Origin of the sequence: Streptomyces sp. LBL, assembly GCF_029893585.1 — a bacterium.
Classification (GTDB): domain Bacteria; phylum Actinomycetota; class Actinomycetes; order Streptomycetales; family Streptomycetaceae; genus Streptomyces.
Map to the genome: position 1 here is coordinate 1 of NZ_JARXYX010000054.1, position 42,307 is coordinate 42,307.

The following is a 42,307-nucleotide window of genomic DNA, read 5'->3' on the forward strand; positions in this document are numbered from 1 at the left end:
CGACACGCCGCCCACCGTCTCGAGAGAGTGAGTCTTCTGGATCATCATCAGGTGTCCCTTCGGGTGAAGTTCCCACCTAATTCATGACACTCCCGGTAGATCTCGGAGCCGTCTGGCGATACAGCAGGCTGGGCGGCTTTGAGCTTCGCAGGGAATAGACGGCACCACGAGTCGACCGTCCGCAGAAGCAGAACGGGCCGGGGTGGCAGAAGAAAACCTCCGTGTCAGGCCAGAGTTCTTGCGGGCGTAGGAAAGGGTGCGCGGTGCAGGAGCCCCGGGTGGGCTGGTCCGGAAGCGGTGCGGCGGATCGGGTCATACGCGGTGTCCGCCCTTGCCGGAGGTGGCGGATGCGCCGCGCGTCGTGCGTGGCTATACCGGGGAGGTCCAGGTGCCGGTGACCGTACCGTCATCCCTGTTGATCGTGCTGGAAGTCCTGCGGCCGTGCTTCACCGCCCCCTCGTTCACGACGATGGCGGTGCTGGTCACCGGGGTGCTGTCGGGGAACAGTCCGCGCACCGTCACCGGGATGTGGCAGGCCGCCGGACTGGCCGGGAAGGCCCACTGGTCGCGAGCGCACCGGTTCTTCTCACGGGCGGTTTGGAACCTGGACCAGGTCGGACTCGCCCTGGCCCGTGCGGTCGTGGCTCGCTTCGTGCCCCGGGGCGCGGCGGTGACCCTCGCGGTGGGCGACACCCTGTTCCACCGCTATGGAAAGAAGGTCCACGGCGCGAAGTACCAGCACGACGGCTCTGCCAAAGGACGCGACGGCATCGGGCGCGGCAACTGCTTCGTGATCATCGGGATCGTGGTGACCGTGCCGTTCCTGGCCCGTCAGGTCTGCCTGCCCGTCCTGTTTCGCCTGCACATACCCAAGACCAGCATCTCCAAGACCGAGCAGGCCAGAACCATGGTCGACCTCTTCGCCCAAGCCCTGCCCGACCGCGTCGTCCGCATAGTGGGCGACGCCTTGTACCGGGGGCCGGCCTGGCGTGGCCTGCCCGCTCGGGTCACCTTCACCACCCGCCTGGCCGCCAACGCGGTCCTGTACGGACCCCAGCCAACGCGGACATCCCGCCTGGAAGGGCGAACGCCTGGGCACCGCTGCCGAGATGGCCGTCTGCGCGACCTGGACCCGTGCTCGCGTGACGCGCTACGGCGTGACCAAGGACGTGGACCTCGCAGTGATCGCCTGCCTGTGGTGGGGCAGCCTGCACCGCACCCCTATCCGCGTGGTCCTGGTCCGCGACCTGGACGAGACCCGCCCCTGCACTCTCGCCTTGGCCGGCACCGACCTGACCACCAGCGCCGAACATCTTGTGGCCCGGTACGCCTCCCGCTGGTCCATCGAGCAGTCGATCAAGGACGGGAAGAACCTCCTGGGCGCGGGCGATGCCCAGAACCGTCTACCCGCCGCCGTCGAACGCACCACACCCCTGGGACTGGCGAATCTGACCATCCTGGTCCTGTGGTACGACCACGCCGGCCACCCCGCCGCCGACCTCAACTCCCGCCGCCAGGAGGCCCCCTGGTACCGCCACAAGCGCCACGTCTCCATCGAAGACATGATCACCGCATTCCGGCGCACCCGGATAACCAGCAACACCGCAGCCCAGGGCACATCCGCCCTATTAGGCGAGAACACCCCCACCAGCGAAGCAACCGCCGCGTAACGGCGAAACTTCAGGTAGGGGCTCCGCCGCAGTAAAGCCGGTATTTACTGCGGCATCGCCTTGACGAGCCATCAGGTGGCGGCAGTCCGATAAGCAGACCCGAAACGGAACAGCCGCTACCGCTATCCGCTGTACCGCCGACCAGGCTCAGAAGAACTACGGGATGTCGCACACCCGGGCTCATCTGGTCTTTGAGGGTGTCGATGACGGACTCGATCCATTGCCGGGACCCGGCCGACTGCCGGTGGGGCAGGTGCCATCCGTGACCGTGGCAGACAAATTGACGGTCGCGGAGAGCAGGTCGTGGCCGGGAGTCTTGAGAGTCGTGGTGACGTGCATGCAGAAGGCGATGTCAAGGTCTTGGCTGGTGACTTCGTAGTCACCAGCGTTGCTGTCGCTGACGTTGCCGTCGCTGTCGGTCTCCGTAACGTGTTTCACCGAGGGCGTGAATCCGTGTGGTGGCCCCTTGCCCGACTCGTCGATGAGCTGTGCGATGTAGCCCTCGAGAGGTGCGTCGGCGAACTTAGGCCGTTTGCTCAGCTCCACAGCCGCTTGCTGCACCGCGTCTCGGAGGTTGTCCTTGTCCCAGTGCGTCTCCGTGTCCAGCCAATACCATCCGATCAGTCCGGCCGCCAAGAAGCAAAGCAGCAGCCACGCCCCCGCCGGAATGTGGAGCTTTACCTTCGGACGCCGGGGCTCCGGCAGGGCTGTGACGCTGCCTTGGTGCCACAGGGGCAGAGGCGGAGCAGCGGCGCCAGGGTCTGTCCACGCGGTGGGAGGCGGGTCGCTCGCAGGGGCAGGGCGAGGCACAGTCGGATCAGGGGGACGCACCAGGACGAGATTGCCGGCGTTGTTGACCACCCGGCGCTGAGGTCGCGGCATAGCGCGTACTGCGAGATCGCGTCGCACCTCGTCGAAGAGGTCGTCCAGGCTCAGCGCCACCGGCCCCCGCAGGGCCGCAAGCAGGGCGCCGGTAAATGCCGTGTGCGTCGCGCCTTCGGGCGCGTAGGCGACGGCGTTCGCGGAGGTGGAGGCGAGCGTGTAAGTGCCGGCAACGTCGATCTGCCCGGCGACCGTGCTGTGCCCGCTCGTCATCGCCTCGATGGCACGTCCGGAGAAGCAGCAGTCCAGAACCAGCACCCGGATCGCCGCCGGGCTGTCGAGCAGTTCCTCCCGCAAGGTTTCGAACGGCAGCGCGGTCCAGCGGATGTCCGCGGTATCGGTGCCCGGTAGTGCGAGGTGGAGCCTGCCCCGGTCGTCCACCAGCCCGTGCCCGCCGTAGTACACGAACAGCAGGTCGGTCGCTTCCGTGGCGGCGCGGGCGAGGAGGGTACCCACCTCGCCCGCGGTGGCGGGATCAGCTGCGGTGATGCAGTGGTCCACTGGCAGGGAGCCGGTGGCCGGATCGGTGAGCACCTGCCGCAGGTCTGCGAGGTTGGCGCCGATGGCGGGCAGACTGGGTAGACCGGATCCGTTGGCGTGGGTGCCGGTGCCTATGAGAATGGCCCGCGAGTGGTCCGGGTCCGGCAACCGCGTCACTGCGGATTCCCCTCCGCTTCATCGCTGTTGAGCATGCGCTCGATATCTCGCGCGAGCGCCTGCGGGTCGACGCCCTTGGCGTCCACCTCTACGGTGCGGCCGTCTCGCGTGCTCACCGTGATCCGCATGTCAGAGCGTCGCTGGCCGATCCAGGTGGACAGGCAGTTGGCGAGCACCGCGCCCATACCTCCGGACCCGACGGCCACTGCGAGCGCATCCAGCGCCCCACCCATCTCCCCCGGAGCGAGCGGGGACTGGAATGCCCGCACCCTGCCCCGCAGTCCGTCCTCATGACGTAACCAGTTCCTCAGAGACCGCAGTTCGTCTTCCGAACCTGATACGCGCAACCACAGTTCCCGTTCGCCTTCGCTCATCACTGGTCCATCCTGGCCCATATTCCGTCCCGTCAGTCCTGGACTACGGAAAAGTGGATCAGCGAGGTCGGAGGGTGGACAAGCGGGCAGGAGCTGTCCACGAACTGGGCGACGCTGGTGCAAGCGGCGTCGACCTGGCACCTCTGGAACCTACCTGCGGGTTACTTGCGCCCTGGTGTCTGAGCTCGTGTCCTGCGCCTGAAATTGCATGCCTAAATACATTCCGGCCGCCCTCCTTCCTGCTTGCGCGCCGGGGCTCGCCGCCACTCCATGCGCACCCCGGAGTGGGCGTCGCCGCCCCACCGCACCGTGTGCGATGCGGTCGATCTCGCCTGTCGCTCAGTCAAATCCAGCTCCCGCAACGGGCGTTAGGGCGGCGACCTCCGACCGAACCATCCACATGATCTTGCAGCAATGAGATGACACTCGTAAGGTGACAACCGTAAGGCTGGCGGACCGGGATGCCGGTCGGGTGGGGTCACCGAAAGGTCAAGTGGCGTGAAAATAGCGGTTGATGAGGCGAAATGCTGTGGTGCGGGCCAGTGCGTGCTGGTCGCTCCGGAGGTGTTCGACCAGCGGGACGAGGACGGCATCGTGGTCCTGCTGGACGCGGCGCCCCCGGTCGAGCAGCACCACGCCGTACGGGAGGCGGTTCAGGTGTGCCCGGCCGCGGCCATCCTCATCGAGGAGAGCTGAGGTGCCCGCCGCGCCGGAGCTCCGCCGACTTGTCGTGGTCGGTGGCTCGGCTGCGGGGCTGGCGGTGGCCGAGGAGGTGCGGCGCCAAGGGTTCACCGGCGAGCTGACGATGGTCGACGGTGAGCCGGGACTGCCCTACGATCGTCCGCCGCTGTCGAAACAGGTGCTGGCCGGCGAGTGGGAGGCGGAGCGGCTGCTGCTTCGTCCGCAGGAACAGTGGAACGCTCTCGGGATCGACCACGTGCCCGGCATCGCGACCGTAGGGGTGGACACCTCCGCGTCCACGGTGCGTCTGGCCGACGGCAGCGAGATCCCGTACGACGCGTTGGTGATCGCCACCGGCGCCCACGCGGTGCATCCGCCGTCCCTCGGTGCCGGCCTGGCCGGCGTGCAGGTGCTGCGGAACCTGCCCGATGCTCTCCGCCTGCGCGAGGCTCTCGGCCGGCGCGGGCCGCTGGTCGTCGTCGGAGCCGGCTTCGTCGGCGCGGAGGCCGCGGCGGTGGCCCGGGGTATGGGCGTACCGGTCACCATGGTCGATCCGCTGCCGCTCCCCATGGTCAATGTGCTGGGTGACGACGTGGCAGCCATGGTGGAGTCCCGCCACCGCGCTGCCGGTGTGGACCTGCGCTGCGGCAGAGGGGTCACCGAGGTGCTGGCTGTGGACGGCCGGGCCACCGGAGTCGCACTCGACGACGGCTCGGTGATCGAGGCGTCCACCGTACTGGTCGCGGTCGGCGCCCGCCCGGCGGTGAGCTGGCTGGAGGGATCCGGCGTGCCGCTCGCCAGCAGGGAGCGGGACGGCGTCGAGGGTGTGCTGTGCGACGCGAAGGGCCGGGCCACGGAGAACGTATGGGCGGCCGGTGACGTGGCCGCCTGGCTCGATGCGGCGACCGGCCTCCACCTGCGGAGCGAACACCGACTCGCCGCCACGGAACAGGGCCGCACGGTCGGCGCAGCCCTCCTCGGTGCCGAAACTCCCGCGACCTCACTGCCCTACTTCTGGTCCGACCAGTACGACCTGAAGCTGCAGTCCTACGGCGCGACGGGGCGGCAGATGGCCTTCACGGTCGTGGAGGGCTCCTTGGAGGAGGGCCGGTTCATCGGCATCTACGGCCATCGCGACATCCAGGGCCACCCACGACGGATCGACGGAGTACTGGGCAACGGCATGGCCCGGGCCCTGCGCACCTGGCGTCAGGCCGTGCTCGACCGAACGCCCTGGCCTGCCTCGGCACCCGCCTCGGCACCCGCTTCGGCACCCGGCTCCGTACCCGCTTCGGCACCCGGCTCCGTACCCGCTTCGGCACCCGGCTCCGCCCCCGCCGCGACGACTCCCCCCGCCGAAGCATCAGCTCTCTGACCGAGGAAGGCGATATGACGATCACCCCCACGCCTGAACCCGTTTCCGTCGAGGAAGCACCTTTCTTCCCCGCCCCGCGCAGCTGCCCGTTCAGCGCACCGCCGCAGTACACCGAGTTCCGGGAGACCGGCGGCCTGCACAAGGTCACCATCTGGAACGGTACGCGGCACTGGCTGGCCACTCGGCACGAGGACATCCGCGCCGTGCTGTCCAGCCCGTCCTTCAGCGCCGACGTACGCAACCCCGACTTCCCCGTGGTGCATTCCAACCAGCCTGAGCACGAGGGCGGGATGTTTCTGCGCCTGGACGACCCCGAACACGCCCGGCTGCGGCAGATGCTCACCAGGGAGTTCAGTGTCAAGCGCACCCAGGCGATGCGCGAAGAACTGCTGGAGATCACGGACGAGCTGATCGACGCGATGCTCGACAAGGGCGGCCCCGTCGACCTCATCCAGGACTTCGCGCTTCCGATGCCCTCCCGCGCCATCTGCGCCATCCTCGGTGTCCCCTACGAAGACCATGACCTTTTCCAGCGGCACGCCAACGCCGGAACCGACCTGGACGTCAGCCACGAGGAACGCGCGCGGCTTCAGCGCGAGGCGTTCGGTTATTACACCGAGCTGGTCGAGCGCAAGCGCCGGGAGCCCGCCGACGACATGGTCAGTCGACTGCTGGCCCACCACGAGGGGCCGGACGGGTTCGCACCGGAGATGATGCCCGTCCTGGTCGGGATCCTGGTCGGCGCCGGCCACGAGACCACCGCGAACATGCTGGGCCTGGGCACCGTGGCGTTGCTGCTCAACCCCGAGCAGCGCGACCGCCTGCGGGACCACCCCGAACTGGCCCCGAGCACCGCGGAGGAGATGCTGCGCTACTGGAGCATCGTCTCCACGGACCCGCGACGCGTCGCGACCGAGGACGTGGTGATCGGCGGTCAGCTCGTACGCAAGGGCGAAGGCGTCATCGTCTCCCTGATCGCGGGGAACCGGGATCCGCGTGCGTTCGGTGCCGGCGAGGGCGAGTGCCCCGCGGACGAACTCGACATCGCCCGCGGTGCCCGCCACCACGTGGCCTTCGGGTTCGGCTCCCACCAGTGCCTCGGCCAGAACCTCGCGCGGGTGGAGATGCAGGTCGCCTGGCCGCGGCTGTTCGCGCGCGTCCCCGACCTGCGACTAGCCGTCGCCGTGGACGACCTCTCTTTCAAGAGGAACTCCATCGTCTACGGGCTCAAGTCCCTGCCGGTCACGTGGTGAGCGGCAAGCCGGCGGACCAGGGGTTCGATGTCGGAGGACACACCGACGGGCACGGCACACGGCTGGCGGGCAGGGCGGCGCTGGTGACCGGTGCCGGTAGCGCGGGCGGCTTTCTGGGCACCGGTGCGGCCACGGCGATCCTGCTGGCCGCCCAGGGTGCCACCGTCGGGATCCTCGACATCGACGCCGAGCGTGCCGAACATACCCGGGGGCGCATCGAGAACGACGGCGGCCGGGCCTTCGCTCTCGCTGCCGACATCACCGACGAGATGGCGGCGCGGGACGCGGTCGACGACTTCGCCGCCCGGGCCGGACGTCTGGACTCCGTCGTCAACAACGCCGGCATCAGCGGTGAGGGCGCTCTCGCGCGCACCACCCGCGCAGGCTGGGACCGGGTCTTCGCCCTCAACGTCACCGCGGCCATGCAAGTGTCCCGCGCCGCCCACCCCCACCTGGTACGCGTCGGCGGCGGCTCTGTCGTCAACATCTCGTCGATCGCCGCTCTGCGTGGTTTCGGCAGCGGCGCGTACGGGGCGAGCAAAGGGGCGCTGCAGTCGATGAGCGTCGACCTCGCCTACAGCTGGGGGCGGGACAACGTCCGGGTCAACTGCCTTGTTCCCGGGCATCTGCACACCCCGATCGGTGACCATGGCGGCGAGGAAGGCCGGCAGCTGCGCCGCGCTGCCAACCTGCTCGGGGTCGAGGGGACCGCCTGGGACCTTGCCTGGGCGGTCCTTTTCCTCGCGAGTGCGGAATCCCGCTGGATCACCGGAACCGTGATTCCCGTCGACGCCGGTACCACCACGGCCACCGTACTGGGCATGCTGCCCCGCCTCGCCGACCGGCCGGGCGGCACCGACCGGCAGGACGAGACATCCTGCCGTCCATGATCCAGAGCATCCCCTTCATCCCCTGCGTCCCCTGTGTCCCCTGCATCCCCTGCATCAGGTTTCCCGCCGCCGGTCAGGCGATGGGCACGGCAGCCCGAGTTCTCACCCAGGTGTGAACACCGGCCGTGCGGATTGCCGGCGCCGCTTCGGGCCGGGGATCCGCATGCTGCCGGACTACCGCAGAATGAGGCGCATGAACGAGGACGGCATCGCCACCGGCACCGCCCGCAGACGCAATCCGCGCGGCCAGGGGGACCGGCTTCGCGCGGAGATCCTGGCTGCCGTCGGGCGCCTTCTCGATCAGAAGCTCACCGACAACCCGCTCCCGGTTTCCTTCCGGGAGGTCGCACGCGAAGTGGGTATCGCCGCGCAAAGCATGTACCTGCACTTCGCGGACAAGGACGAGCTGGCCCGGGCCGTCGCGGAGGACGGCTACCGGCGCGTTGTCGAGGCCATGAGAGCCGCCGACACCGACGTAGCGGCGGCCGGAGCCGCCGCCGGCGAGCGCCTGCGTGCCCAGGCCCATGCGTTCTGCGACTTCGCGCGCGACGAACGCGGTGTCTTCCGCCTCATGTTCGGTCATGACGCGTCAAGTTTCGACGGCCCCGGCCGGTACCACCCTGCCCGGCTCCTGTGGCATCAATGGCTGGACGCCATCCATGCCTGCGAAAACGAGGGACGGCACTGGCCGGACGGCGCGGAATACGCCACGATGCTTCTGTGGTCGGCGCTGTTCGGCCGCTTCGCCCTGTGGTCGTCGACTTTCGCCAGCCACGATCCGCAGGAACTCACCGCCTTCGCCGACCGCGCGGTCGACACCGTTCTGCGCAGCGCACAGCGGTAGGGCTCAGACCGCGTATGCGATGCCCGTGGAGAAGTCGGGCGGCTGAGGGCGTCACGGGTGGCCAACAGCGGAAAAGGGCGGCCATGGCCATCTCGCAGGCCGAGCTGCGGCAGTGCGGGCAGGTGGGTGAGCGCGGAGAAGTCCCGCAGGGCAGGGCAGTCGGCGAGCCAGACCGACTTCAGCGAGATTCTTGCGAGGAACCCCAGGCGTTTACGCCTGGGAGGAATCGCATCGTGTGGTGGCGGCGCGGAGCGTCGCAGTGTCCGGGAGTTCGGGCGCGGAGCGCCCGCAGGGCTGTCCGGCGGAGCCGGGGCAATGTCGAACGTACGGTCGGTGGGTCGCTGGATGGTGGGGCGGGTGTGCGGAAGGCGTCTGTGTGTGCGGGCGGCTGTTTAGGTTCGGGTGTCATGAAGCTGGTGGTGCAGGTCAAGCTGTTGCCGACGCCCGTACAGGCGGCGGCGCTTGAGGCGACCCTGCGCTCCTGTAACGAGGCGGCGTGCTGGGTGTCCGAGGTGGCCTTCGCCAAGGATGTGAAGCGGAACTTCGCGTTGCGTGAGCACACCTACACCGAGGTCAGGCGGCGGTGGGGGCTGGGCGCGCAGGCCGCTCAGCACACCATCAAGAAGACCTGTGACGCCTACCGCACGCTGGCGGCGAACCTGAAGGCCGGGCACCTGGGCAAGCCGTGGTCGAAGCGGTACCGGCGGACGGTGGAGAAGCCGATCACGTTCCGGCCCGAGGGCGCGCAGCCCTATGACGACCGAATGCTGTCCTGGCAGATCACCGAGCGGACCGTCTCCGTCTGGACCCTGTCCGGATCAGTGCGGTGATAGGTGCGGCGATCGGCGCGGCGGGCGTGGCGGCGGGCGCGACTCGGGCTCGGGCTCGGGCTCTATGTGTGAGGGCGTCTACAGCGGGGAGAAAGTGCCTGCGTAAACCCGCGTAAACCCTCTCCCGGCCACTTGTCATCACATCGAGTGATTCTCTGGCCTTCACTTGCATGGCACAACCTACGGTTGCCAGGCTGTTGCTGTCTGTACAATCTGATGGGAGCGGCCAGTGACATTCGGTGAGCAGCCGGCGTACCTGCGCGTCGCGGGTGATCTCCGCAAGAAGATCACCGACGGTTCGCTGCCACCGCACACCCGTCTCCCGTCCCAGGCCAGAATCCGCCAGGAGTACGGCGTCTCGGACACCGTCGCGCTGGAGGCGCGCAAGGTGCTGATGGCCGAGGGGCTGGTCGAGGGCCGCTCCGGTTCCGGTACGTATGTGCGCGAGCGCCCCGTGCCCCGTCGTATCGCCCGCTCCGGATACCGCCCGGCCAACGGCGTCACCCCCTTCCGGCAGGAGCAGGCCGACGGGGAGGCGCGCGGCACCTGGGAGTCCAGCAGCGAGCAGGTCGAGGCGGGCGCCGCCGTCGCCGAGCGGCTCGCCCTGCGGCCCGGCGACCGGGTGATGCGTACGGAGTACGTCTTCCGGGAGGCCGGCGAGGCGATGATGCTCTCCACCTCCTGGGAGCCGCTCGCCGTCACCGGGCGCACGCCGGTGATGCTGCCCGAGGAGGGACCCCTCGGCGGCATGGGCGTGGTCGAGCGCATGGCCGCCATCGATGTCGTCGTGGACAACGTCACCGAGGAGGTCGGTGCCCGCCCCGGCCTCGCGGAGGAACTGCTGGACCTCGGCGGGGTTCCCGGCCATGTCGTCCTGGTCGTCCAGCGCACGTACTACGCCTCGGGCCGCCCGGTGGAGACTGCCGACCTGGTGATCCCGGCCGACCGCTACCAGGTCGCCTACCATCTGCCGGTGAAGTAGCACGCCCAGGAAGTGACGTGGCGCACGTTTCCCGGGGAGCGGCGCACGCCCTCCTGGCAGTTACCCCCGGTGAGCACCCAACCGGGGCCGCTCCACACGGCGTTGGTATCCAGCCGTTCTCGCAGGTCGGCGTGCGCGTGTGCGGGGTGCCGCCGACCGGAGAAACCGAGCGGGACCAGGGGCGCTTTCGGTGATGTGCGCCCCCCGGGGCAGCGGTCCGTCCTGGCTGGTTGCGTACCTCTTTGTGAAATTCCGTGTTCGCTGCGTAAAGGTTGGGCGTAGGCTCGGGCATATGCGGATTGCGGTTTCTCTATCGGGTGGGGCGCGGAGCAGGCCGCGGACGGGTAGTGGAGGGGCGCGATGAACGACAGCACGATCACTCTTCCCTGGCTCGTCATACGACAGGACGACGGCGGCAACCGGTACCGCGTGGGCAGGTACGCGACCCGGGCCGAGGCCCAGAAGATCGCGGACAGTCTCGACGGTCGCGGCCACCGGCAGCTCTACTGGGTCGAGCGCATCGGCCCGAACGGAACGAGTTCGGCGGACTGATCCAGCCCGTGCCCGCCCCTGCCGGTCGATGCCCGCCCCTGCCGGTCGATGCCGGCCCGCCCGGCTCCCGTAGGCTCCGGCGCATGACGGAACGGATCGTGGTGGCGGCCGCCCTCTTCGACGGTGACCGCCTTCTCGCCGCGCGCCGCAGCGCGCCGCCCGCACTGGCCGGGCGCTGGGAGCTGCCCGGTGGCAAGGTCGAGCAGGACGAGAGCCCCGAGGCCGCCCTCGTGCGCGAACTGCGCGAGGAACTCGGCATCACGGCCGAGGCCGTCGCCCGCGTACCGGGCCAGTGGGTCCTGAAGGCGCCGTACGTCCTCCAGGTGTGGACCGCGCGCCTGCTCCCCGGCTCGGGCGACCCCGAGCCCCTCCAGGACCACGACACGTTGCGCTGGCTCGCCCCGGACGAACTGTGGGACGTGGACTGGCTGGACCAGGACGTGCCCGCCGTGCGCGCGACACTCGCGCTCCTCGACAGCGACGCGCGCTGAACCACCCGTACACCGTGGCGGTGGCGCGCTGATCGCTCGTACGCCGTGGCAGTGGCGCGCTGATCGCTCGTACGCCGTGGCAGTGGCGCGCTGATCGCCCGTGGACGGTGACGGCGGCGCGCTGATCGCCTGTAGGTGGTGAGTGTGGCGCGCTGATCCCTCCTGTGTCGTACGCCGCGCGAGAGCGACGCGCGGTGCACCACCCGTACGCCGTTTGCGGCACAGTGTGACGGTGTGGGCGGTACTGCTCCCGCAATATCGGGTATGTGCCCATTAAGCCCACGAAAACGGATATGGGTGATCTGGTTGGCCCGGGATGTGATCGGCGTGATCGACATCGAAGACGACCGCGCCGAGTGGACCTTCCCCGCGGCACCGGACGCCGTGCGCGCGGCCCGTGCAGCCGTCCGCGGCCGGCTGCGGGCGTGGGACCTCGACAGCCTCTCCGACCTGGCTGCCTTGCTGGTCAGCGAACTGGTCACCAACTCCCTGCGGTACGCCACCGGCCCCATCGGCGTACGACTGGTGCGCTCCCCGCACCTCGACGGCGTGCTGCTGGTGGAGGTCTCCGACCCGCTCCCGGACCCGCCCCGCGCGCGCGTCGCCGGCCCCGACGACGAGAGCGGCCGGGGCCTGCAACTGGTCGCCCACGCCTCGGAGCGCTGGGGCACCCGGCCCGGCGGCGAGGGCAAGACGGTCTGGTTCGAACTCGCCCTGCCGGAGTGATCCAGGGGTGTACGGCCGAGCCCCGCTGCCGACGGACCGGTGCGGGCCGGTGACAGTTGTCGAAGTATGTGGTTCGACGACGTGTCCGCTGGTTAGAAGACTGGAAGTGTTGTCGCAGACCGGACCGAAAACCGTCGGGAACGTGCTGTGATCGTGAACACCGTGTTGTGCGGCGCCGTAGTGCTGGATACTGCGGGCAGCCGCCGCCGGTGACCGGTGCCGGACGCGGTGAGCTGGAGGGGACGGTTCGCGTGAGCGGGATACCAGCGAAGGCCACGGAGTCCGAGGACCCGTCGGAGGGCGCGGGGGTCGGGGCTATGGCTGACGCCGTGGCGGAGACCGAGGCGGCCGAGGCGCCGCTCGGTGACGCCATGTGGCAGAGCAATCCGCCCGGCTCCATGTACGACTACATCAAGGTGGCGTCGTTCTCCATCGGCCCCGACGGGCTGGTCGACCAGTGGAGCCTGCGCGCCGAGCAGCTCCTCGGCATCCCGGCCGGGCGGGCCGTCGGCAGGGACCCCATCGAGGCGTTCATCGACCCCGACCTGCGCGAGCAGGGCCGGCGCAAGATGACCGAGATCCTCGACGGCCGGGAGTGGACCGGCGTGGTGCCCTTCCGGGTGCCGGGCGCGGAGCCCGGGGACGTGGGTGGACAGGGTCTCGTCGAGGTCTATGTCATGCCGACGCGTACCGAGGACGGCGAGAAGGCTGCCGTCTGCATCGTCGTCGACGTGCGCACTCTGCGCAGCATCGAGACCGACCTTGCCGCTTCGCAGTCTATTTTCGGCCAATCTCCGTTCGGTTTCCTGCTCATCGACACCGATCTGCGGGTGCGTCGCGCCAACCAGCAGTTCGCCAACACCTTCGGCGGCACCCCTGACGACCACCGCGGCAAGGGCGTGGCCGACTACCTGCAGCGCTCCGAGGCCGAGCGGGTCGCCGCGACCCTGCGGCTGGTGCTGGAGACCGGCAACTCCATCACGGACCTGCACGTCACGGGATTCCTGCCGGGCTCCGACGAGCGCCGCCACTGGTCCATCAACCTCTACCGCGTGCACAGCGGTTCGGGTCGGCCCATCGGTATCGCCTGGCTCGGACTGGACATCACCGACCGCCGCGCCGCCGCCCGTGAGGCCGCCGCCGCGCGGCGCAATCTCGCCCTGCTGAACGACGCCGGGGCCCGCATAGGGAACTCCCTCGACCTGGAGACCACCGCGCGTGAACTCCTCGACGTCGTCGTCCCCGGCTTCTGCGACCTCGCCACGGTCGACCTGTACCAAGGGCTGCTGGCCGGCGACGAGACCCCGCCCGGGCTCGCCGACGGCAGCGCGGAGCTGCGCCGGGTCGCCTTCGCCAGCGCGGTCTCCGACGGGCCCTTCGCCGGGTCCGGAAAGTCCGTCGAGGTCGGCGCGGTCCACCACTACCCGTTCAGCTCGCCCTGCGCGAACGCCCTGCGCACCGCCCGTCCGCAGCGCATCCCCGCCGAGGAGGGCGGCCTCGTCCAGTCCACGCTCGCCGTACCGATGGTCGCCCACGACACCGTGGTGGGCCTCGCCCAGTTCGCACGGACCAAGGGCAGCGAGCCGTTCGGCGACCGGGACCGGGAGCTGGCGGTCGAACTGGCGGCACGCGCGGCCGTCTGTATCGACAACGCGCGGCTGTACCGGCGCGAGCACGAGCGGGCGTTGATGCTGCAGCGGTCCCTGCTGCCGCCCGGGGACCCGGTGGCCTCCGGCCTCGACATCGCCTGCCGCTACCTGCCCGGCAACTCCTCCGCCGACCGGCCCAGCGAGGTCGGCGGCGACTGGTTCGACGTCATAGAACTGCCCGGCCACCGCACGGCGCTGGTGGTGGGCGACGTGATGGGCCGCGGGCTGCGCGCGGCGGTCGCGATGGGGGAACTCCGCTCGGCCGTCCGCACTCTGGCCCTGCTGGACCTCGAACCGGCCGAGGTGCTCTCCGCGCTGGACGAGATCGCGCGCGGCCTGGGCGCTCCCGGTGGCGTCCAGCAGGCCACCCGCGCCGCCCGCCGCCCCCGCGAGGCCGACCTGTCCGAGGTGTACCTCGCCACCTGCGTCTACGCGGTCTACGACTCGGTCACGCGCAGGTGCACCTTCGCCAACGCGGGCCATCTGCCGCCGGTGCTGGTCGAACCCGGCGAAGCGGCCCTGATGCTCGACGTCCCGCCGGGCATGCCGCTCGGCGTCGGCGGGGAACCCTTCGAGGAGGTCGAGGTCGATCTTCCCGAGGGCGCCCTGCTCGCGCTCTACACGGATGGCTTGGTCGAAAGCCGTGACCATCCCCTCGACGAGGGGCTTCAGGCGTTCGTCGGCGCGCTCACCGACCCCTCCGCACCCCTGGAGGACGTCTGCGACCACCTCCTCACCACCCTCGACACCCACCACGGCGAGGACGACATCGCCCTTCTGCTGGCCCGCGTCCAGGGCCTGCCCGCCGACTCGGTCGGCGACTGGACCCTGCCGCGCGAGCCACGCAGTGTGGGCCGGGCACGGGAGTACGCCCGCGGCCAGCTCCAGTCGTGGGACCTTCAAGCCCTCGTCGACACGACGGAGTTGCTGGTCAGCGAGCTGGTGACGAATGCCCTGCGGTACGGCGAAGGCGAGATCAGGCTCCGCCTCCTCCTGGACCAGACCCTGGTGTGCGAGGTCTGGGACTCCGGCCTGGTCCAGCCCCGCCGCCGCCGCGCCCGCGACACCGACGAGGGCGGCCGGGGCCTGCAACTGGTCGGGCTGCTGAGCGCGTCCTGGGGCTCCCGCCGGACGCCTCGCGGCAAGACGGTGTGGTTCGAACTGGCGTTGCCGGACGGGGAGAACGGGGTGGCGGATCCGGCGGAGGCGTTGTTGAGTCTGTTCTGACACGCTGCATCTCAATGAGCGGCATCGACTTGGCCGTCATGGCCCCGGCTCGCAGAGCCGCGGCCATGACGGAGACGACATGCCCGTGGGGCAGACCGAGCCGGCGTCACCACGTCAGGGTCAGCGAACCTCCGACCGGCAGTGTGTGCCAGCGGTCGGCGTACTCGTCGAACCGGGACACGATCCGGTCGATCACCGGGGGGATCTCCGCCGTCGTCACATACGCCGGCAGCTCCCGCGCGTGGCCGTGCCGCACCTCCCACACGGGTACGGCGATGCCCGCCAACTCCTCCGACCTGGCCATGTCGGACTCCGCCTGGGGAGACGACTTCACCCGCTTCGACTTGCGACGCCGGGCGGCCTTGGCGCGCTCCGCCGGGTCCGCGGGCCAGAACAGGCCGTTGTCACCTGCGGCCAGCCGCCCGTAGACCCCGAGCCTGATGCCCGCCTCCGCCTCGACGAGGAAGTGCACCAGGTCGTGCGGGAGATACGGATGCCCACCGGGCCCGTTCCGCGGGGCGAGCGCGGCACCGGTCTCGCGGTGCACGGCGATGTCGTAGCTCGTACCGGGACCTTTGGTGAAGACGATGCGCATGCCCGGCACGGTAAAGGACGGTCACGGCCGCACGCAGCTGGTTTTCCGGCGCGGAGCCGGCACGGCACCTGGGTTGCGGCAGTCGGCACGCCACCCCGGTCGTGGCAGTCGCGGTGCCTCAGGAGAGACGCCCACCGCCGTGCTTCCGGCCGAGGCGGTGGTGGTGCGGTGCAACGGGGGCGCCGGCGGGGAGGCGCTGATGTGGGAGGGCTCTCTCGGGGTGGATCGGAAGCCCTCGCGGAGCACGACGGGTACTGGAGCGCATCCCCGGCACCACGTGCCCGGGTAGCCCTCGGGCCACTCGCGATGGCGGCCCTGCCTACGACCACGAGTTCCCTGTCGCTCCGCCACACGCTCCGCAACAGCAGTATCCGCCCACGTATCTGCTCGACGGCAGCCGGATCGAGGACATCCCCTGACGAGAACGACCCGCGGCCGTTGGACCGGCGGCCGGAGTCCGCGGCCGTTGGACCGGCGGTCGTGACGGGAGTGGGTCAGCCTCGGAAGCCGGGGGAGTCGGGGGCGGTGGCGTGAGGGGTCGCCTTCAGGGCTTCGACGAAGGGGGTGAAGGCGCCGGTGGGGAACGTGAGGGTGGCCCTGGTGGGGGTCTTGGAGTCGCGGATGGCTATGTGGGTGGGGCGGGCGGCAAGCTCCACGCAGGCGTTGCCCTCGCCGCCGCCGGAGTAGGACGACTTCCGCCAGATGTGGGGGGTAACCATGGCCTCACAGCTCCTTTGTCATCCTGTGTATGAAGTCCCGCGAACGGTCGGGTGCGAGTGACACCGCTTCCAGCCTACGGAAAAGCGTTCGAAAGCTGCTGAGTTGGGCTTGGGCGTCGATGAATCCTGTTCCGTGAGGACCGTCGCGTACCACCGTGTCCAGGTGGGGGACTGGGCCGCCGACGTACACCATGGCGCTTCCGGCTCCAGCGAAGTCGTCCAGGTCGAAGGGGAGGACGCGAACGGTGATGTGGTCGGCCTCTGAAAGTTCCAGGACTCGAGTGAGCTGAGCCCGTACTTCGGCACGGTCGCCGACCCTGATGCGCAGCGCGGCTTCGTGGATCACGGCCTCGTACGGGACCGGGTCGGGGCGCTCGATGATGACCCTGCGCTCCATCCGGTGTTGTACCCAACGCCGCATCTCCTGTTGGGGGAACTCCGGGTTCACGTAGGAGAAGAGCGCTTGGGAGTAGGTCTCGGTCTGCAGGAGGCCCGGGATGTGCAGGAAGTCCACGTCCCACCGGTAGCTGGAGTGGTGCTCCAACTCGGACAGATCCAGGAACGGTGTGGGCAGGTGGCCCCGGTACTTCTCCCACCAGCCGCGTGTCCGGTCGGTTGCCATGGCCGCCAGCCCATCGATCAACTCACTGTCCGAGCACGCGTAGTTGGCGGCCAGTCGCCGAAGCCGTTGCTCACTGACGCCCGAGACGCCCGACTCGATCTGGCTCATTTGGACGGAGCTCACGCCCAGCAGGCTCGCTGCCTCAGTCGCCTTGAAGCCTGCGGCTTCACGTAGTTTCCGCAGTTCAGCACCCAGGCGTGCCTGGCGGGCGGTGGGGTGCCGTCGTGCTGGCACAGGCGTCCTTCTTTCCCTCAACGGCATGGGTGAGCCGACTCGTTCGAGGGTCAGGCTACGCGATCCACTTGCATGGACTGAAATTTATGGCCTACTGTCAGTGACGGACCGAACACGTTATGAGACGTCGAGGTACCGGAAGCGCACCGCTTCGTCCTGCCGTGACGGATGCGGCACTGTCACCGGTCGTGGTTCCTACACCCATTCCTCCGAACGGAGTTCACTCATGCCCGAAAACGAAGCCGAACCCTGGGAATACTGCCTCTCCATCCCGAACGACCCGCGTGCGGTCACTGTGAGCCGCCGCACCCTCCGCCTGATTCTCACCATGCACGGGCTGATTCGCCTGGTCGATGTCGCCGAGTTGCTCGCTACGGAGCTGATTTCCAACTCCGTACAGCATGCGAAGGGCCCCGCCGCCCTCAGGGTGTGTTGGTCGGCAGGGGTGCTGCGGATCGGGGCGTGGGACTCGGATCCCGAGCCGCCAGCGCCCCCAAGGGCGGAACAGCTTGAGCAGGTCGCCGAGTTGGAGGAAGAGGGGCGGGGGCTGGGGCTGGTGCGGGCGTGTGCCGACCTGTGGGGCTGGTATCTGCTGTCGAGACACGGCAACCGGGGCAAATATGTGTGGTGCGAGCTGGCCGCGGGGTGAAGAGGCGGCAAGGACGGCTGTTGTGTCCTACGGGGGAACTCGCTACGCCACTTGCGCACAAGGAGCGTAGTACTCGATCTCGCCGATCCACGCGTACTCCAGGAGCGCCTTGGGCAGGTAGTCGTACTCGACCTCCACGGGCGTCGCGGCTCAGGTGTCGTACTCGCCGACCCAGGATCGCTTCAGCAGCGCCCTCGGGATGTACTCGGACTCGATCTCGATGGGCATGTCTGCGTCGTACGCCATGCAGGCGATGGCGAGCGGGCCGAGGGCGACGAGGCCCTCGCCGCTGAGGGAGCGTGCGCTGTTGGCGGTCCAGTACTCCTTGTGCCAGGTGAGGGCGTCGACCAGGGCCGCGTTGAACTGCTCGTTCTCGCGGCGCAGGTAGCGCTGGAAGAGGTCGAGCGGCGGGTAGAGGATCTTCAGCATCAGTTCGGGGCCGGCGATCTGTGCGTTCTCCGGCTCGGTGCCGTGGATGGCGGTCGCCAGTGTGTCCCAGGCTTCCTGTCGACCGAACCAGAAGTGCTGCAGGGTTTCCACCCAGGCGTAGATGTACTCGTCGAACTCCGCGCCGGATTCGCGCAGGAAGGAAACGGGGATCTGGGCGAGTTGGTTGACCCGCTCGTTGTCCCGGCAGATCACTGCCAGGTAGAAGGCGGTGAGCCAGTTACCCGCGTGCAGGTAGTCCTGCGGGCCGGTCGCAGGGAGTTTCTTCACTTCCCCCGCACTGCCGACGCGGCAGGGCACAGGCCCCTCCGTGGCCGTACCGGCGGCGAACAAGGCGCTACCGACCTGCATGGCGGTGACCCATGCCTCCCAGGTCGGAAACTCTTCCGCCGTGGGGTTGGTCAGGCAACGCCACTTCGCCAGGGTTAGGGTGAGGGGCAGGGCGTCGTAGCGGTAGTCCTCTGATGTCTCGATGCGGTCGAGTGCTTGCTTCGCGCTCTTGACGATCGGCGCCAGGACATCGCCCGCGTTGTCTGTGCGGAATTCATGGCGGGGAATGCGGGTATCCACTGGCTCTCCTCGTTCTAGATCTTCAAATGCTCGATGGCGGAACCGGCGTAGGAATAGCCAGAGTTGACGTCGCCTTCACGAGAACTTACCGCAAATTTCCATCTGCCAGCGAGAGTCGCGGGGGTCCGCCGCAATTCCGGCCTCCCGTCCACCGCGGTTCGTCCTCGCGGCCAGGATTTCGGAGGTAGGGCTTTGTTCCTTGCTTGACCCTCATGCCCCTGGGCGTCGCCGCCGTGGGCGGTGGAATTGGCCGGATCCGTGTCTGCTTTGTCCTTACGCCCGTCGAGGTCGCCGGACAGCGCTTCGACCACGAAGTAACGGCCGTCTTCTCTGAGCGTGTATACATGGTCGAGCTTTTTGGCGCTGTCTGGAGTTGAAGGAAGGTCGATGCGTTCGGCGTCTGGAAAGGGATTTGGGAGTCATGCCCTGTGCCTGCATCCGCATGGTGACCGGGCGCGGTTGCGTCGTCGCCGAGCCCGCCCGTGCGTCAAGCATGACAGCCCAGGCCGCCGAGATCATCGAAACGCCGCCTGTGCCTGCTTCCGGGCTTCCTTGAGCAGGCAGGATGCCGGTACCCCTACTTCCCGGCAGGTCATAGCCGGTTCCGCCTGGATTGCCGGTGCCGAGGTTGTCGGCGGCGCCGCCGGGGTGGTCGCTTGTTCCGGTATCTGCGCAATGGGAGTGCGGACATCCCCTGATGGGGAACGGCTCACAGCCGTTGGCCTGCGGGTCGTGACCGGAGTGGGTCAGCCTCGGAAGCCGGGGGAGTCGGTGACGGTCGAGCGAGCTGTCTTCAGGACTTCGATGAAGGGGGTGAAGGCGCCGGTGGGGAAGGCGAGGGTGGCCCTGGTGGGGGTCTTGGAGTCGCGGATGGCTATGTGGGTGGGGCATGCAGCAGTCTCCACGCAGGCGTTGCCCTCGCCGCCACCGGAGTAGGACGACTTCCGCCAGATGTAGGGGGTGATCATGGCCTCACACCTTCTTTGCCATCCTGTGTATGAAATCCCGCAAACGATCGAGTTCGAATGACCCGCTTCCAACCTACGGAAGAGCATTCGAAAGCATCCCAGTTGAGCTTGGGTATCGATGAATGCTGTTCCGTGAGGGCCGTCGCCGGACGCTGGGTGGGGGTGCGCTTCCGGCTCAGGTGGGGAATTCGCCGAGCCAGCCGCGTTCGAGGAGGTGCTTGGGAAGATAGTCCGACTCCACCTCGATCGGGATGCCGCCGTCGTGGGCGAGGCAGGCCAGAGCCAGAGGGCCGAGGGCGACCATGCCTGACGGGTCGTCGGTACGGTCCTCATCTCCCGTCCAGTAGGCCTTGTGCAGCTCGACTGCTTCCGCGAGGGCCTGGTTGAAGCCTGCGGCGTCCTGGTGGAGGAAGCGGTAGAAGAGGTTGATCGGCGGATACAAGATGTTCTGGAGCAGGTCGGGAGGGGCGATTCGAGCGGTGTCGGGGTGGGATCTCTGGAGTGCGGCTGTCAGCTCTTCGACCAGGCCGGGGCGCTGCAACCAATAGGCCTGTAGTGCGGCCACCCAGTGGTAGATGTACTCGTCGAAGTCTCCTTCGGGCGAGCGAAGACGGTCGAGTGGCACCTGGCACAGTTCGGTCAGGCGCTTCTGGTCCCGGCAGATCACGGCCAGCCAGAATGCGGTGAGCCAGTTGCCGGCGTCGGCGTAGGAGCGCGGGCCGATGGCCGGGATGGTGCGCACCTCATGGGCGATGCGGGTCTGGACCGTGCCTTCCGTGGCGCCTGTCACCGCGAAGATCGTGGAGTAGACCTGCATCGCGGTGACCACCGCTTCCCAGGTTTCCAGCCTCGCCGCTCGCGGGTCGACGGCGGCGCGGGCCTGGAGGTGCAGAAAGGGGGTGCTGAGGTACATGTCGAGCGAACCGGGAGACTGTTCGAGTCTGTCGATGCCCTTGGCCACACGTCGTCCCAGGCGCTCTGCATAACCCTCGTCATCGGGGCCGGGTGAACTGTGACGGGGGATGGTGACGCTCACGGAGTGCTCGTGTCAGAGATGTCGAACTCCCTCATACGGTAGCCAGCGTACTCACCGGAGTTCCTCTCTCCCTTGACCACGATGTAGTCCAGGTTGCCCTGTTTCAGGCTGAGGCCGTCAACCCGTGTGTATCACGTAGGGAACTCGCCCACCCAGGTGCCCTTGAGCAGGTGCTTGGGGAGGTAGTCGGACTCGACCTCGACAGGGAATCCCGCGTCGTACGCGAGGCACGCCATAGCCAACGGGCCGACGGCGACGAGCCCTCGCACGTCGTTGGCGTGGCCCTCGTCCGCGGTCCAGTACGGCTTGTGCAGGGTGAGAGCGTTCGCCAGGGACTGGTTGAACTGCTCGTGGTCAGCTGCGCCGAATAGGTGGAACAGGTCGCCGACGGGCCATATCACTTTCGTGGTTGCCTCGGGCCCGGCAATCGGAGCCGCTTCGGGCGCAAGGCCTTGTGCCGCCTCGACCAGTTTCTCGCCGAGTTCCGGCCGGCTCAGCCAGTAGGCCTGCAGCGTCTCCACCCATGCGGGCCCGTGGCGAGAACGGACCGTACCTCGTGGTGGATGAGGCACGCCGTGCTCGCCTCGGGCGTGGTCGCTGCGGCGAACATCGCCGAACCAGACTGCATGGCGGTCACCCACGTCTCCCACGTCTCCAGCCACTCCGCCGGGGGATCGGCCGCTGCTCGCTCCTGGGCCAGGAGCAGCGAGTCGGACATGGCGATCCGGACCGCCATCGGGGACTCTTGCAGGTCCTCCAGAGCCCAGACGACGCCTCGGCTCAGTACGGGCTCACGGCCCGGGACGTCGTCCCTTTCAAAGGCGTGCCGCGGAACAGAGAGCACCACCGGCATCCTTCCTGGTAGATGTCGAAGGACTCTTGAGTCCGACTGGTGGAGCTTGCCTTACGTGGGGAACTCCCCGCACCAGTTACGTCCGAGGAGGGCGGCGGGCAGGTACTCGGATTCGACCTCGATGGGAATGCCGGCGTCATGGGCGAAGCAGGCGATGGCGAGTGGGGCGAGGGCGACAAGGCCGGAGATCATGTCTGCTCGACTTTCGTCGGTCCAGTACTCCTTGTGCCATTGGAGGGCCGCTGAGAGAGCCCGCTGGAAGCCGGCCTCGTCCTTGCGGACGACGCGGTGAAACATTTCCATCGGCGGATACAGCAGTTTGCCCGCCGTCTCCGGGTCGGTGACGGTTTCCGCTTCCGTGCCGTCGACGGCGGCTACGAGCTTGGAGCCGAGGTCGGTACCGCCGAGCCAGTAGGTCTGGAGGGCGTCGATCCACGCGTACTCGAACTCGTCAAACTGCGAACCGTTTTCCCGCAGCAGGGACAGCGGTACGCGGCACAGTGCCGTGATCCTGTCCTGTTCCCGGCACACCACGGCCAGGTAGAAAGAGGCGAGCCAACTACCGGGGTGCACGTACCACTGCGGACCGGTGGCCTGGAGCGTGCGGTCCTTGTGCGCGATGCGGCACTCCACCTGCTCCTCCGTCGTGGTCGCGGCGGCAAACAATGCGGAGCCGACCTGCATCGCGGTGACCCAGGCGTCCCACGTGGGGAAAATCGATCCCCGCGGGTCCATCAGGCAGTGGGCCTGCGCCAGCGTGAGCGTGGTGCTCACCGCATCGCCCAGACTGGTGGAATCCGCCTCCAGACCGTCGATCAACCCCTGCGCGTTCTCCTGGAGCACGGCGAGGCCTTCTTCCGCGTTCCCCGTGGGAAAGGGGTGGCGGGGAATGGTCGAGACCAACGCGCTTCTCCTTTAGAAGATCTTGAAGTTCTTGAGTGTGGCGCCAGCATACTGACCAGTGTTCTCGGTGGCCTGGACGAGGACGTACCGCAGGGTCTTCTGCTGGATGGCCGTCTTGATTTCGGCGGCATACTTGGCGTCCTTCGGCGAGGCGAACGCGCGCTGCTCCATGTCGGCCACGATCGTCCGGACGTACTCGATGGTTCCCTGCTTCACCAGGGTGCTGCGGTCGAGGGACCCATTGCCCTGGCGCCAATCCAGCCGCCCGGCGGGTCCTTTCGCCTCAACGATGATGAGGTTGCCATCCTTGTCCCGCCAAAGCTGGTCGAACCTCTTCGAGCCGTTGGCCGTCTCAGGCAAGTCGGCGATCTCGTAGGCTCCCTCGAACTCCTTCTGCAGGAGCATGTGTCGACGCGCGGCTTCCTCGCCGAGGGCCTCGCCGAGCTTGGTGTTGTTGGAGACCCCCTCGCCAACCGTCGCATTGAAGTGGTCTTGCGCTTCGGTGAGCGCCCTTGCAGTCTCGCTGGACGGGTGGGCCTTGTATGCCGTCTCGGCGGTAGACAGGTCCATGCCTGCCAGGCGCCTGGCTGCGTGGTCGTCGAGGTGATTGAGTTCATTGGGGAGGACCGTCTCCCGGCCTCGCTGCAAAGGATTGAGGTGGAACCGCTCCGGGTTCGCGTAGGGCAGGTTGTCGGCGGCCATCCAGCCGCCACCCGGCTTCTCGGCGAGCTTCGGCAGGAGCTGGCCGTCAACCATGGCCTCGGCGTTGTTGCGCTTGCCAGGCCCCCACTTGTCGTAGTGCTCCGCGCGCCAGGTCGGATCCTCGTTGGCGAGCCGGACGTGTTCGCGGGTGATCGCTGCTCGCTCGGCAGGCGTTCGTTGGTCAGCCGACTTCTCGCGCGCAGCCTCGTACTCCGCCCGCTGGGCGGAGTCGTCTGTACGGTGTGTCGCGTCCTCCATGCCATGGGCTGCGTCATCCAGCCCGCCAGGGTGGACGCCGCCCGTCGAGGGGAGTTCATGGTGGCCGCCGCCCGTGCCCGAGCTGTCGGTATGGGGGCCGTTCGTGGACGGCGCGTCCGAATGGCCGGTGCCGTTGGTGTGGTCAGCGGTCGAGGGGGTGTCCGGGTGGCTGACGCCCGTGGATGGTGCGTCACCATTGCCCTGCCGGAGCGGGTTGTTCAGGTCGTTCGTGGGCAGGTGGTCACCCGCGTGACCGCCGGGTGCGTGGCCTGCTGTGCCGCCCAGTGTGGCGTCCGGGCGGCCTCCCGGCACGTCCTCGCCCACCCGCCCCACGTCGCCGAGGTTGGTGTCCAGGCTGTTGCCCAGCTTGACCGACTGGCCGGCCTGGTCGGCGGTGTGGGTGCCCGCGCCGACCAGCGCCGGTTCCCGGGCCGGGGAGTCGACTCGTGGCACGTCCGCGCCCGATGCCGGGTTGCCCGAGGTCGGCTTGTCGACCACGTCCGTGGGGGCGTTGTCGACGCTGTCGATGACGTTGCCGTGGTGGTCGAGGAGGTTGCCGTCGCCGTCCATGTAGTGGGCCGGGGAGCCTTCCACGCTCGGCAGTTTCGTCGTGCCGGCCGGGAGGACCGGGGTGTCGTGCGGGAGTTGGACGGTGCCGTCGGGCAGTCGGGTGGCGCCCTCCGGGATGGCGGTGCCCTCGGGGAGGTGCAGGGTGCCGTCGGGGAGTTTGACCGCGCCTTCGGGCAGGGTGAACGCGTTCTCCGGGAGAGTGGGGATGTCGATCGCGCCGACACCCTTCAGCCCCTTCGCGATGTCGCCGATCTTCGACAGGCCCGCGCCCGCGCCCTTGGCGATGTAGGTCATCGGGTCGATGACCCGGCCTGCCTTCCCCGCCACCGACAGGACCTTCGCCACCGCGCCCGCCTTGCCGGCCCCCGCCACACCGGCTCCGGCACCGCCCGTGAACACGGTCGTCAGGACGTTGAAGGTGACCGCCCCGGCCGCACGGCCGGGGTTCTTGCCCCACTCGTCCCACGCCACCAGCGCCTTGCCCGTCTCCTTCATCGCGGTACGCGAATCACGGATCCAGGACGGGAGCTTGTCGTCCGGCAGCAACCAGAACGCCGTACCGACACCCGGGATCGAGGCAAGAGCCAGACCGGTCGCCAGCTGGGCGAGGCCCTTCCAGGCCTGGCCCATCGCGTCCCAGCCGCCGAAACCGACCAGGGTGCCCAGGCCCTTGATGGTGCCCCAGATACCGTCCACGATCAGGCCGTCCCACACGAACGACTTCACCCAGTGGCCGACCTCGTACCAGTGATGCTTCTCCTCCACCGGGTCACCCCAGGGAAGCTTCGCGTTCTTCAGATCGTCGGCGGCGAAGCCGTACTGGTCCTTACGGTCCGAGCCGTCCCCGGCGACCATCTGCGTGCCGCCCCACAACGTCGTGATCTTGTTGTGGCAGGTGCGTTCCGCCGCCCAGAACGCCGCCACCGTCGCGGTGATGTCGTCGCGGATCTGGTTGTGTCTGTCGACCTTGTCCTCGTCGTACTCCCAGTCGTCATCGTCCTTGACGGAGGAGACGAACGACGTGGCGTCGGCCTTCAGCTGCTTCAGCTTGTCGACGAGGGGGCGGACCTCCGTCGCGTACGACGACAACGCACCCGACACCGTCTCCAGGTCCGTGGCGAAACCGTCCGCCCGCTCCTGCACCGGCTTCGTCGTCGCGAACAACTGCTCCGCCTCCGGAGCCGTGTAGTACGCCGACAGGCCCTGGAACTGGGAGTGCACATCCACGCCGGTCTTACGGACGTCACCCGCGTCCTTCTTCAGGTCCGCGTAGTCCGTCTCCAGCTGCGTCAAGTTCCCCGTGAACTGGGGTATCTGATCCGGCTTGATCACGCTCAACTGCCCCCGCTCGTTCGCGTTACCACCAGGCCATCTCACCTAAGATCGCATCATCATACAAATGGGCGTGCGCGGTCTTGTAGTGGTTTGAGGGGTGCCTGGGGGACTGTGCGCCGGGAAAAGTTTCTTATTCTGAAGGGGAGTTGCGGCGTGCTCGGGTGCGGGGGCCGCCGTAGCTGGGCGGTCGGCCGCCGTCCGGGGCACCGGAGAGCAGGATCCCGCCGAGGACGGCCCCGCTGACCCCGTTCGTAGGCTCGGCCGCTCCGGCGACCGGGTTGCCGTGCAGGCGTACGTCCCGTTCGGCGAGTTCGCGGGACTCCCGGGCCAGGGCGTCGGCCGTGAAGTGATCCGGAGGGGCGGCGGTGAGCGCCCGCCGGGCCTCGGCCAGCCGGAGCCGGGCCCCGCTGCCCGCGGCACCCCGGTGCGTCTCGATGAACGCGTCCGCCAGGGCGGTCGTACTCCGGGCCACGAGCAGCCCGGCCGCCGACAGCACCCCGGTCCGCCCCACCGCGAGCGGCTCGGTCGCTTCCACGATCTGCCGCAGGGCGCCGAGGGGGTCGTACGGGCCACCGGTCACGTCATGCCGTACGGCGGCCAGGACGGCATCGACGTGGCGGACGTGGGCAGGCAGCACGCCCGCTGCTGCGCCCTCGCCGGCTGGTCCCCGCACCTCTGCCAGCTCTGCCTCCGCTCCGGTCAGGGCCGCCGGCAGCAGGGCTGTCGCCGTGCTGAGTTCGGCGGCGAGTCGGTCCACTGCGGTGAGCAGGACGGCGGCCTGGGACACGGCGGCCTCGGCGGCGCGCAGGTGGTGGGCCGTGCGGTCGGGGTCGGTCCGGTCGGCCTCCTGGCGGGCCTGGTTGAGGTGGGTGGTGGCGAACACCAGGCGGTCCTTGGCCTGTTCGACGTACCCGGTGACCGGGGCGGACGCGGAGGGAGGGTAGCGCTCGGTGACGTCCGTGAGGGTCGCCTCCGTGGCTCCCGTGCGCGCGGCCAGCTCCCGGAACCGGGTCTCGGCGACCGTCAGGGCCTCGCCGGACTCCCGTTCCAGCGCACGGAGTTGGTCGAATCCGGGCGCCTCCGTGTCCAGCCGCTGCCCGGCCTCCTGGCACCGGCCCACGATCCCCGCGAGGACGTGCCGTCGGGACGCCTCGTCCGCCGGGACGCCGGCCTCGTACTGCCGCCGGATCAGGAAGGCGGCGGACAGCTCGAACTGCGCGTCCTGTACGGCCCGGGCGAAGGGGGCGACGGCCTCGGAGCCGAACCGGGCCTCGGCGAAGCCGAGTTCCTCACGGCTGGTGCGGACCCAGTCGTCGGCCTCGGCGAGCAGGGCACGGGACTGTTCGTCCAGCTCGGCAGGTGGCGGGACGGGCGGGACGGCGGGGAAACCGGCGGGGGTCGTGCGGGTCCGGGCCCGCCGGGTGCGCCGTAGGTATCCGTACCCGGCGAGTACGGCGGCGGCGCCGACCGCGACGAGCGGCACGACGAGGTCGGCGGTGGACGAGCTGTCCCCCTCGGGGGCGGCGGCGCTCGCACTCGTGCCGGGGCGGCCGGCCCGGGTGACGGGGGCCGAGGCGGCGGTGTGTGTCCCGACCGGGGCCGGAGCGTCGGTGCGTATCGCAACCGGACCATCGGCGCTGATCGTCATCCCCGGCAACACCAGCCACACGATCGCGACCGCACTGCCCAGCACGGCAAGCCACACCCGCGCGGATATGTGCGCGGCGGCGTGCCGCGGGCGGCTCCGGCTCAAGGATGACGTCACATTTCGGAGCGTATGAGCAGGAATGCCGGAGCGCGACCGGGGTGGGGTGGGCGAGGTAAGAGGGACAACGGAGGGGGAGTGGCATGGAACGCAGCGGGCGTACGGGGGAGACACCCACGGTGGAGGAGGGTGCGGTCGAAGCGGGCGCGATCAAAGAAGGCCCGGTTGAGGAAGGCCTGGTTGAGGAAGGCCCGGCCGAGGAAGTCCCGGCCGAGGAAGGCCCGGTTGAGGAAGGCCCGGCCGAGGAAGGCCCGCTCGACGACGCCGAGCGAGCAACCCCTGAGCCGCCCCCGGGATCCAGACCCCGGCCCTGGGCGCGCTGGGCCCGCCGGGTCGCCCTCGGCCTCGTCCTGATCGTCGTCCTTCCCGTCCTCGCCGCCCAGATCTCACTCCGCGTGAACTACACCGGCGACCCGGCCGACGGGACGTACACCAGGAACAAGGACGCGATCTGGCTCGGCCACGCGTGGGTCGACGGGCGGAAGAAGGATGCCGACGTCGCCACGCTGGCCCGCAGCCTGGAGACCACCGGGATCCGCGACCTGTACGTCCACTCGGGCCCGCTGGAGCACGACGGCACGCTTCCCGCATCGGTTTATCCCAGGGCGCGTTGGTTCATCGACGCCGTACACCGTGCCGCGCCCGGTATCCGCGTCCAGGCCTGGCTGGGCGACGTGCTCGCCAGCGAGAGCCCGGACGGCATGCGTCTGGAGCGCCCGGAGACCCGCGCGGCCGTCGTCGAGTCCACCCGGCAGATCCTGGCCACCGGTTTCGACGGCGTCCACTTCGACCTGGAGCCGCTGCACTCGGGCGACCGGAACTACCTCACCCTCCTCGACTCCCTGCGCCGTGTCACCCGCGCCCGGGACGCGCAGCTGTCGGTCGCCGCACACCAGATCGACCCGGTTCCGGCGTTCCACTCCTTCTGGGGCACTGTCGCCGGGCACCCGAAGTGGTGGTCCCAGAAGTTCTTCGGGCAGGTCGCTCGCCGGGTCGACCAGATCGCGGTGATGTCGTACGACACGATGCAGCCGCTGGAGAGCACGTACGGCGGCTATGTCGCCCAGCAGACCTCCCTGGCCCTGGAGGTCACCCCCCGGTCGACCGACCTGCTCATGGGCCTGCCCTTCTTCCACGAGAACCGGTTCGGCCACTGGAACCACGCCGAGACCGTCCCCGCCGCCGTCCGCGGCGTCCGTCTCGGCCTCTCCCGCACGGACGCCGACCGCCCCGACTTCGGCGTCGCGCTGTACGTGGACTTCGCGGCCGAGGCGGGGGACTGGAGGGCGTACCGGGACGGCTGGGTGCGCTGACGGGGGCCCCACCGTGGGTCGTACGCACAGCGAGCCCTGCCGTGGCCTGGCCGGGCGACGGGGTTAAGCGTCCCGTGGCCCAGACGTCATGTGTGCTTCGCCTGTGTGGGGGTTTCCGTTAGTTGTGGGCGGGCTGTGGGCGCCCTAGCGTCCAGGGATGCCGTTTCTCACCAGCAAGGCTGCCCGGCGCACGCTGCGCCCAATAGCCGACCTCATAGATCAGCGCATAGAGCGCCATGTCCGCCGCGCCCTCCGGGACGGCTCGACGGTCAGGAGCACCACGGCTGCCGCAAGCACCTCGGACGCGGCGCTGCAGGAGGAACTGAAGAAATTGCGCAGCCGCCTGCGCCCCCTGGAACTGTTCTTCGACGGCACCGGGCGCGGCATGGCCCGGCTGCCGTCCGCGCACCACATCAACCAGGCGATCGACGAGCTGGCGCAGGTCACGGGGGACAAGGACGGCTCCGAGCGCAATGTCGCCCAGGCGTTCCGGCTGCTCATCGCGATGGAGGCGCTCGGGGTCGGCCGGATCGCCGGCGGCACGATGAACATCGTCGGCAAACTGTCGGCCGTACCGCTGCTGGACCCGCCGAACGACGAAGTCCTGGAGATCGGCACCCTGTACGGGATGTTCGGCGCGGCCCTGATCCGCATGATGGAGCGCGCCGGACGGGAGCCGAAGCTGACGATCGTCGATCCGCTCGCGGGCACGCAGCTGCAGCCGGGGGCCAGCATGCGCGATGACGCCTCGGGCACCCCCGTGCAGGGCGCCGCGGTGCGCGTCAACCTGGCTCTCGCGGGCGCGGCCGGTGCGGCGACCCGGGTTCAGCAGGGCTTCTCCGAGGACCCGGAGCTGCGCGCGCTGATCTCCGACCGTTCCTACGGCGTGATCATCGTCGACGGCGACCACTCCGCCGCCGGTGTCGCGGCGGACCTGGAGTGGGCCGAGCAGATCATCGCGCCCGGCGGCATCGTCGTCCTGGACGACTTCGGGCACCCCAAGTGGCCGGGCATCAAGGAGGCATTCGAGAAGCACATGGCCGGCGAGACCCGGTTCACCTTCCTCGGTCATGTGGCGCACTCGGGATACCTGAGGGCCTCGGCCTGACGAGGCCGCACCCCGAGGAAGGCCGCCGCCGGGCCTACCCTGCCCTGCCCTGCCCCCGTGCCGGACGGGAAGGGGGCAGGGCAGGGAGGCGGCAGCGGAAGCGGAGCCGTGGCGGACATCGGGCCGCCACGGCTTCCTCTACGGTGTGATCACTTGGCTGGCGGGGTGGGCAGCTTGCTGCCCTTGAAGTCCGGCGCGTCGGCAGCGGAGCGCATCGCGCTGAGCGAGGAGGTCTGCTGGACCTGGTAGATGCGGGTCTGGTTGTCGGCGGTACGGAAGGTGTAGGCCCAGGTCGGACCGGTGGGGTTGGTGTAGGTGAACGCGGTCGGCTCGGTGGCCGACGCTTCGAAGCTCACCTGCTGCCAGTCGCGCCAGGCACCGCTGCCCTGGGTGGTCTCGCCGGTGTTGTGGAGGTAGCCGTCGGTGCCGCGGACGACGACCTCGGTGAGGCCGGTCAGTGGGGAGATCACGGCGCTGGGGGAGCCCTGCGCGGTGACGCCGGCGAGGGTTGCCCAGGCTCCGTAGGCCCCGCCCTCGACGGCCTGGCTGGTGGTGATCACGTTGCCGCTCGGGTCCGTGGCGAAGACACGCTTGCGGTAGCCGGGGTAGACGACGACGGACGGGGTGCCGGCGATGGCCTGGGCGCCCATGCCGGTCCATGCCGAGAGTGTGCCTGCCTCCTTGAAGAGGGCGGTGGAGAGGGTGCCGTCGGCCTTCCTGCCGAAGAGCTGGACGCCGTCGCGCACGGTGACGGCGGTGAGGGGGCCGGTGAAGCCGGTGCCGGACAGCGGCATCCAGCCCATGAAGTCGACGTTGGCGCGCTGCTGGATGCGGTACCAGGGCTTGCCGTTGGCGTCGAGGGCGAACTGGGTCATGAGACCGGTGGGGGTCTTGCCGGTGACGGCGTGCTGTTGCATGGCGCCGGCCAGATCGATCCAGTTGCCCCAGTCGGCGCTGCTCGCGGCGGTCTGGTTGCGCTGCCAGATGTTGCCGGAGGTGTTGTGGGCGGTGACGACGACGCGGCCGTCGGTGTGTGCGGAGAGCGAGGGCCGGCCGGTGAAGGCATCTTGGCCGGAGATCACCGTCCACTGGGCGCCGTTGATGTCGGCCGGGTCGGTGCGGCCATGGACCAGGCGGCCGATGTTGTCGGTGTAGGCGAGCTCCAGCTTGCCGTCGGAGGCCTGCATGACGGAGTTGGGGGTGTACGACTCCAACGGCACGGATGTCGCCGCGGGCGTGTGGTTGACGTTGAGCCTGCACGCGTCGGGCGCGGCCGAGACCGAGACGTAGCCGGCCCAGCCGGACGCCTCGACCTGCTTGTTGTAGACGGGCCAGTCGCGGATGTCCTCGTCGAAGCGGTAGTGCGTGACCGAGCCGCCGCCCTTGACGCGGAACAGCGTGTCACCGCCGTACGACGGCATGAACTTGGTGTCGCTCCAGTCGGCGGCGGACTCCAGCACATGGCGTTCGATCCAGCGCTGGCTGGTGTAGTCGTAGCGCGAGCGGTAGAGCTTGCCGTCGGTCGCGTCACGGCCGTAGATGACGCCGAGGTCGCCCGCGTAGATGGCGGCGTAGTTCCAGCCCATGTCGAGGATCTTGCCGCTGCCCGCGACGAACTCGTCGGCGGTCGCGTCGTAGCGCCACCAGCGCAGGTCGTTGAACTCGCCGGAGAGGGTCCATATGTAGCCGCCGCGGTCGATGGTGATGTCGTCGATCCGGTCGGCAGCCCTGAACTGTGTGAAGGCTGAGCTGATCTTGCGGTGGTGGACGTCCCAGATGTTGCCGGAGGTGATCCGGTGGCTGTAGGACAGCCCGTCCGACTTGATGCCGTAGAAGGTCCCGCCAGGGCCGGCGAGCATATGGGCGTAGCCGGTCCAGGTGGTGTCGATGGTGCTGCTGGCGGGCAGGGCGTTGCCGACCGCCGGGTCCGGCATGGTGGTTCTGTTGAGCTTGCCGGCGGAATCGAGGGTGTATGTGGCTCCGAGGGAGTTGCAGGTCAGCGACACCGCAGCCGCTGCTGAAGAGGAGGGCAGTGCGCCGGTGAGCGGAAGGGCGGTCGCCAGGGACGCGGCCAGAGTAGTGGCGGAGATGAGTGCGCGAGGTGAAAGTCCGTTCATGACGTGGACGCTAAGAGTCCTGCGGTGAACGTTGCAGTTTCAGTCAGGTGATCTCGGAAGCCACCGGCCTGCGGTACGAGGCGGCAGAGAGGGCGACGGGCAAGGCGAAGTCGCGTACGTACACGGCCGCCGTGCACAAGAAGACGGGGGACATCGCGGTGGGTTGCTCGGGCAACGGCAGCTGCGCCGAGCCGAACATCCTCAGTCACACGGGCTGGGATGCGGACGACGTGACGTTCACCAGAGCGATCCGGCGCGAGGACTTCGGCGATGGGAACGGCAAGATTCTCAATGAGAAGGAGATCTGCACGACCTGTCAGGGCAACTATTCTCCTGACAACTTCGTGCACAGTGTCATCTACGACCCCGAAGGACCATGGATGATCGGGAACTGATGAGGGCATCGATACGGGAACTGCGACGCCACGACTGGTCAGCACTGCGCTGCGGCTGCGGACAGTCGGGTGCGCATCTGACGGAGTCGTTCAGCAGGCTGCTGGACGCCCGGAGCATGCAGGAGACGGTCGGGTACACCTTGGAGAACCACCTTGAGGTGCAGAGCATGCTCTTTGAGGCGGCCCCGCACGCCGTGCCGGTGATGCTCACGGCACTGGGGGAGGCTCTGCACGACTCCGTCAGGGGACACTTCCTGGGAATGCTGGAGTACCTCGTGACCGGGGAATCGCATCAAAGCGAGATCGAGGCCGGTCGCCCCGATCTGGAGGAGGAGTGCATCGCCGCGGTGCGTGAGGGCATCGTGGTGTTGTATGCCGAGGCCGCGTCAGGGGACGCCGAGGCTGCGTTCGACATTCTGGAATTCGTGGACGAGGACGAGGCCCGGCTGGGGTACTACCGCTCCGCCCTCGCCCCGGGCCGCGGCGAGGGGTGACCCTCGCCCCTCGGGGTGAGGGTGGGGAAGGCCAGGGCGTGTGAGGGCTGGCCGTCAGTTCCCACGTCCACCCGGCCCAGACACCCCTACGACGACCGCCGCCGGATCTTGTCCCCCAGCCACACGAGCGGGTCGTACTTGCGGTCGACGGCCCGTTCCTTCAGTGGGATCAGCGCGTTGTCCGTGATCTTGATGCCCTCGGGGCAGACCTCCGTGCAGCACTTGGTGATGTTGCAGTAGCCGAGTCCGTGTTCGTCCTGGGCCGCCTTCTTGCGGTCCAGGCCGGACTCGGCGGCCGCGTCCAGAGGGTGCATGTCCAGCTCCGCGACCCGCATCAGGAAGCGCGGGCCGGCGAACGCCGTCTTGTTCTCCTCGTGGTCGCGGACCACATGGCAGGTGTCCTGGCACAGGAAGCACTCGATGCACTTGCGGAACTCCTGCGACCGGTCCACGTCCTCCTGCATCATCCGGTACTCGCCCGGGCCGAGACCCTCGGGCGGTACGAACGCCGGGACCTCGCGCGCCTTCGTGTAGTTGAAGCCGACGTCCGTGACGAGGTCGCGGACCACCGGGAAGGCCCTGAGCGGTGTGACGGTGATCGTGTCCTCGGGGGCGAACACCGACATACGGGTCATGCACATCAGGCGCGGGCGGCCGTTGATCTCCGCCGAGCACGAACCGCACTTGCCCGCCTTGCAGTTCCAGCGGACGGCGAGGTCGGGGGCCTGGGTGGCTTGGAGGCGGTGGATGATGTCGAGGACGACCTCACCGTCGTTCACCTCGACCTTGAAGTCCTCCAGGCCGCCGCCCTTCACATCACCCCGCCACACCTTGAAGCGGGCGTCGTAGCTGCTCATTCGTACAGCTCCTCTTCGGCGAGGTACTTGACCAGCTCCTCCTTGTCGAAGAGGGCGAGCAGGTCGGGGCGGACGGGTTCGGTGGTCTCGCGGGTGAGGTCGATCTGGCCCCGCACCGGGTCGGTGGCCGTCAACCCGCCAGTGGGATCCGTCAACCTGGCGGTGGATTCCACCAGCCCGCCGGTGGAATCCGTCAATCCGTCGGCGGCATCCACCAACCCCCCGGTGGCATCCGTGAGTTGGCACAGCAGGTTGAGGCGGCGCCACTCGCGCTCCATCGCCGGGTGGTCCTCCCGGGTGTGGCCGCCGCGCGACTCGGTGCGTTCCAGAGCGGCCCGGGCCACGCACTCGCTGACCAGGAGCATGTTCCTGAGGTCCAGGGACAGATGCCAGCCGGGGTTGAACTGGCGGTGGCCCTCGACGCCGGCCCGGCGGGCCCGTACCCGCAGGTTGGCCAGCTTCTGAAGGGCCTGCCGCATCTCCGCGTCGCGGCGGATGATGCCGACGAGGTCGTTCATGGTCTGCTGGAGTTCCTGGTGGAGGGTGTACGGGTTCTCCGGCGGCCCTCCCGCGGGTTCCAGGCCCTCTGCCGAGAACGGCCGCAGCGCCTCCGCCGCCGCCGTGTCGACCTGGGCGTCATCGACCGAGGGGCGGCTCCCCGTGAGGCCCCTCGCGTACTCGGCGGCGTGCCAGCCGGCCCGACGCCCGAACACCAGCAGGTCGGAGAGCGAGTTGCCGCCCAGCCGGTTGGAGCCGTGCATGCCGCCGGCCACCTCGCCCGCGGCGTACAGCCCCGGCACCCCGCGGGCGGCCGCCGTGTCGGACTCGACCGCGATACCGCCCATCACGTAGTGACAGGTGGGCCCGACCTCCATCGCCTCCGCGGTGATGTCGACGTCCGCCAGCTCCTTGAACTGGTGGTACATGGAGGGGAGACGGCGCCGGATCGCCTCGGCGGGCATCCGCGTCGACACGTCCAGGAAGACCCCGCCGTGTGGGGAGCCGCGGCCCGCCTTCACCTCGGAGTTGATCGCCCGGGCCACCTCGTCACGGGGGAGCAGTTCGGGCGGGCGTCGGTTGTGGTCCGGGTCCTCGTACCAGCGGTCGCCCTCCTCCTCCGACTCCGCGTACTTCTCCTTGAAGACGTCCGGGATGTAGTCGAACATGAACCGCTTGCCCTCGGAGTTCCTGAGCACCCCGCCGTCACCGCGCACCGACTCGGTGACGAGGATCCCCTTCACCGACGGCGGCCAGACCATCCCGGTCGGGTGGAACTGCACGAACTCCATGTTCAGCAGGGGAGCGCCGGCGAGCAGCGCCAGCGCGTGGCCGTCGCCCGTGTACTCCCACGAGTTCGACGTCACCTTGAACGACTTGCCGATGCCGCCGGTCGCGATCACCACGGCCGGGGCTTCGAGGACGAAGAAACGGCCGGACTCCCGCTGGTAGCCGAAGACGCCGCTCACGCGTGAGCCCGCGGCGGAGTCGCTGTCGGACACGGGCTCGCTGTCGGGCACGGGCTCGCTGTCGGACACGGTCCCGCTGTCGGACACGGTCCCGCTGTCGGACACGGTCTTGAGGACGCGGGTGACCGTGTACTCCTGGTACACCTTCAGCCGGGACTCGTAGTCGCCGGTCTCCTCGAAGTCCTGCTGCTGCAGCGACACGATCTTCTGCTGGAGCGTGCGGATCAGCTCCAGGCCGGTCCGGTCGCCGACGTGCGCGAGGCGCGGGTACTCGTGGCCGCCGAAGTTGCGCTGCGAGATCCGGCCGTCCTTCGTACGGTCGAACAGGGCGCCCCAGGTCTCCAGCTCCCACACCCGCTGCGGTGCCTCCTGCGCGTGCAGCTCTGCCATCCGCCACTGGTTGAGGAACTTGCCGCCGCGCAGGGTGTCGCGGAAGTGGACCTGCCAGTTGTCCCCGGAGTTGACGTTGCCCATCGCCGCCGCGATGCCGCCCTCGGCCATCACCGTGTGCGCCTTGCCGAACAGCGACTTGCAGATCACGGCCGTACGGGCGCCCCGCTCGCGGGCCTCGATGGCGGCGCGCAGTCCGGCACCCCCGGCGCCGACCACGACGACGTCCCACTCCTGTCGGTCGACCACGGTCATCTGAAGGTCCCACCCATCTCTTCTCTAGAAGAAGCGCGGATCGTCGAAGGCGCCGGATGCGACGAGATACACGTAGAAGTCGGCGAGCGCCACACTCACCAGCGACGCCCAGGCCAGCAGCATGTGGCGGGCGTTGAGCTTCCCGACGAACTGCCACGCCCGGTAGCGAACGGGATGCCTGGAGAAGTGCTTGAGCTTGCCGCCCACTATGTGCCGGCAGGAGTGGCAGGACAGCGTGTACGTCCAGATCAGCAGGATGTTGACCAGGAAGACCAAGGTCCCGAGGCCCATGTGGCCCCAGGCGTAGTGCTCGTCGCGGAAGGAGAGCACGGTGTCGTAGGTCAGGATCCCGGCGACGACGATCGCGGCGTAGAAGAAGTACCGGTGGATGTTCTGCAGCACCAGGGGGAAGCGGGTCTCACCCGTGTACTTCTTGTGCGGCTCGGCCACCGCGCAGGCCGGGGGCGAGGCCCAGAAGCCCCGGTAGTAGGCCTTGCGGTAGTAGTAGCAGGTCAGGCGGAAGCCGAGCGGGAAGATCAGGATGATGATCGCGGGCGAGATGCCCCACCAGCCACCGAACAGGTCAAAGTTGGGACCGTGGCGCATGGTGTCGCAGTTCTCCGCGAGGCACGGTGAGTAGAACGGCGAGACGTACGGCGCCGCGTAGTAGTCGGCGTTGGCGAACGCCCGCCAGGTCGAGTACACGATGAACGCCAGCAGACCGGCCGCCGTGGCGGCGGGGGCCAGCCACCAGCGGTCGGTGCGCAGGTGCGGGGCGTCGATCGCGGCGCGCGTACGCGTGCGTACGCCGACTCGCGAGGGACGGGCGTCTGACGGACGGGCGCCTGACGGATGGGGGTCTTCTGTGGCTGGGGGTTCCGTACCAGTGGCCAATGCATGACTCCGGTCGGGTCGGGACTCCGGACGGCTCAGAGGGCCGACTCGGTCTCAGGGTGCGTGGCGGTCGCGGGCGCCGAGTCCTTCGTCGTCCGTGTCGATCCACAGCGAGTCGTCGTACGGGGTGTCGGGGATGGTGACGAGATCGGGGCGCTTGGGCGTGACGGGCGTGGACGACGCCTCACGCAGCAGCGCGACGCTCTCGCGCAGGTGGTTGGTGTCGACGCGGACGCGGCGCATCTCGAGCCCGCCGCTGCCGACCTGCTGCTCCAGGCGTCCGACCGAGCGGGCCAGATCCTCGAGGCAGCGCTGGACTGACGTCAGTTCGTCGTGCACGGACATGGCGTGACCTCACTTCCGTGGGCGGGTGTGCCCTGGGCGCCAAACGCTCATGCGCCTGCGAGTGTTGCGCGTCACACCTCGCGATGTGAAGGCATGTGTAGCGATTGGCGTACTGCAAACCTTCCGTGCGCTCCCTCGCACGCTCTGTGCGCGCTCCGCGCGTGCCGGGGTCGATGCCTGATGGGTGGCGTCGGGGGCCGCTGTGCGGTGCGTTGCGCCGCACGGGTGGGCTTCCCGCCGTGGCCGACGTGTCGCCGTCGGCTGGTGAACCCCTTCCTCTTCAGTGGCTGTGCACATCTGAATACATCTGATCAGCTCCATATACCCCCAAACGTGATCATAACCCGCAATTGCGAATGGGGCGGCTTCCCGGAGGTACGCAGAGATGTCCCACGACGGCGTCGGACCCAGGCCCTCTCGTCGATCGACCGCCTGCCGCGCGGCGCCCGGCGCTGTCATGCGCTCGGTCGCCTTCCTGACCGGGAGCGCGCTCGCGGTGTCCGTGCTCACCGGATGCAGCTCCGAGGACGAGGCGGGCAAGCCCGTCGCCGGACAGGACATCGCACCGGCCGCCCGCGCCGCGATCGCCGACGGCGGCACCCTGCGCTGGGCCGTGGACGCCGTACCGGAGACCTTGAACACCTTCCAGTCGGACGCGGACGCCACCACCACCCGCGTCGCCCAGGCCGTGCTGCCGTCGATGTTCCGGCTGGACAGGAACGGGCGGCCGGAGCGCGACCCCGACTTCCTGGAGTCCGCGAAGGTCGTCGAGACCGAGCCCAAGCAGATCGTGCTGTACAAGCTGAACCAGCAGGCGGTGTGGAGCGACGGCCGGGAGGTCGCCGCCGCCGACTTCGCCGCGCAGTGGCGTGCCCTGTCCGGCAAGGACACGGCGTACTGGACGGCCCGCAACGCCGGGTACGAGCGCATCGAGAAGATCGAGCGCGGGGCGAACGACCTGGAGGTCAAGGTCACCTTCGGGCGGCCGTACGCCGACTGGCAGTCGCTGTTCTCGCCGCTGTACCCGAAGGACGTCACGGGCAGCCCGGACTCCTTCAACGACGGGGCCAGGCGGAAGCTGAAGGTCACCGCCGGTCCGTTCACCGTGAAGAAAGTGGACAGCCAGGACGACGAGGTCACCCTCACCCGCAACCCGCGCTGGTGGGGCAGCCCCGCCAAGCTGACCGAGATCGTGCTGGCGGCCGTACCGCGCGACAAGCGGGCCGCCGCACTGGCGGCCGGGACGGTCGACCTGGCCGAGATCGACCCCGAGGCGGCCGGGAGCATCACCCTCGCCGCCCGCGCCAAGGCCACCGCCACCCTGCTCCAGGGGGCCGGCGGCAAGAAGGGCGCGGACGGGGAGACGGGGGCCGGCGAGGGCAAGGAGACCGGGACCGGTGAGGACAAGGAGACCGGTGCCGGCGCCGACGAGGAGACCGGGGCCGACGCCGACGAGAAGGCGGGCGCGGAACAGAAGGAGCGCGGGGCGAGCGCGAAGCGCCGGCGTCAGCAGGCGGCCCTCCAGGACTTCGAGGTACGCAAGTCACTGGAGCCCGCCTACACCCAGCTGGCCCTCAACGGCGCCGACGGTCCGCTCGCCGACGAGCGGGTCCGCCGGGCCGTGGCCCGCGCCCTCGACCGGGGGGAACTGGCGAAGCTCGTCCTCAAGCCGCTCGGCCTGCCCGCGGTGCCCGTCGGCAGCCACCTCGCGCTGGCCGGACAGGACGCCTACGCCGACAACAGCGACGCACTCGGCGGCCATAACACCGCGGAGGCGCAGGCGCTGCTCGCGGACGCCGGGTGGATGCCGGGCGACCCGGCCAAGGAGAAGAAGAAGGGCGAGAAGGCGGCCGGCGCGGAGAGCGAGAAGTCCGGCGGGCCCGAGAAGAGCGAGGGCTCCGGGAAGGACGAGAACTCCGGGAAGGACGAGAACTCCGGGAAGGACGAGAACTCCGGGAAGGACGAGAACTCCGGGAAGGACGGGGAGTCCGGGAAGGACGAGAACTCCGGGAAGGACGGGGAGTCCGGGAAGGACGACAAGCGCTCGTCGGGCGGTGACGACAAGGCGCACCGCGAGGCCGCCCGGGAGCAGAAGCAGAACGAGCAACACAAGCAGTACCGGCAGCACGAGCAGCACGACCAGAGCGGGGATGCCGGGGAAGGCTCCCCACACCTCGCCCAGGACCGCAAGCAGTACGCGAACGAGCTGACCCAGGGCACTGTGCCCGGCGCGTACGCCCCCAAGGGAACCGCCGCACCGGCGGGCGCCGCGGCCGGTCCGCTCGCCAAGGACGGCAAGCCGCTCACCCTCCGCTTCGTGCTCCCCTCGGGCCCCGGCTCGCAGTCCCTGTGGACCGTCGCCGACCGGATCACGCGGATGCTGGAGAAGGTCGGCATCCGTACCGAGGTCACCAAGGTCGCGGACGAGAGCTACTTCAAGGACCACATCGCGTCCGGCCAGTACGACCTCGCGCTGTACTCCTGGCCCGCGTCCGCCTTCCCCGCGACCGACGCCCGCCCCATCTTCGCCAAGCCGGTACCGGCCGCCGACGGTTCCCTGAACGTCGAGCAGAACTACACCCGGGTCGGCACCGACCAGGTCGACCAGCTCTTCGACCAGGCGGCCGCCACACTCGACCAGGACGAGAACCGCAGCCTGATCCGCAAGGCGGACTCCCGTATCTGGGCGGCCGCCGGCTCCATCCCCCTCTACCAGCGCCCCCAGCTCATGGCGGCTCGCAAGGCCCTCGTCAACGCCGGCGCCTTCGGCTTCCAGACTCCGGTCTACGAGGACATGGGCTTCCTCAAGAACGCTGCGAAGATGCCCTCGTCGAGCCCGTCGTCCGGCGGCTGACCAGCGCCGACCCGGCGCCGTAGCTCAGGTATCCGCACACCTGCACACCCGCACCCGCCCGGCGCCCGCACACCGCACCCGCCCGGCGCCCGCACACCGCACCCGCCCGGCGCCCGCACACCGCACCCGCCCGGCGCCCGCACACCCCCACACCGCGCCCGCGCCATGAGCCTCCCAGCGCTCATGGTGCGGGCGCCGGGCGCCGGGCGTCCGTACCCGGCTCGCGGGGCCTGACCGGCCGGATCCGCGGCGGCGAAGCACGCCTGAGCTGCCCCGCAGTACCCTCGGCACGGCCGGGGGAACCCCAGCGGCGGCGGCCCCGTACCATGGGGTGAGGCCGTGGCATGTTCAGCCCGGCAGGGTCCGCGTATCAGTGATCTACGCGCAGGCCCCTTCCTCACACTGCTGGGAGTACGCCGCAATATGGCCACGCGCCACGACATCCGCAACGTCGCCATCGTCGCCCACGTCGACCACGGCAAGACGACCCTCGTCGACGCCATGCTGAAGCAGGCCGGTGCCTTCGCCGCGCACGCCGCCGAATCGCTCGACGACCGCATGATGGACTCGAACGACCTGGAGCGTGAGAAGGGCATCACGATCCTGGCCAAGAACACGGCCGTCAAGTACCACCCGAAGGATGGCAGCGATGTCATCACCATCAACATCATCGACACCCCCGGCCACGCCGACTTCGGCGGCGAGGTCGAGCGCGGTCTGTCCATGGTGGACGCGGTGGTCCTGCTCGTGGACGCCTCCGAGGGCCCGCTGCCGCAGACCCGCTTCGTGCTGCGCAAGGCGCTGCAGGCCCGCCTGCCCGTCATCCTGTGCATCAACAAGACGGACCGTCCCGACTCGCGCATCGACGAGGTGGTCAACGAGGCCTACGACCTCTTCCTCGACCTCGACGCCGACGAGGAGCAGATCGAGTTCCCCATCGTCTACGCCTGTGCGCGTGACGGTGTCGCCTCGCTGACCAAGCCGGAGGACGGCACCGTCCCGGCCGACAGCGACAGCCTGGAACCGTTCTTCACCACGATCCTGTCGCACGTCCCGGCCCCCGAGTACGACGCGGAGGCTCCGCTCCAGGCGCACGTCACCAACCTGGACGCCGACAACTTCCTCGGCCGTATCGCGCTGCTCCGCGTCGAGCAGGGCGAGCTGCGCAAGGGCCAGACCGTCACGTGGATCAAGCGTGACGGCACCCTGTCCAACGTCCGCATCACCGAGCTGCTGATGACCGAGGCGCTCACCCGCAAGCCCGCCGAGAAGGCCGGCCCGGGTGACATCTGTGCCGTCGCGGGTATCCCGGACATCATGATCGGCGAGACCCTCGCCGACCCCGAGAACCCCATTCCGCTCCCGCTGATCACGGTCGACGAACCCGCGATCTCGATGACCATCGGTACGAACACCTCGCCGCTGGTCGGCCGGGGCGGCACCGGCAAGGGCGCGGAGAACAAGGCCGCGGTCAAGGACCGCAAGGTCACGGCCCGCCAGGTCAAGGACCGTCTGGACCGCGAGCTGGTCGGTAACGTCTCGCTCCGCGTGCTGGACACCGAGCGCCCGGACGCGTGGGAGGTCCAGGGCCGCGGTGAGCTGGCGCTCGCCATCCTGGTCGAGCAGATGCGCCGCGAGGGCTTCGAGCTGACCATCGGCAAGCCCCAGGTGGTCACCCAGCAGGTCGACGGCAAGACGTACGAGCCGGTCGAGCGCATGACGATCGACGTGCCCGAGGAGCACATGGGCGCGGTCACGCAGCTCATGGGCGTCCGTAAGGGCCGCATGGACAACATGTCGAACCACGGCTCGGGCTGGGTCCGCCTGGAGTTCGTCGTCCCCTCCCGCGGCCTCATCGGCTTCCGGACCGAGTTCCTGACCGGCACGCGCGGCACGGGCATCGCCCACTCCATCCACGAGGGCCTTGAGCCGTGGTTCGGCACCCTGACGACCCGTAACAACGGTTCGCTGGTCGCCGACCGCGCGGGCTCCGTCACCGCCTTCGCGATGACGAACCTCCAGGAGCGCGGCGTGCTGTTCACCGACCCCGGCACCGAGGTGTACGAGGGCATGATCGTCGGCGAGAACTCCCGCGCCGACGACATGGACGTGAACATCACCAAGGAGAAGAAGCTCACCAACATGCGCTCCGCCGCCGCCGACTCGTTCGAGGCGATCGTCCCGCCGCGCAAGCTCTCCCTGGAGCAGTCCCTGGAGTTCTGCCGCGACGACGAGTGCGTCGAGGTGACCCCGGAGGCCGTCCGCATCCGCAAGGTCGTCCTCGACCAGAAGGAGCGCGGCCGATCCGCGAGCCGCGCCAAGCACGGCTGACGCACGGTCTGCCACGGCTGACGCACGGTCTCTGCACGGACACGCCGGGCCCCCCCCCCCCCCCCCGCGGGGGGCCCCCGCCCCCCCCCGGGGGGGAGGGGAAAACCCTGGTTTTGCCCGGGGGGCCCGCCAAGGGCGCCCGGGCCCCCCACCCCTAAACCCCCCGTGGCCCCCCGCCC

At 69.2% G+C, this 42,307-nt stretch carries 38 protein-coding genes and 1 pseudogene; 19 read left to right on the plus strand and 20 right to left on the minus strand.

The features are described from left to right. Positions 1–369 precede the first annotated feature (369 nt). Both M2271_RS40220 and M2271_RS40225 read right to left on the minus strand, forming a co-directional pair. On the minus strand, positions 370–516 hold the full coding sequence (locus M2271_RS40220; RefSeq protein ID WP_280892424.1) for a hypothetical protein: 147 nt from the start codon (positions 514–516) through the stop codon (positions 370–372). A 70-nt stretch (positions 517–586) separates the two neighbouring features. After that, complete coding sequence (locus M2271_RS40225; RefSeq protein ID WP_280892425.1) at positions 587–928, minus strand: hypothetical protein; 342 nt, start codon at positions 926–928, stop codon at positions 587–589. A 181-nt stretch (positions 929–1,109) separates the two neighbouring features. Between M2271_RS40225 and M2271_RS40230 the strand changes: the two genes are divergently transcribed. Beyond that, positions 1,110–1,670: a hypothetical protein gene (locus M2271_RS40230; RefSeq protein WP_280892426.1), complete on the plus strand. Its 561-nt coding sequence runs from the start codon at positions 1,110–1,112 to the stop codon at positions 1,668–1,670. A 180-nt stretch (positions 1,671–1,850) separates the two neighbouring features. On the opposite strand, the gene M2271_RS40235 is transcribed toward M2271_RS40230, so the two are convergent. Beyond that, positions 1,851–3,200 carry a caspase family protein gene (locus M2271_RS40235; RefSeq protein WP_280892427.1) on the minus strand — a complete coding sequence of 450 codons (1,350 nt, stop codon included), beginning with the start codon at positions 3,198–3,200 and terminating at the stop codon, positions 1,851–1,853. 5 nt (positions 3,201–3,205) lie between these two features. Beyond that, positions 3,206–3,583 (minus strand): hypothetical protein, encoded by a 378-nt coding sequence (locus M2271_RS40240; protein ID WP_280892428.1) that lies wholly within the window; start codon positions 3,581–3,583, stop codon positions 3,206–3,208. 498 nt (positions 3,584–4,081) lie between these two features. On the opposite strand from M2271_RS40240, the gene M2271_RS40245 reads away from it, so the two are divergent. The 11 genes and pseudogenes from M2271_RS40245 to M2271_RS40295 all read left to right on the plus strand — a co-directional run bounded on the left by M2271_RS40245 (position 4,082) and on the right by M2271_RS40295 (position 15,083). Then, positions 4,082–4,279 carry a ferredoxin gene (locus M2271_RS40245; RefSeq protein WP_280892429.1) on the plus strand — a complete coding sequence of 66 codons (198 nt, stop codon included), beginning with the start codon at positions 4,082–4,084 and terminating at the stop codon, positions 4,277–4,279. Position 4,280: 1 nt separating this feature from the next. Next, the gene (locus M2271_RS40250) at positions 4,281–5,639 is read left to right on the plus strand and encodes an FAD-dependent oxidoreductase (protein WP_280892430.1); all 1,359 of its coding nucleotides are present in this window, start codon (positions 4,281–4,283) and stop codon (positions 5,637–5,639) included. 14 nt (positions 5,640–5,653) lie between these two features. Next, positions 5,654–6,892: a cytochrome P450 gene (locus M2271_RS40255; protein ID WP_280892431.1), complete on the plus strand. Its 1,239-nt coding sequence runs from the start codon at positions 5,654–5,656 to the stop codon at positions 6,890–6,892. Continuing rightward, positions 6,889–7,782 (plus strand): SDR family NAD(P)-dependent oxidoreductase, encoded by an 894-nt coding sequence (locus M2271_RS40260; RefSeq protein WP_280892432.1) that lies wholly within the window; start codon positions 6,889–6,891, stop codon positions 7,780–7,782. Before M2271_RS40255 ends, M2271_RS40260 begins: the two co-directional genes overlap by 4 nt. Before the next feature lie 193 nt (positions 7,783–7,975). Beyond that, entirely contained in the window at positions 7,976–8,626 is a 651-nt protein-coding gene (locus M2271_RS40265; protein ID WP_280892433.1) for a TetR/AcrR family transcriptional regulator, read from the plus strand. A gap of 407 nt (positions 8,627–9,033) precedes the next feature. Beyond that, positions 9,034–9,453 (plus strand): annotated as a pseudogene (locus M2271_RS40270) (RNA-guided endonuclease TnpB family protein); the annotation flags it as partial. A gap of 232 nt (positions 9,454–9,685) precedes the next feature. Next, the gene (locus M2271_RS40275; protein ID WP_280892434.1) at positions 9,686–10,438 is read left to right on the plus strand and encodes a GntR family transcriptional regulator; all 753 of its coding nucleotides are present in this window, start codon (positions 9,686–9,688) and stop codon (positions 10,436–10,438) included. A 360-nt stretch (positions 10,439–10,798) separates the two neighbouring features. Next, a complete protein-coding gene (locus tag M2271_RS40280) occupies positions 10,799–10,990 on the plus strand; it encodes an SPOR domain-containing protein (RefSeq protein ID WP_280892436.1) in 192 nt (63 codons plus the stop codon). 83 nt (positions 10,991–11,073) lie between these two features. Beyond that, the gene (locus M2271_RS40285; RefSeq protein WP_280892437.1) at positions 11,074–11,481 is read left to right on the plus strand and encodes a (deoxy)nucleoside triphosphate pyrophosphohydrolase; all 408 of its coding nucleotides are present in this window, start codon (positions 11,074–11,076) and stop codon (positions 11,479–11,481) included. 318 nt (positions 11,482–11,799) lie between these two features. Next, the gene (locus M2271_RS40290) at positions 11,800–12,207 is read left to right on the plus strand and encodes an ATP-binding protein (protein WP_280892459.1); all 408 of its coding nucleotides are present in this window, start codon (positions 11,800–11,802) and stop codon (positions 12,205–12,207) included. A gap of 251 nt (positions 12,208–12,458) precedes the next feature. Continuing rightward, the gene (locus tag M2271_RS40295) at positions 12,459–15,083 is read left to right on the plus strand and encodes a SpoIIE family protein phosphatase (protein WP_280892438.1); all 2,625 of its coding nucleotides are present in this window, start codon (positions 12,459–12,461) and stop codon (positions 15,081–15,083) included. A 106-nt stretch (positions 15,084–15,189) separates the two neighbouring features. Here the strand turns inward: M2271_RS40295 and M2271_RS40300 are convergent, their stop codons facing one another. From M2271_RS40300 to M2271_RS40310, 3 genes are all read right to left on the minus strand, one after another. Next, the gene (locus M2271_RS40300) at positions 15,190–15,678 is read right to left on the minus strand and encodes a hypothetical protein (protein ID WP_280892439.1); all 489 of its coding nucleotides are present in this window, start codon (positions 15,676–15,678) and stop codon (positions 15,190–15,192) included. A 494-nt stretch (positions 15,679–16,172) separates the two neighbouring features. Beyond that, positions 16,173–16,397 carry a DUF397 domain-containing protein gene (locus tag M2271_RS40305; protein WP_280892440.1) on the minus strand — a complete coding sequence of 75 codons (225 nt, stop codon included), beginning with the start codon at positions 16,395–16,397 and terminating at the stop codon, positions 16,173–16,175. A 4-nt stretch (positions 16,398–16,401) separates the two neighbouring features. After that, entirely contained in the window at positions 16,402–17,253 is an 852-nt protein-coding gene (locus M2271_RS40310; RefSeq protein WP_280892441.1) for a helix-turn-helix transcriptional regulator, read from the minus strand. Between the two features lie 226 nt (positions 17,254–17,479). Here M2271_RS40310 and M2271_RS40315 point away from each other — a divergent pair, with 226 nt between their 5' ends. Then, positions 17,480–17,902, plus strand: a complete 423-nt coding sequence (locus M2271_RS40315; RefSeq protein ID WP_280892442.1) for an ATP-binding protein — start codon at positions 17,480–17,482, stop codon at positions 17,900–17,902. Positions 17,903–18,052: 150 nt separating this feature from the next. On the opposite strand, the gene M2271_RS40320 is transcribed toward M2271_RS40315, so the two are convergent. The 8 genes from M2271_RS40320 to M2271_RS40355 all read right to left on the minus strand — a co-directional run bounded on the left by M2271_RS40320 (position 18,053) and on the right by M2271_RS40355 (position 27,309). Next, positions 18,053–18,919 (minus strand): immunity 49 family protein, encoded by an 867-nt coding sequence (locus tag M2271_RS40320; RefSeq protein ID WP_280892443.1) that lies wholly within the window; start codon positions 18,917–18,919, stop codon positions 18,053–18,055. A gap of 746 nt (positions 18,920–19,665) precedes the next feature. Then, positions 19,666–19,887, minus strand: coding sequence for a DUF397 domain-containing protein (locus tag M2271_RS40325; RefSeq protein WP_280892444.1), 222 nt, complete (start codon positions 19,885–19,887; stop codon positions 19,666–19,668). 175 nt (positions 19,888–20,062) lie between these two features. After that, entirely contained in the window at positions 20,063–20,923 is an 861-nt protein-coding gene (locus M2271_RS40330) for an immunity 49 family protein (RefSeq protein WP_280892445.1), read from the minus strand. Positions 20,924–21,054: 131 nt separating this feature from the next. Beyond that, on the minus strand, positions 21,055–21,444 hold the full coding sequence (locus tag M2271_RS40335) for an immunity 49 family protein (protein WP_280892446.1): 390 nt from the start codon (positions 21,442–21,444) through the stop codon (positions 21,055–21,057). Beyond that, positions 21,417–21,767, minus strand: a complete 351-nt coding sequence (locus M2271_RS40340; protein WP_280892447.1) for a hypothetical protein — start codon at positions 21,765–21,767, stop codon at positions 21,417–21,419. The genes M2271_RS40335 and M2271_RS40340 overlap by 28 nt, the downstream gene beginning before the upstream one ends. Positions 21,768–21,827: 60 nt before the next feature. Beyond that, positions 21,828–22,679, minus strand: a complete 852-nt coding sequence (locus M2271_RS40345; protein WP_280892448.1) for an immunity 49 family protein — start codon at positions 22,677–22,679, stop codon at positions 21,828–21,830. A 12-nt stretch (positions 22,680–22,691) separates the two neighbouring features. Continuing rightward, entirely contained in the window at positions 22,692–25,541 is a 2,850-nt protein-coding gene (locus M2271_RS40350; protein ID WP_280892460.1) for a hypothetical protein, read from the minus strand. 133 nt (positions 25,542–25,674) lie between these two features. After that, positions 25,675–27,309 (minus strand): hypothetical protein, encoded by a 1,635-nt coding sequence (locus M2271_RS40355; RefSeq protein ID WP_348539232.1) that lies wholly within the window; start codon positions 27,307–27,309, stop codon positions 25,675–25,677. 83 nt (positions 27,310–27,392) lie between these two features. On the opposite strand from M2271_RS40355, the gene M2271_RS40360 reads away from it, so the two are divergent. Both M2271_RS40360 and M2271_RS40365 read left to right on the plus strand, forming a co-directional pair. Next, positions 27,393–28,622 carry a glycosyl hydrolase family 18 protein gene (locus M2271_RS40360; RefSeq protein ID WP_280892449.1) on the plus strand — a complete coding sequence of 410 codons (1,230 nt, stop codon included), beginning with the start codon at positions 27,393–27,395 and terminating at the stop codon, positions 28,620–28,622. A 157-nt stretch (positions 28,623–28,779) separates the two neighbouring features. Next, a complete protein-coding gene (locus M2271_RS40365; RefSeq protein WP_280892450.1) occupies positions 28,780–29,730 on the plus strand; it encodes a class I SAM-dependent methyltransferase in 951 nt (316 codons plus the stop codon). A gap of 149 nt (positions 29,731–29,879) precedes the next feature. On the opposite strand, the gene M2271_RS40370 is transcribed toward M2271_RS40365, so the two are convergent. Next, a complete protein-coding gene (locus M2271_RS40370; RefSeq protein WP_280892451.1) occupies positions 29,880–31,847 on the minus strand; it encodes a tachylectin-related carbohydrate-binding protein in 1,968 nt (655 codons plus the stop codon). Between the two features lie 47 nt (positions 31,848–31,894). Here M2271_RS40370 and M2271_RS40375 point away from each other — a divergent pair, with 47 nt between their 5' ends. Together M2271_RS40375 and M2271_RS40380 are read left to right on the plus strand one after the other, a co-directional pair. Further along, positions 31,895–32,242, plus strand: coding sequence for a hypothetical protein (locus tag M2271_RS40375; RefSeq protein ID WP_280892452.1), 348 nt, complete (start codon positions 31,895–31,897; stop codon positions 32,240–32,242). Continuing rightward, complete coding sequence (locus M2271_RS40380) at positions 32,242–32,736, plus strand: hypothetical protein (RefSeq protein ID WP_280892453.1); 495 nt, start codon at positions 32,242–32,244, stop codon at positions 32,734–32,736. Before M2271_RS40375 ends, M2271_RS40380 begins: the two co-directional genes overlap by 1 nt. Before the next feature lie 86 nt (positions 32,737–32,822). Here the strand turns inward: M2271_RS40380 and M2271_RS40385 are convergent, their stop codons facing one another. The 4 genes from M2271_RS40385 to M2271_RS40400 all read right to left on the minus strand — a co-directional run bounded on the left by M2271_RS40385 (position 32,823) and on the right by M2271_RS40400 (position 36,943). After that, positions 32,823–33,593: a succinate dehydrogenase/fumarate reductase iron-sulfur subunit gene (locus tag M2271_RS40385; RefSeq protein WP_280892454.1), complete on the minus strand. Its 771-nt coding sequence runs from the start codon at positions 33,591–33,593 to the stop codon at positions 32,823–32,825. Beyond that, entirely contained in the window at positions 33,590–35,704 is a 2,115-nt protein-coding gene (locus tag M2271_RS40390; protein ID WP_280892455.1) for a fumarate reductase/succinate dehydrogenase flavoprotein subunit, read from the minus strand. The genes M2271_RS40385 and M2271_RS40390 overlap by 4 nt, the downstream gene beginning before the upstream one ends. 24 nt (positions 35,705–35,728) lie before the next feature. Beyond that, positions 35,729–36,487, minus strand: coding sequence for a hypothetical protein (locus tag M2271_RS40395; protein WP_280892462.1), 759 nt, complete (start codon positions 36,485–36,487; stop codon positions 35,729–35,731). 165 nt (positions 36,488–36,652) lie between these two features. Beyond that, entirely contained in the window at positions 36,653–36,943 is a 291-nt protein-coding gene (locus M2271_RS40400) for a hypothetical protein (protein ID WP_280892456.1), read from the minus strand. Positions 36,944–37,400: 457 nt separating this feature from the next. On the opposite strand from M2271_RS40400, the gene M2271_RS40405 reads away from it, so the two are divergent. Together M2271_RS40405 and typA are read left to right on the plus strand one after the other, a co-directional pair. Then, positions 37,401–39,797 carry an ABC transporter family substrate-binding protein gene (locus tag M2271_RS40405; RefSeq protein WP_280892457.1) on the plus strand — a complete coding sequence of 799 codons (2,397 nt, stop codon included), beginning with the start codon at positions 37,401–37,403 and terminating at the stop codon, positions 39,795–39,797. 423 nt (positions 39,798–40,220) lie between these two features. Further along, a complete protein-coding gene (typA, locus tag M2271_RS40410; RefSeq protein ID WP_280892458.1) occupies positions 40,221–42,128 on the plus strand; it encodes a translational GTPase TypA in 1,908 nt (635 codons plus the stop codon). The last annotated feature ends 179 nt before the right edge of the window (positions 42,129–42,307 follow it).

What these genes read in the sequence shown, in the direction of transcription:
- M2271_RS40230 (WP_280892426.1), top strand. Translation starts at nt 1,110, where the DNA reads ATGGCCGTCTGCGCGACCTGGACCCGTGCTCGCGTGACGCGCTACGGC.
- M2271_RS40240 (WP_280892428.1), bottom strand. Translation starts at nt 3,583, where the DNA reads ATGAGCGAAGGCGAACGGGAACTGTGGTTGCGCGTATCAGGTTCGGAA.
- M2271_RS40255 (WP_280892431.1), top strand. Translation starts at nt 5,654, where the DNA reads ATGACGATCACCCCCACGCCTGAACCCGTTTCCGTCGAGGAAGCACCT.
- M2271_RS40265 (WP_280892433.1), top strand. Translation starts at nt 7,976, where the DNA reads ATGAACGAGGACGGCATCGCCACCGGCACCGCCCGCAGACGCAATCCG.
- M2271_RS40280 (WP_280892436.1), top strand. Translation starts at nt 10,799, where the DNA reads ATGAACGACAGCACGATCACTCTTCCCTGGCTCGTCATACGACAGGAC.
- M2271_RS40285 (WP_280892437.1), top strand. Translation starts at nt 11,074, where the DNA reads ATGACGGAACGGATCGTGGTGGCGGCCGCCCTCTTCGACGGTGACCGC.
- M2271_RS40300 (WP_280892439.1), bottom strand. Translation starts at nt 15,678, where the DNA reads ATGCGCATCGTCTTCACCAAAGGTCCCGGTACGAGCTACGACATCGCC.
- M2271_RS40305 (WP_280892440.1), bottom strand. Translation starts at nt 16,397, where the DNA reads ATGGTTACCCCCCACATCTGGCGGAAGTCGTCCTACTCCGGCGGCGGC.
- M2271_RS40315 (WP_280892442.1), top strand. Translation starts at nt 17,480, where the DNA reads ATGCCCGAAAACGAAGCCGAACCCTGGGAATACTGCCTCTCCATCCCG.
- M2271_RS40325 (WP_280892444.1), bottom strand. Translation starts at nt 19,887, where the DNA reads ATGATCACCCCCTACATCTGGCGGAAGTCGTCCTACTCCGGTGGCGGC.
- M2271_RS40360 (WP_280892449.1), top strand. Translation starts at nt 27,393, where the DNA reads ATGGAACGCAGCGGGCGTACGGGGGAGACACCCACGGTGGAGGAGGGT.
- M2271_RS40365 (WP_280892450.1), top strand. Translation starts at nt 28,780, where the DNA reads ATGCCGTTTCTCACCAGCAAGGCTGCCCGGCGCACGCTGCGCCCAATA.
- M2271_RS40370 (WP_280892451.1), bottom strand. Translation starts at nt 31,847, where the DNA reads ATGAACGGACTTTCACCTCGCGCACTCATCTCCGCCACTACTCTGGCC.
- M2271_RS40380 (WP_280892453.1), top strand. Translation starts at nt 32,242, where the DNA reads ATGAGGGCATCGATACGGGAACTGCGACGCCACGACTGGTCAGCACTG.
- M2271_RS40385 (WP_280892454.1), bottom strand. Translation starts at nt 33,593, where the DNA reads ATGAGCAGCTACGACGCCCGCTTCAAGGTGTGGCGGGGTGATGTGAAG.
- M2271_RS40390 (WP_280892455.1), bottom strand. Translation starts at nt 35,704, where the DNA reads ATGACCGTGGTCGACCGACAGGAGTGGGACGTCGTCGTGGTCGGCGCC.
- M2271_RS40400 (WP_280892456.1), bottom strand. Translation starts at nt 36,943, where the DNA reads ATGTCCGTGCACGACGAACTGACGTCAGTCCAGCGCTGCCTCGAGGAT.
- M2271_RS40405 (WP_280892457.1), top strand. Translation starts at nt 37,401, where the DNA reads ATGCGCTCGGTCGCCTTCCTGACCGGGAGCGCGCTCGCGGTGTCCGTG.
- typA (WP_280892458.1), top strand. Translation starts at nt 40,221, where the DNA reads ATGGCCACGCGCCACGACATCCGCAACGTCGCCATCGTCGCCCACGTC.